Below are 57383 nucleotides of genomic sequence, written 5' to 3' on the forward strand. Positions count from 1 at the left end.
GCAAACCTATCAACTCTCTTTTATCACCTAAAACCATAAGACCCTGTTAATCATCACGAAAAAATCGAAATAAATAAAACATTTCACAGCAATGGTTGTTTGCACAGCTTGTTTAATAGCTAAATGCTTTCAGCGAATTGGCTTTCGACCATATAGGCATAAAGAACATATAGGCTATGGAATGTATTGATGAGGACTATTTAAAGAGTATTGCGGATTAAAATGCCGATTCTGAATAAATGAAGGAGTTTGGATAGGAAAGATATGATATAGTTAGCTGCATACTATAGCTATTAAAAGTAAAGGCTGGTTCATAGCCTAAAATAAGGATGTTGTATTTAGATACAAAAAGATGCCTTTGGGCATATACTATATTAATATTGCCCAGTACTGAGCATAACTAAGGTACAGGCTTCTAATGGTTCGATTCCATGTTGATTAAGCAACTTTTCTAATTCATAATTTTCTGTACCAGGATTAAAAATAACTCTTTTTGGTTTAGTTTCTAATATATAATCATGGTATTGAGGTTGTAAGGCAGGACCAATATATAGAGTAATCGTATCAATATCCTGGTGAATTTCATCCGGCTGCTCAATTGCTACACCGGCAACCTCACCTTTTTTAATACCAACGTTAATAATTTCGTGATTAAAACGCGTTAACATATGTGCTGCTTTGTAGGCATATCTTGTTGGATCAGGAGATGCACCTATTATTAATGTCTTTTTCATTAGGATTAAATTATTTAGATAATATTTGATTAAAATTTAGAGAGCAATGCGATTTGTCCAGAGTGATAAGCATGATGCTGTACCAGACCATTCAAAAGTTCCATAAAAGTCACACCTGCACCTACTCCACCAAGCTCTTCTTTAGCTGAGTCGTTCCAATCTTCGTCCATGATATTTCCACTGTGCCGAATAAGTTCTTCGTTGGCCGTTTTGAAATTAAAAATAATCTTTTCCCAAGCTTGAGGAGTTTTTTCTATTGGGACAGGTCAATCACCCATAGCAGGTTCAGCTTCAGGATTACCCATTAAACGAGAAGTAACTTCCTCCGTCCAGGCAGTTAAGTGTAGTGCAATTTCAGCAATAGAATGTGCGTTTGGGATTAAATGCTGGAAAGCTTTTTCAGGATCGACATTATTTAGCGTTTGCATTACATGGTTTCCATGCCAAGAATCACCATTAAAGGCTTTTTGAACTTCATTTATGATAGTAAACATGATACAAGAACAATCTGATTATTATAAAGTTTGCTATCTGGAAGCCAAGATTGCATTTGCACAATTAATTCCGTCGATAGCAGCGCTTACAATTCCACCTGCATAACCTGCTCCCTCGGCACAAGGATACAAGCCTTTTACCTGAGGATGCTGATAACTTTCCTTATCTCGCGGAATACGAACTGGTGATGATGTTCTACTTTCTACACCGACCAAAATTGCTTCATTTGTATAGTAGCCTTTAATTTTCTTTCCGAACAATGGAAGCGCACCTCTTAAGCTCTTAGATACAAACTCCGGAAGAATATTATCCAGCATAACGCTTTTCGTTCCTGGGAGGTAAGAGTTTTTAGGTAAATCGATGGAAAGTTTATTGTTTACAAAATCTATCATCCGCTGTGCAGGGGCAACTAAATTTCCCCCACCAGCTTCAAAGGCAATTTTTTCGATCTCAGACTGAAAGTTCAACATTCTTAAAGGATCATAGCCCAGCACATCATCCAAAGTCACCTGAACAACGGTTCCAGAGTTAGCGAACGGATTATTTCGCTTAGATGGCGACCAACCATTCACCACTATTTCATTTTCGCCTGTTGCGCAGGGTGCAATAATCCCGCCTGGACACATACAAAATGAAAACACACCACGTGCACCAACTTGTTCTACCAAGCTATAATAAGCCGGAGGAAGAAACTCAGATCTTGTGTCGCAGTGATATTGAGCTACATCAATAATTTCCTGTGGATGCTCAATTCTAACTCCGAGTGCAAACGGCTTTGCCTCAATACGTATGTTTTTTCTGTTCAATAATTCATATACATCCCGGGCAGAATGGCCGGTAGCCAGGATAAGATCATCTGCAAATAATTTTTCCTCAAAATTAATTTCTATACCCTTAACTTTCCCAAATTCAATTAATACATCTGTCATTTGGCTATCAAACATCACTTCCCCTCCTGCGTTCAGAATGGTTTCTCTGATGGCGGTGATAATATGTGGTAATTTATTTGTGCCGATATGGGGGCGGGCATCAATTAAAATATCTTTTTCTGCGCCATGATCTACAAATGCCTGAAGCACTTTATTAATATCACCGCGTTTGTTAGATCGTGTATAAAGTTTACCATCAGAGTACGTTCCTGCCCCGCCTTCTCCATAACAATAATTTGATTCAGTATTAACTAAACCTTGTTTATTAATGGCTGCCAAATCACGGCGGCGTTGCTTAACATCTTTTCCACGCTCAATAATGATAGGCTTTAGTCCGTTCTCTATGCATTGCAAAGCAGCAAATAAGCCTGCGGGACCTGCCCCAACAATAATGACTGGTTTTGCATCCTTAACATTTGGATAATGAATGGTCTGGATTTCAAGCTGAGGTTCCTCGTCAACGAAAACTTTAACCAACATTCGAAAAATAACCTTTCGTGATCTGGCATCTATCGAGCGCTTCAAAATATCATATGCCCTAATACGATCTTCAGACACTTTTAAAGTTTCGGCAAGCTTGGTTTTGATTATTTCGGATTGTGCTACCTGATGAGGAAGCAATGTAATTTCGATCTCTTTTTGCATGTAAAAGTCAGGTTTTTATCCTGAATTAATACAAAGATAAATAGAAAATCCAGTATTTAAGCAAAGGTTTCAACTGGCAATCTTTGCCGATTATTGTAAATAACGCATACTTTGCATACAACTTGTCATGTTTTTCACCTAAATTGTAACAAAGGAACGGATTTTGTAATCTCATTCGTAAATTGAAATATAATCAGTTGACAACAAAAGATAAAACCATAAAAATGAAAAAATTAGTATTTGGGATTTTAGCTGCTGTAATTGCAGTTACTACTTTAAGTTCATGCGGATATAACAGCATGGTTAAGCTTGATGAGAATGTAAAATCAAAATGGGGAACCGTACAAACTCAATATCAGAGAAGGGCGGATTTAATTCCAAACCTAGTTAGCACGGTTAAAGGTGCAGCTAAATTTGAACAAGGAACATTAACTGCCGTAACTGAAGCCCGTGCAAAAGCAACACAAATGACGGTGAATGCAGATGATTTAACGCCAGAAAACATTCAAAAATATCAGGCCGCACAAGGACAATTAAGTCAGGCATTGGGTAAATTATTATCAATTACAGAAGCTTATCCTGAATTAAGAGCAACACAGCAATTTAGTGATTTATCAGCGCAGCTAGAAAGCACTGAAAACAGAATTACAGTTGCCAGAAAAGACTTCAATGATGCGGTACAAGAGTATAACGGAAAAATCAGATCATTCCCAACAAATTTAACTTCAGGCATGTTTGGTTTTAAACCTAAAGGATATTTTGAAGCAGATGCCACTGCAAAAGATGCACCTAAAGTAGAATTTTAAAACCAGAACCAAAATATTTAAGGGTAGTGTGTGTTTAATTGTAAACATACATTACCCTTTTTACTTCAATTAAAATAAAATCATGTCGTTATTTTCAGATATTGAACAAGATAAAATCGCTCAGGCCATTTCAGATGCGGAGAAAGCAACCTCGGGTGAATTAAGAATTGCCATAGATAAACATTGTGAAGGTGATCCTTACGAAAAAGCCATAGAATATTTTACAAAACTAGATATGGATAAAACGTCCTTAAGAAACGGCGTACTGATATATCTCGCCCATTCAGATCATAAATTTGCCATTATTGGTGATTCTGGGATTAATAAAGTTGTGCCTGCTGATTTTTGGGAGACTACTAAAATCGCCATGACAGCTCACTTTGCCAAAGGTAACCTGGCGGATGGCATTATTGCAGGAGTGGCATTGGCTGGAGAAAAATTAGCTTTATTCTTCCCTCCGCAAAAAGGAGACATCAATGAATTGCCAAATGATATTGTATATATGGATAAACCTGAAAATAAATAAGCAATGAAAAAATTATTCCTTTTATCGTTATTCAGCTGTTTATTTACTTTTGGTTTTGCACAAGATTTCCCTGAAAAGCCCAATACATTGGTTAACGATTATGCCAATGTCCTTTCTGCTGATCAAAAACAGGCGCTGGAAGGCAAGCTTGTTGCGTTCAATGATTCTTCTTCTACACAAATTGCAATTGCAATATTAAAATCGGTTGGTGATTATGACATTAATGAATATGCTGTAGAACTGGGCCGGAAATGGGGTGTTGGGCAAAGTGGCAAAAACAATGGTATCATGATTGTTGTGGCCGTTGGCGATAGAAAAATCTCTATACAAACTGGTTATGGAGTAGAGGGTGCACTACCTGATATTTATGCCAAACGTATTATAGATAATGATATTAAGCCAAATTTTAAAGCTGGGGATTATTATGCCGGATTAGATGCAGGTACAACTTCAATTATAAAATATACCAAAGGTGAATATAAGAATGATAGTCCTAAAGCTTCATCTTCAAAAAAAGGAGGCATTGGGAGTATCTCTATTGTGATCTTCATCGTGGTCATTATCATCATTATCATCCGTAAAGGTGGCGGTGGTGGTGGAAGTGTAATTGGTGGCCGTGGCGCATCAAATGCATTATTCTGGGGAATGCTTTTTGGAAGTGGTGGCGGTAGCGGTGGAAACAGTGGCTGGGGCAGTGGCGGAGGATCTTCTGGTGGTGGTGGATTTGGTGGCTTTGGAGGAGGTAGTTTTGGCGGTGGCGGATCTAGCGGAAGCTGGTAGTCTTTAGTTTGGAATGTTCAACACTTTTTATATTATACGAGCATTTTAACTTTAAATAAAAACATGACCATATAATGTATAGGAAAGATTTAATTACATCAGAAATCCAGAAACTTGCTGAGGTTTTAGCTCGAATAATGGGCCTAAAACTGGAAGGCAAATTAAAGGATGCTCAAGAGATATTTAATGAAACGATGGAGAATAGCTTTACTTTGCCAATTGATATATTGGAAAGCGAAGAGCACACTACTTTCGAAACATGGTTGGAAAAATGCGATTTTCCACCTGAGAAATTAGATTCTTTAAGTGAGTTTCTTTATTATGAACTTGGAATTAGCACCGAAAGGAATCAGATTATTGCACCAAAACTGAATCTGGTTTATCAGTATTTAGCAGATCAGCATAAGATTGTGCATTTGGTTAATTTACATCGCCAGAAAACTATACAGCAATATATCTGATTTACAATTTTGAATAACAATTTATGACCAGGATTGAAAAGTGGCAAAAACTTGCCTCTAAATATTTAGTGAGAGAGAAGTGGGCAACATTACGGGTAGATGAGGTGCGACTGCCAAATGGAATAATTAAAGATGATTATTTTGTTTTGGAATATCCTGATTGGGCCACTGCTATTGCTTTAACTGAAGAAGGGAAAATGATTATGGTTCGTCAATATCGTCATGGTGCAGACATTGTATCTCTTGAAGTTCCGGGTGGCGTAATAGATGGTAACGAGGGCCCGGAAGCTGGTGTAAAAAGAGAGTTAATGGAAGAAACAGGCTATACTTTCAAAACCTGTAAGCTCGTTGCAGAACTTTATCCAAATCCAGCTACGGCAAATAATAAAACTTTCACTTATTTGCTTACTGGCGGAATTAAAACCCATGAGCAACATTTGGATGAGCATGAAATCCTGAATGTGGAAGAGTATACCATCGATGAGGTAAAACAATTGCTAAAGGAAAATAAAATTGCCCAGTGTATTCATGTTGCGGCACTACATTACGGATTCGCTGAACTTGAAAAGATGGAGTTTGAAGAACAATAAAACAAAAGAAAATTTATTAATAAAAAAGGTGCTGATTTGAAATCAAATCAGCACCTTTTTTATATGTTAAGCAATTGGAATAGGAGTCTTTACCAGATCTCTTACCCATGCTTGTGTTAGCTCATTTTTAATTTCTTTTGAATATCGTGTACGTAAGCTTTAAACTTCTTGTCTGTATCGATTAAATCTTCAACTGTTTGGCAAGCATAAATTACAGTACTGTGATCGCGACCGCCAAAAAAGGCACCAATAGTTTTTAATGATGATTTGGTATGGCTTTTAGACAGATACATGGAAATTTGGCGTGCCTGTACAATTTCGCGTTTACGGGTTTGAGATTTAACCATATCAACCGGAACTTCAAAATACTCACATACCAATTTCTGAATATATTCCATCGAAATTTCTTTCGTTGTATTTTTAATAAAATTCTTTAACATCTGCTTAGCTAACGCTAAATCGATCTCTTTCTTATTTAAGGTAGCTTGTGCCAGTAAGGAAACCATTGCTCCTTCTAATTCACGAACATTGTTATCAATATTGTGTGCAACGTATTCTACTACTTCGCCAGGCAGCTCAATACCATCGGCATACATTTTCTTTCTTAAAATCGCGATACGCGTTTCCAAATCAGGAATTTGTAAATCTGCAGATAAGCCCCATTTAAAACGACTTAATAAACGTTCTTCTAAACCAGCTAAATCTTTAGGTGCTTTATCAGAAGTTAAAATAACTTGTTTGCCTGATTGGTGTAAGTGGTTAAAGATGTGGAAGAAAATATCCTGTGTTTTTTCCTTACCCGCAAAGTTATGTACATCATCCATAATGATCACATCCATCGCCTGGTAAAAGTTAACGAAGTCATTAATGGTATTGTTCTTTAACGAGTCTACAAATTGCTGACAGAATTTCTCACAACTCACATAAATTACCAGTTTATCTGGCATGCTGCGTTTAATTTCATTACCAATTGCTTGGGCAAGGTGAGTTTTACCTAAACCTACACCACCATAAATCATTAATGGGTTAAATGATGTACCACCTGGTTTAGCGGCTACAGCATAACCTGCTGAACGGGCTAAACGGTTGCAATCTCCTTCAATATAATTTTCAAAAGTGTAATTAGCGTTTAATTGTGGATCAACATTTAATTTCTTTAATCCAGGAATAATAAATGGATTTTTAATGTCTTTATTAATCGAAACAGGAATTGGCATAGACTGTACCTTGGCCTCTGCTCCGTTTCCATTTGAGGGCATGTTTGTAGTATATGGATTACCGCTATTTGATGATTTATCAACCACGATATTATATTCTAACCTGCCATCATCTCCAAGTTGTTTTTTTACAGTCTTACGTAGCAAGCCTACATAGTGTTCTTCAAGCCATTCATAAAAGAACAAACTTGGCACTTGTATGGTTAAAACCTTACCTTCTAACTTAAGGGCTGTTATAGGCTCGAACCAAGTTTTGAAACTTTGGGTCGGGATGTTATCCTTAATAATTTGAAGACAGTTCTTCCACACTTCAGTACAAGTTTTTTCCATTGCGATTTCTATAATTTATTGATTTCCAGTGCCATTTCGGCTATACTGGATGGTCCGTTTCGGGACTACGAATATTGAGAAAATTATCAACATTTTAAACAAAAATTTCAAATAAATCGTAACCTACTGAAAGGTAATACCCTAGCATAGTTAACCTCAATTTTTTATGTTGATAACTATTTACTAACATACATTATCCACATTTTTATTTAATGAATCTGATATTTTCATCTGATCAGACTGATTTACACCTCGCAAATTCCAAGCCATTTTAGTTTCAATTATCTAATGATTTGTATGTTTTATCCTTCAAAAAACCCAATCCACTGATTATTAAGAGGGTAAATTCACCATGATTAACAAGCATACATTTACTTCAATGCTTATGAAATTTTAAGCTAAATGAAATTGGGTTTTAGAACAATCTGCCTACCTCTGAAACATTTAGCCTTACTATCTATACTCACCGAAAATTTTGCGCATTACGTCTGAAATTTCCCCTAAAGTGGCATATTTTTCTACTGCATCAATAATTAGCGGCATAAGATTAGCACTTCCGCTTGCTCCTTCTTCTAACAATTTTAAAGCCTTTTCTACAGCAATATGGTCACGGGTACTTTTTAAATAAACTAATTTATCTGATTGAAGTTTTCTGATGGATTCATCAATATGAAATACGTCTGTGATGCCTTCTTCAGGTTGTGTAAACCTATTAACTCCAACCGAAATTCGCTTACCTGCTTCAATCTCTTTCTGATATTCATAAGCGGCATGAGCAATTTCATTTTGCATATAATCACTTTCAATGGCATTAACTGATCCACCCATGGCATCAATTTTATCAATGTATTTCCAGGCCGCCGCTTCTACTTCGTCGGTTAAATTTTCTATAAAAAACGAACCTGCCAGTGGATCTACAGTATCTGTTACGCCGCTTTCAAAGCCTATAATTTGTTGGGTACGCAAGGCTATTTTTGCAGCAGCTTCTGTTGGTAATGAAAGTGCCTCATCATAACCATTGGTATGCAGGGATTGTGTTCCGCCTAACACAGCTGCCATGGCCTGATTCGTTACCCTGATTACATTATTGAGCGGCTGCTGGGCAGTTAATGTGGAGCCTCCTGTTTGGGTATGAAAACGTAACATTTGTGCCTTTTCATCAGTAGCTCCGAGTTCTTTGGTAATCTTCGACCACATCCTCCTGGCGGCCCGAAATTTGGCTATCTCCTCAAAAAAGTTGTTATGACAGTTAAAGAAAAATGAGAGTCTTTTCGCAAAAATATTGATATCCAATCCTTTATCAATAGCAGCTTTAAGATATGTTTTTCCATTCGCCAATGTAAAAGCAAGCTCCTGTACAGCATTGGAACCTGCTTCACGAATATGATAACCAGAAATGGAAATGGTATTCCATTTTGGAACTTCCTGACTGCAGAATTCAAAAATATCAGTGATCAATCGCATAGAGGGCTTAGGCGGATAAATGTATGTTCCTCTTGCGGCATATTCTTTCAAAATATCGTTCTGAATGGTTCCTGAAATTTGCTTCAAATCTGCTCCCTGTTTTTTAGCTAGCGCAATATACATCGCCAGTAAAATAGACGCAGTAGCATTTATGGTCATGGAAGTAGTAATATCCTTCAGCTGAATTCCATCAAAAAGGATTTCCATATCTTTCAATGAATCAATAGCCACACCAACTTTACCCACTTCACCATCAGCCATTTCATGATCTGAATCATAGCCGATCTGCGTAGGCAAATCAAAAGCTACAGATAAACCCGTAGTTCCCTGTGCCAGTAAATAATGGTACCTTTTATTAGATTCTTCAGCGGTAGAAAAACCTGCGTACTGCCTCATGGTCCATAAGCGCCCGCGATACATATCCTTCTGAATTCCTCTTGTAAACGGAAATTCGCCAGGCTTTTCTTCCATAGGCTTAGCTGAAAGGTAAAGTTCTTTAATTTCGATTCCGGAGGTTGTGGTATGTTTCATAGCAGAAATATGGTTAGGGGGTTAGGGGGTTAGGGGGTTAGGGGGTTAGGGGGTTAGGGGGTTAGGGGGTTAGGTGAACAACAGTTCAGATCTATTGATGTATTTGATTTGCATTAAATACCGTAAAAATACCTTCTTAATTAACCGATTTAAAATTAAATGCCAGCCATCTTCCTGGTACTGTTTACAGGTTGGTTTTTTAGCTACAAATACTATACCTGATACTTTATGAAGTAAATGCTGAATATTTAATGCCATGCGGCTTCCCAACTAATCATCTTCTCAACTTCCAAACCAACACCTCCACATCTTCCCGACTAGAACATTTTTTGAATATCTTTCTTAATCAATTCAATTGTTAAATCATAAGGATTTTCATCAATACTTGCCATATGGGTCAAAATTGCTTTGCTTAATTCTATTCCATTTGCATCTGCAGGCAAACCGCTAACAGCATTGTTGATCATCCCAATAGTATCATCTTTTAATTTCCGAACAACGCTCCAGGTAACACTATCTACATACAATTGTTGTGTAATGTTGTGTTGGTACTCAGATTTCACTTCGTTTAGTATGCCAGCCTGAAGTGTCGAAATGCCAATTCCTTGTTGATGTAAACGTACCAGCAGGTTGGCTGGATTAATCCGATCAGTGAAAATAATTAACCGCTCATGCGCCTGTAAACGCAGCGGCAAAAGATGTGCTCTGCTTTCTTTATTCAGTTCCACTTCTTTTAAATTAAAAAACCGCTGTATATCATTTTTTAAAATATAATATACCGCCATCAGGGCAATAAAAACGCCTGCAAATAATATAACAATGTCAGTTAAAATCTGTTGACTATTCATAGGTATTGTTTAATTACGGTAATTTTAACGAACCGCTGAAAGCAAAAATGTACATTATTATTTATATTTGTGATAGATAAAATTTAAATAGACATGAGCACAACAGTTGATACCACATTTGCACCGGTTACTTTCTCTGAGGGAGCATCTAAAGAACTATATAAATTAAAAGATCAGCAGGAGATTGGAGAAGATTATGGTTTACGTGTAGGCGTTGAAGGTGGTGGTTGCGCTGGAATGAACTATATTTTAGGCTTCGACCAGAAAAAAGAAGGCGACCAGGAGTTTTTTATTGATGGCATTAAAGTTTTCATGAATAAGGCCCATCAAATGTACCTGATGGGAATGATGATTGACTGGCAGGATGGTTTAAATTCTCGCGGTTTTACCTTTGTAAATCCTAATGCAACCAGTACCTGTGGTTGTGGAACAAGCTTCTCTGCATAAAAAAAATATTATTGTAACATAAAGTATAGTCCCTTTGTCTAAACATCGGGACTTTTTTTATTTTTACAGGCTTCGTCAGCCAAACGCTTACCGCTACACTAAATGAATTACAGAGAAAACATCAGACTGGCACTTGAATCCATTAAGGGTAATCGTTTGCGTACCATGCTTACGGCTTTGATTATTGCAATTGGATTAATGGCCCTGGTTGGAATCCTCACTACTCTTGATGCTGTTAAAAAAAGTATGACGGATGCCTTTAGCAGTATGGGTGCAAATTCATTTACCATTAGAAACCGTGGTACTGGGATTAGGATTGGAAATGGCAAAAGGCCTAAACCTTTCAAGGCCATCAGATATGAAGATGCTGTTAAATTTAAAGACAGTTTAAATGCACCGGCTACAGTTGCAGTGAGTGTTGTCGCCAGTGGTGGTTCTACAGTTAAATACGGGAATTTAAAAACCAATCCCAATATTAATGTTCAGGGTATTGATGAAAATGGTTTGGCATCTCAGGGATTAAATCTTTCTGAAGGAAGGAATTTTGGTGCTTCAGAAGTAAAAATGGGAAGCAACGTATGCATTGTGGGTGGTGAAGTGGTTACCAGACTTTTTAAAGATGCTGACCCGATGGATAAATTAATTAACGTAGGGAACAACCGTTTTAAAATTATTGGGGTATTAGAGAAAAAAGGTTCTAGTATGGGCTTTAGTGGTGATAGAGCTGTTTATGTACCTTTACTCAAAGCGAAGCAAATTAACGCAAATGCCAATCCTTCGTATACCATTACGGTGATGGTATCTGACAATAACCATCAGGAAAATGTTATTGGAGAATCTACTGCCCTATTTAGAAATATCAGAAAGGTAAAAATAAATGAAACCAATAACTTCGAAATTACAAAGAGTGATGCCATTGCACAAACACTGTTTGAGAACCTGGCTTTTGTTGCAGTTGGCGGTATAGCGATAGGAATTATCACACTTATTGGTGCTTCCATTGGTTTAATGAATATTATGCTAGTTTCTGTAACCGAGCGTACGAGAGAAATTGGAATCCGAAAAGCAATTGGTGCTAATCCAAAAGTAATACGCCGTCAATTCTTAATTGAAGCTGTGGTGATCTGTTTAATGGGAGGCGCATTGGGGATATTCTTAGGCATTGTTCTGGGCAATATCATATCACTAGCCATGGGTGGAGCTTTCCTTATTCCTTGGGCATTTATTCTTGGCGGCTTTGTATTATGTGTTGGTGTAGGAATTCTTTCAGGATATTATCCGGCAAAAAAAGCCTCACGTTTAGATCCTGTTGAGGCCTTAAGATATGAGTAATAACCTGCTAACTAACAGCTAAAATTTAAATCAATACGTTATTTAGCTGGTGCTGACTTAGCAGTCTTTGCATAAGAGGGGTATTCAAACTTTCTTCAAGTGCATCTGCATGTTTCAAATGATGCATATCACTGCCAATAAAATTTACCAAATGATTCTCCACCATCTCCTCTGCTGCTCTTTTTGCTCCAGAACCATAGTATCCGGTTAAGGCAATGGAGTTCATTTGAAGCTGACAACCTGTTTCTCTAATGCGGTAATAACTTTCTATAGAACCGTAAAAATAAGGGTAACGCTCAGGATGTGCTAATACGGGTGTGTAGCCTGCATCTTGTATGATTTTGATAAAGTCAAATAAGTTTTGCGGTGCATTAATATAAGAAAGTTCAAAAAGAAGATATTGCTTCCCAAAGGTTAACACTTCTTTCTGTTTAACCTTTTTTTCTAAGGTTTCATCTAAATAATATTCGGCGGCGGCATCCACTTCCAAATCAAGCTGTATGTCTGCCAAACCTTTTCTTAAAATGTCTAATCCGCGATTAATGGTATCAGGTGTATTCCTGAAATAATCAGCCATGATATGTGGTGTTGCAATTAGCTTTTTAAAGCCCAGCGCTTTAAAACGTTTAGCCAATAAAATAGAATCGTGCAAAGTTTGTGCGCCATCATCTATCCCCGGAATAATATGCGAATGCATATCTACACCAATATTGGAGAAATTAAATTCAGGCACTATTTTCTTTTTCTTGAATAATCCGAACATCACCGTGTTAATTTATTTCTTTGGGAAGATTTGATGCCTCAGCGGATGAAGCTAATTTAGAGGAATAGATTTTAGTGAGCAAGTTATTTAAGTTTTCACTCAGATCAAACTGCAAATCCTCGTGTAATTTATTGAATTTATTGATGGTTACTGCTACAGTTTTTAAATAAAACGTAGAAAATAAAATCATGTAATCCCGATAACCAAGGGTTGATTTACGATAGTCGAATGGTACGATGTTTAATATATATAACTTCAGTTCAACTTCGCCAATCGGATCTTTCGTAACCTTATAAAAATGATTCACAGTTGTAATCATCTTCCTTACTTTAACCAAAGCTTCCTTCGCATTTAGCTTTTTTAAATCAACAAGCTGCTCTTCTACATCAGCTTTTATCTTTTCTTTCCGGTTCTCCAGATCTGACTCATCCTCCAGTAATTTATAATGAAGGTGTTCTGTAAGCACTTTATCTTTTGCAATTAAACGCAATAACAACCTGTCTTTTTCCTTAATAGGCAGGTCTGTTATTGCATTTTTTAAATCTTTGTGCTCGGATAATTTCATTTAAAAAGGGTTAGCCTTAATATATTTTTCCCACTCCCAGGCAGAACGCATCATTTCATTAATATCAAGTTCAGCTTTCCAACCCAGTTCCTGATTAGACTTGGTAACATCACCATAAATCTGTACAATATCACCAGCCCTTCTTGGGCCAAGGTTATAATCAAGTTTCTCTCCATTAACATTTTCAAAAGCAGAAATGATTTCCAAAACTGAAGATCCTTTACCGGTTCCGATATTGAAAACGTCATAATTTGAAGAAGTCTCTTTTTTCTCTAATTTTCTAATCGCCGCTACATGCGCTTTTGCCAGGTCTACCACATGGATATAATCACGGATGGCAGAACCATCAGGGGTATTATAATCATTCCCATAAACCGTAATTGGTCCACGTTTACCAATAGCAGATTGCGTAATGAAAGGCACTAAATTAGCAGGAACACCATTTGGCAACTCGCCTATTAAAGCAGTTTCATGCGCACCTACTGGATTAAAATAGCGTAATGCGATAACATTTAATTCAGGTGTTACTGCTGCAGTCTCTGCTAAAATTTCTTCTGCCACTTGCTTGGTATTACCATATGGCGACTCTGCTTTTTTTACCGGAGCGGCCTCCGTAACGGGTAAGCTATCAGGCTGGCCATAAACTGTACAGGATGAAGAAAATACAAAATCAATCTTTCTGTTGAACGAAGTGAGTAGGTTGATTAAGCCGTAAAAATTATTTTTATAATATTTTAAAGGTTGCTCAACAGATTCGCCAACCGCTTTAGATGCGGCGAAGTGAATAATCCCTGTAATATCTGAATGGGCAGCTGCAAATTCTTTCACAGTATTTTCGTCCTGAAGATCAATTTCATTAAAATCAAACCACTTGCCTGTAATGGTATGTAGCTGAGTTAAAATTTTAATATTTGAGTTTGATAAGTTATCTATAATGACAACTTCATAACCTGCTTTGTGTAATTCTATAACGGTGTGAGAACCTATATATCCTGTTCCACCGGTAACTAATATTTTTGACATCTTAACGGTTAAATGTGGTAAAGTCTTTATGATCGATTTTTTCTAATGCTTCAGCAGGTAAAGATTTGAAATATTCATAAGTAATCTTTAAACCTTCTGCACGGCCTATTTTTGGTTCCCATCCTAAAATTTGCTGGGCTTTGGTAATGTCTGGCCGCCTTTGTTTAGGATCATCCTGAGGAAGCTCTCTATAAACTATTTTTTGTGAGGTACCTGTAAGTTTGATAATTTCTTCGCAAAATTGTTTAATGGTAATTTCATCCGGATTACCAATATTGACAGGTTGAGCATATTCACTCATTAGTAAGCGAAAAATACCTTCAATTAAATCATCAACATAACAAAACGAACGGGTTTGACTACCATCGCCAAAAACAGTTAAATCTTCTCCTCTTAAAGCCTGACCAATAAATGCAGGTAAAACACGGCCATCATTTAGGCGCATTCTTGGACCATAAGTATTAAAAATTCTAACAATTCTGGTTTCTACTCCATGAAAAGTATGATATGCCATGGTAATGGCCTCCTGAAAACGTTTGGCTTCATCATACACACCACGAGGGCCCACAGGATTTACATTTCCCCAATATTCTTCTGGCTGTGGGTTTACACTTGGATCGCCATATACTTCAGACGTTGAAGCAATTAACATTCTTGCGCCTTTATTTCTAGCCAAGCCTAACAAGTTATGGGTACCTAAAGAACCTACTTTTAAGGTTTGTATTGGAATTTTGAGGTAATCAATCGGGCTGGCCGGCGAAGCAAAATGAAGAATATAATCAAGCTTGCCTGGAACGTGTACAAATTTGGAAACATCGTGATTGTAAAACTCAAAGTTTTCCAATTTGAAGAGGTGCTCAATATTGGCCAAATCACCCGTGATCAGGTTATCCATTCCGATAACATGATAACCCTCCTTTACAAAACGATCACAAAGATGAGAGCCTAAAAATCCGGCCGCACCTGTGATTAAAATTCTTTTTTGACTCATTTTAATCTATCAATTTTCTGCCTATACTGTTATAATAGTAGCCAAGGTCGATCATTTTTTGTAAATCATACAAATTTCGTCCATCAAACACTACTTTATTTTTTAAGATATGATCAATTTTTTCAAAATCAGGATTCCGGAATACCGACCATTCTGTAGCAATGAGTAGCGCATCAGCATTTTCCAGTGCCTCATATTGGTTTTTAGCATATTTTACCTGATCGCCAATAATAGCTTCTACATTTTTCATCGCTTCAGGATCAAATACGGTAATGCTCGCACCTTGCTCAATCAGGGCTTTGATAATGTATAGCGCTGGCGCTTCACGAATGTCATCAGTTTCTGGCTTAAATGCAAGTCCCCAAAGTGCAAAATGCTTTCCTTTTATATCATTTTTATAATATTTCAGCACCTTATCTACCAAAATAGTTTTTTGTCGCTCATTAACTTCCATCACCGATTTCAAAATCTGGAAGTCATAAGCATAATCATCAGAAGATTTCACTAAGGCCTGAACATCTTTCGGGAAACACGAGCCACCATATCCTACCCCAGGGAAAAGAAAACGCTTCCCAATCCGGTCATCCGATCCAATTCCTTTTCTCACTGCATCTACATCTGCCCCTACCAACTCACAAAGATTTGCCACTTCATTCATAAAGGTAATTTTGGTAGCAAGAAATGAATTAGCAGCATATTTTGTTAATTCAGAAGAACGCTCATCCATAAATAAAATTGGATTTCCCTGACGGACATAAGGACCGTAAAGCTCGGCCATTAATTTTTTAGCCTTTTCGCTTCTGGTACCCAATACCACACGATCGGGTTTCATGAAATCATCAACAGCAACACCTTCCCTTAAAAACTCGGGATTAGAAACCACATCTACTTCAATTGAAGTATGCTCCTGAAAAACAGCTTTAACTTTATCTGCTGTACCTACAGGCACTGTAGATTTATTTACAATAACTTTATATTCTGTAATTAGCTTAGAGATATCTTTTGCCGCACCTAAAATATAGGAAAGGTCAGCAGCACCATCCCCACCCGGAGGCGTAGGCAAGGCCATGAAGATAATTTGTGCATCTTTCACTGCATCAGCAAGGTGAGTGGTAAAGGTTAATCTCCCCTGCTCAATGTTTCTATGAAATAACAGGTCTAATCCAGGCTCATAAATGGGCACTTCACCATCCTGCATTTTTTTCACCTTACTTTCATTTATATCCACACAGATTACATCGTTTCCTGTTTCTGCTAAACATGTTCCTGTAACTAAACCTACGTATCCGGTACCAATAACGGCTATTTTCATATATTCTTAAGCTTTTTAAATATATTCGTTTTATCTTGCCACGAAGATATGAAATTACACTTATGCTTTTGCTTTACATCCTCGGAATTCAGGTTTATGCTTTCATCATCAGGATTTTTTCCTTATTCAACCTAAAGGCTAAACTGTTTATTCGTGGACGTAAAAATGTTTATCAACAAATTGCAGAGCGGATAGATGCCAATCAAAAACACATTTGGTTTCATTTCGCATCTTTAGGAGAGTTTGAACAGGGAAGACCTGTATTAGAAAAACTAAAAGAAAAATACCCTTCAAAGAAAATTGTAGTCACGTTCTTTTCACCATCAGGATATGAAATCAGAAAAAATTATGCCTTGGCTGATGTTTTCTATCTTCCGCTTGATACCAAACACCATGCTAAAAGTTTTATTGAAGCAATTAACCCTGAAATGGCCATATTTACAAAGTACGAATTCTGGCATTTTTATTTTAAGGAGCTTCATCTCAGAAGCATTCCCTTATATGTAATTTCCGGGATCTTCAGACCTAATCAGGCATTTTTTAAATGGTACGGCGGCTTCTATCGTAAGATTCTATCAGCAGCTACTTATTTCTTTGTTCAAAATGAAGAAAGTAAAAATCTACTTAAATCAATCGGGCTAGAGAATGTAACTATTAACGGAGATACCCGTTTTGACCGGGTTTTTGAAAATGCTAAAGCACCTAAAAGGTTAGATTTAATTGAAAAGTTTATTGGTGATTCGCCAACTCTAATATGTGGAAGTACCTGGCCTGAAGATGAAAGACTTTTATCAGGATTACCGGAGAAATACCCAAACTGGAAGTTTATCATTGCACCACATGAAATTCACGAAAGTCATATCGAAAGTATTGAGAAACAGTTTCCGATAGGCAGTGTACGGTTTTCAGTATTTAGTACAAAGTTGGCTACAGACAGTTCTCAAATCTCAAGTCTCGAATCTCAAATCTTAATTATCGATAATATCGGCATGTTATCTGCGCTTTATCAGTATGGTAAAGTGGCTTATATTGGTGGTGGTTTTGGTGCTGGCATTCATAATACTTTGGAAGCCGCAGCCTTTGGCTTGCCCGTAATTTTTGGCCCTAAGTATGATAAATTTCAGGAAGCGAAGGATTTAATTACTTTGGGAGCGGCTAAAAGTATTAGCACAGCTGAAGAATTAATGAGTGCTTTTGATGATTTCAAGGAGAATACCGAGGCAGCAATAATTGCTAAACAATATGTAGAGGACAAAAAGGGCGCAACAGATCAGATCATTTCAATGATTACGAAATGATCTCAGCTTTAGCAATTTCCTCAACAATCTGTGGGATTTCCTGATCTATCGAAACCACAAAAACGTCTGGCTCATCACTTTGAGGTTCTTCTAAAGTCTCAAACTGACTTTCCAACAAACTCGAAGGCATATATTGATGAGATCTTTTAGAAATCCTTCCATAAATCAAAGCAAAGCTACCTTTAAGATATACGAAACAGATTGAATCATTGCCTTTTCTTAAAAGATCACGATAGCTCCTTTTAAGTGCGGAACAAGCAATAATGCAACTTGTTCCCTGAGCTACATGTTTATGCCCTACTTGCGCAATTAATTCCAGCCAATCTTGCCTGTCAGCATCCGTAAGTGGAATACCTGCAGCCATTTTATCTACATTCCTTTGAGCATGTAAATTATCGCCATCAATAAATTCAGCATTAATTGCTGGCGCCAATGCTTTGCCGATAACTGTTTTTCCACTTCCGGAAACCCCCATTAAAATAATAAATTTCGCCATTTCAGAAAGTTATTTTACCATATCAGCTAAAGCTTCAATAAACACCGGACTATCATTTAAGCTTTCTACCAATTGTACATGTTCACCACCCAATTCCCTGAATTCTTCATGGTATTCAACTGTTATCTCATAAAGTGTTTCTAAACAATCAGCTACAAATGCCGGACTAAAAACCAATAATCGTTTTTTACCTTCTGCTGCTAATTTTTTCAATACATCAGTGGTATACGGCTGTACCCATGGTTCTTTTCCTAAACGAGATTGAAAGCAAACGGTATATTGATCTCTTGATAGATTTAACTCTTTTGCAATTAACCTGGCAGTATCATGCCCCTGAGCAGAATAACAGAATTTATTAGTCTCATTTAAAGTCTGGCAACAATCTGCTGTTTTTAAACAATAGCTACCTGTATGATCACATTTTAGAAGCTGACGTTCAGGCAATCCATGGAAACTAAAAAGCACATGATCATAGTTTTCTACCTGATGCTTTCTGGCATTTTCTGCAAAAACCTTAATCATCAACTCATTATCATGGAAAGAATTTACAAAGGAGATTGGTGGTACTGTTTGCCATTTGCTCACCAGTTCCATTACCAACTGCATCACCGAGCCCGAACTTGCAGAGGCATATTGCGGAAACATTGGAATAACCTGAATACTTTCTACCAAACCTGCCTTTAAACTGGCTAATGCTGATGCAATAGACGGACTTTGATAGCGCATAGCCAGTTCTACATGATATTCGTCACCTAATTTTTCCTGTAGCATTTGAGCTTGTAAGCGACTATAATATAGCAAAGGAGATCCATTTTCATTCCAGATCTCTTTATATAGTTTAGCAGTTTTAGGGCTCCGGAAAGGGACAATTATTCCCTTAACCAATAATGTTCTGTTCAATTTAGGAATATCAATTACCCGCTCATCCATCAAAAACTGATCAAGATATTTTTTAACATCGGGTGTTGCCGGACTATCAGGTGTTCCTAAATTTACAAGTAAAATTCCCTTTTTGCTCATTGGTAAAAATATGTTTTGTGGCGCAAATATCGCGTTTTTATTGTTTTATGCCTATCCTTAAAATGTGATACTAGACATTTTTTAGTCAAATTTACATTAGTGGAGAAGCAGATTCGAGGATCATTAATATCGAGTATGTGATCTTTTAAACGAATCGATTATTTTGTTTTATACAATTGCCACCAAGGTGTTGCTGGCTTTTGATGATGTTCTAAATGATATCCAAAAAAATAGCAGGTAAAAAAAGCAAGAAGATGATTTTTTTGAAGTGTTGAGGAGTGATATTCATTTTCATGATCTCCTTTATGTGGTTGGTAAGTGCCGAAATAAAATAATTGAAAAGTACTAAGCAGTGAAGGTAAAACCCAAAAAAGCAATAAATTCCGCTGTTCAAACCAAATCTGCAAAACATTAAAAGCTGCCGCCATAATGATGAGCTGAATAATGGTTACATAGTTTAGCATAAACCTTAAATACCATTTCCAAAAACCATGAGGTGCAAAATCAGGATCTTCTTCGGTGTGTACATGACTATGGTGTTTATGGTGTTTTGAATATAAACGATTATAAAAAAAGCCTGCGTATAGGAATACAGAAAGGTAGCCAATGAAATTATTAATCGTTTTATTTGGTGAGATTGTACCATGCATGGCATCATGTGCGGTAATAAACAGGCCCGTGTAAAGATGCATTTGAACGAAAATCATCAGGTAAACAAAGGGATTGCTCCATGCGAAATTCCATGATAGCAAAAAAGAAAGGGAGCTTAGCCATAAAGCAATCACCAGTAAGGCAATTATGACACCAAAATAAGCATGATTCGTTTTCAAATAAGAAATATTAAATGTCTATAATTTATATGATAAACAGTTAACGCTGGTAAAAGTTGCAGAGGAGCAGAAGTTTAGTATTGTTCTAATTGGGCTTTTACTTTTTCCATAAGCCACATAGGTGTTGAAGTAGCACCACAAATACCCACCCTATCATTTTCTAAAAACCATTCCAATTTCAATTCATCTACATTGGAAATGAAATATGACTGATCATTATGCTTTTTACACACATCATAGAGCACTTTGCCATTTGATGACTTTTTGCCCGAAACAAAAACGATTTTATCATAATGACTCACAAAATTTTCCAATTCGCCATAGCGGTTAGATACTTGTCTGCAAATGGTATCATTTGCTTTTACTTCATAACCGCGACTCAATAATTCATCTTTTATGTGATAGAATTTGTCGGTACTTTTTGTAGTTTGGCTGTAAAGGGTAAACTTCGAAGGTAATTCTACGTGATCGAGCTCTGCTAAATCCTGAAAAACAATAGCTTTTCCATCTGTTTGCCCTTGCAAGCCGATTACTTCAGCATGGCCATGCTTACCAAAAATCAAGATCTGCTCATCATCATCGTGAGAATTTTTAATTCTGTTCTGCAGTTTTAATACCACCGGACAAGAAGCATCGATAAGTGTAAGGTTATTTTCAAGGGCCAATTGGTAAGTTGATGGTGCTTCACCGTGTGCCCTGATTAAAACTTTCTCGTTTCGTAAGTCTTGCAGAACTTCATGATCGATAATTTTTAATCCGCGTTTGGTTAAACGTTCAACCTCTTCATCATTATGAACAATATCGCCAAGGCAATATAAATAACCTTCGTTATCTAAAATATCCTCTGCCATTTCGATAGCATAAACTACCCCGAAGCAAAAGCCTGATGACTTATCTATATTGACTTGTAAGTTATAGCCCATTGAGTTACAAAATTAAGCAAAAATATTTGTTCCGGTTGTCATGTATAAGACAACAAAAAAGATTAATTGTGCGATAAACATCGTTGTACCAATATATTTTTGCTGTTTTAATCCTAAGGCATAATAAAATTTCAACAATATAACAGATACAATGAACCAGGCGATATAATTTTGCAGGGGTATCTCATGCCAGTCCCACTGCCAATAATTAAATTTCATGGCAACGGGTTCCATGAAAAAGTCGAAAATAATTAATAGGAGCGCACCCAGTAGTGATGCCAAAATACTATTTCTAACCTTTAAACTTTTCATCATTTGGCCAATACTGAAAATTAAAATCACCCAATTTACGCCCATTAACAAGGGAACTGCAGCAATTTTATATCCTAATGTATCGCCATAATAATAGCTGCCAAAGATTTTCCCCGTGTGCACGCCCAATACCTCTACCAGCCAGCCACATAAAAAAACACCGCACACAAATAACGACAGGCGCTTAATATCACCATTATAAGTAAAAACGATAATGGCAAACATCAATAGCAAATGAAAAGGCACCATTTTCATAAAGTAAGGATGTGTAGCTGGTATTAAAAAGCCAACCAAGCCAACCATATGAAAAACAGCGATAATACCAACTGCAATTCTTTTAATCTTTAAATCGCTTTGATCGATCTGCCCTTCCATGTGCCTGTTTTAAAAATGTGTTGTATAATGGATAAAAATGAAATTATTAAGAAGAAAAACATCTGGAACGGATGAAGCAATAAATTGATTAAAACGTTCTGTCCTGATAAATAGGAAACCATTATTCTACTTAAAAAAATTAATGTTAACGGTAATACAAGTAAAGAGATATTAAAGTTTAATAATAAAATTAAAGGCCCTACCGTAACCAAAAGCTGGTAAAATAGTAAGATAATTACGTTGTTACCAAAACCAGCTAGTAAATTTTTACTAAAGCCATTTAGGCTTTCGTTTAAATTTTTATACATCCGACAGTAGATCAACCCATTACCCAGTAAAGCCTCTCCATTAAATTTTTGCAATTTTACGGCTTTCATAATTTCTACATCTTCCACTACCTTATTGCGTACTTGTTGGTGCCACTGATTTTTCTTGTAATTATCTGCTTTAAAAAACATACATTGTCCGCTGGCTGCAGCAAATGCCGGATTGCTAGAAGACTTCACCAATCTTAACGGTAAAAGATTCAATAAAATAAAATGCATTAACGGAACAGTGAGCCACTCACCTACAGACTTCATTACCTGATTGGTAAATATACTGATCAAAGCCAGATGACCGATTTCCATTCTGTTAATTAAGCTATTAATGAAGCCTTTTTTAATCGCTTCATCAGCATCAACAAACAATAAGTACTTTCCTTTTGCTAATGCCGCAAGTTGATGGCAGGCATAATTTTTCCCCAACCAACCTGTTGGAAGTTCATCTCCATGTTCTATTCTAAACTGTGGATTGACTAATGAAAAAGCGCTCACCAATTCAAAGGTTTTATCACTACTATGATCATCCAGCACAATCACCTCGTAGTTTTGGTAATCCTGATTCTTAATCGATTCAAGTAGGGGAATAATATCCTCTTCTTCATCACGTGCTGGAATTAAAATAGAAACAAAATCATTATAGTGCTTGATTACCCTAGGTAATTTAGGGTTAGATAGAAAGTTAAATACGGTTACCGAAAAACGGATCACCATAAATATTAAAACGGCATAGATAAAAATGGTCATTCTTTAAGTTGTGTTTGTTTAACAACCGACTGATCATAATGTTTATTATAGGCGCTTTTAAGCAATTGCAAGCTCATATACTCTTCGCTTTCCCATTGCTGCAGGTAAGTTTGCACTGTTGGTTTCCGATTGGAAAAATAATCTACAAATGTTGCAGCAAAAATGATGCTGAATCTTTTCTGGCAGGATTTGATAATTTGCATTACCCCTTTTTCGAAAGTGATATTTTTCAAATGATTAGAATGCAACTTACCCTGGGGAAAAACAAGCACCAGATTATTTTTATCCTCTAATAATTTAGCTGCATAATTCAGCATTCCCAAAACATCCTTCCCACTGCTCTCTGCAGCAAATGCACCAAGATATTTCAAAAACCCTACCTTATTATAGTTCTCAGCATTGACTAAGACATGAAACTTTTTTTTAAACAGCTTTTTATTAATAAAGAAAATAAAAAATCCATCCCACCAGCTAAAATGATTTGCCAGGATTAAGATAGATGCCTGCTCATCGGGCTGAATGAAGTTGTGATTAAAGCCAGCAAAATCTTTCTTTATAATGAATGAAATGTACCAGGAAAAAAAGCGATAAATGAAATTATTTTTTCGAGGACGGTACATGCCGGGAAATTGCAAAAAATTGCTGTCAATTGCAAGTTTTGTGCTTTAAAGCAATGACCAATAGCATATTTATTTATTTGAGGGGATTAAAGACATAATTAACTCAAATAAACACGATCTTCTTCTCCTTCAACGTCCATGATTACATCAACATGTTCTTTTAAAACAGTAGCCAATTCCAGTCCCACAAAATCGGTTGCAACAGGGAAAATTTTATGACTTCTATCTACAAGAACAACGGTACGGATTTTTTTATGGGGGGTGTTCAGGAAGACGCCTAAACCGTAAGCCAGGGTTTTTCCGCTATTTAAAACATCATCTACGATAATAATGACTTTATTTTTCCATTGACTTTCATCTAAATCAGTGGTTGCAATAAGTTTGCTGCTTTCTTTCTGAAGATCTATGCGCAAAAGCGTTAGCTTAAAACCGGCAATTTTTTTCAGCACCTTTTCCAAACGTAAAGCCAATTTATATCCCCGATCCCAAATACCCGCTAATACTACCTCTTTCTCATTTAGATTATCTTCCAAAATCTGATACGCAATGCGATCTATCTTTTGTTGAATCTGTTTCTTATTAAGTATGAGGAGTTGCGATGCCATTGTATAAAATGATTGAATACAAAAAGAACAATTTTAAGGGTGAAATTCAAACTATTTCAAAAATAATTTTCACTTGCTTGCAACGTTTCTGTCTTGCCTGCGTCTAATGACTAACCAAAAAACAAATTTATGAAAAACCTGATCAGAATATTTACCATCTTATTTTTTACTTTTTCTGCAACTGTAATCATGGCACAGGAAAGCAAAAACTTTCCAGTTAAAAATTATAACAGTATTGGCATTAGCAGTGGAATTGATTTATACCTCACTCAGGGAAACACCGAAAGTGTTACAATTAAATCCGATAGTAAAACCCTGGAAGATATCGTAGTGGAACAACGTGGAGATAAAATCACTATTAAATTTAAAGATGGGATTAGCTGGAGCGGCATGTTTAAAAACCGTACAATCAAAGCTTATGTGAGCTATAAAACATTAAACGAAATTGCTGCCTCTGGCGGATCAGATGTATTTACGCAGAACCCAATCAAAACCAACAGCTTGGCCATCAGGGCATCCGGCGGATCAGACTTAAAATTAAATTTGGTCAGTAAAGATCTAACCATTCAGTCTAGTGGCGGTAGTGATATCAACCTTAAAGGCAAAGCAACAAATATGAGTATTCAATCAAGCGGAGGCAGTGATATTGATGCTTATGAATTGATTACAGATTATGCAAAAGTACAGGCATCGGGAGGATCTGATGTAAGTATCTATGTTAACAAAGGATTGGAAGCAGCAGCAAGTGGTGGCGGAGACGTGAGTTTCAAAGGAAATGCAGCACTAAATAAAACATCAACCTCAAAGAGCGGAGATGTTCATCACGTCAATTAAGAACTTTAGTTTAGTTAATGATAAATTCGCCGCTTTGTGGATGCAAAGCGGCTTATTTTTTTTTACAGCAATTTAATCTCAGCATTGCATCAGAGCCTTTTTCATCACTAACTACAAAAGTCTTTGTATTACCTTTCTGCCTTTTTATATGGGTAATAAATAAAATTCGCCCCTTCTGGTACGATTACAAAAACACACATAAAATCTTCAGGTCTTTTATAAACTTTTAAAAAGGGTTCTTTCTTTTCTTTCGTGATAATTCCCTTTTCTACAAATTCTTCTAAAGTTGAGGCCTGAATAGACCAATCGGTATTTAATTCTTCTCTATTTAAGATCATTTCTCCGATGCTGACCTGATGTTGGTGAGCAATAAAAATAGGATGTGCTGAAATGCCTTCAACCATAATTTCAATACCTACCTCTTTGATAGCATCTGCATAAAAAGCTAAATCTTTTTCCAGACTCACCAAAGGGCTTTCCTGTTTCTTCTGAGATTCGCCACCATCTTCTGGTGTTGCATTTAATAATTCTTCTCTATCCATTCTTAATGGTTGTATTTTTGAATGAGTGGGGGATTGAATGTTGACAATAATTTATACATTCAATCATTCTCTATTGCTATCCTTTTAATTTCAGTAACACTACGTTTTCTACGTGCTGCGTGTGCGGAAACATATCTACAGGTTTAATACGTACCACATCGTACTTCTCCTTTAACAACTCCAGATCTCTTGCTTGTGTAGCCGCATTACAGCTTACGTAAACAATTTTTGCCGATTCCATTTCAAGTAATCTTTGTACCACATCAGCATGCATGCCTGCTCTTGGTGGATCCGTAATCACCACATCCGGCTTACCATGACTAGCAATAAATTCGGAAGTTAAAATATCTTTCATGTCTCCGGCATAAAAAAGAGTATTATCAATCCCATTTAATGCTGAATTAAACTTAGCATCTTCAATTGCTGTTGGTACATATTCAACACCAATAACCTGTTTCACATTTTTAGCCACAAAATTGGCAATGGTTCCGGCACCAGTATATAGATCATAAACCAGTTCATCACCTTTAAATCCTGCAAAATCTCTGGTGATTTTATATAACTCAAAAGCCTGTTCAGAATTGGTTTGGTAAAAAGATTTAACACCTATTTTAAAGCGAATCCCGTCCATTTCTTCAAAAATATGGTCACGTCCGGCAAACACATGAACATCCTGATCAAATATGGTATCATTTTTCTTCTGGTTAACGATGTATAATAATGAAGTAACCTGCGGGAAGGCTATTTTCATAAAATTCATTAATCCATCGATCTGATCTTGCTCCGGATAAGCAAAAACAACAGCAACCATTACTTCGCCTGTTGATGATGTACGGATAATCAGATTACGCAATACACCTTCATGGTTGCGTAAATCATAGAATGATAACTGATGTTCCAAGGCATACTTCCGAACAGCATTCCTGATGGAATTAGAAGGTTCATCCTGAAGGTAACAATGTTCAATATCCAATATTTTATCAAAACGCAATGGAACATGAAAACCTAAGGCATTCATATCAAAATCTTCATCACGTTCAATATCAGTTCGGTCTAACCAACGTTTATTTGAAAATGTGAATTCTAATTTATTACGGTAATATCTGTTTTTAACCGACCCTAAAATAGGCTCTGCATTAGAAGTATCTATTTTACCAAGGCGCTGTAGAGCCGCTTCAACATTTTTCTGTTTGAATTTTAATTGGGAATCGTATCCCATATGTTGCCATTTACAACCGCCACAAGTTCCAAAATGAGGACAGAAGGGATCTGTACGTAATGCTGATTTTTCATGTAATTGTTCAATAATCGCTTCAGCAAAGTTTTTTTTCTTTTTAGTTAAACGAACATCAACAACATCGCCAGGAACAGCTTTGTCTACAAAAATGACCAATTCATCAGCTTTGCCAACACCTTTTCCCTCTTCAGCAATATCTATAATTTGTACGTTTGGAATGATGGTTACCGTACCAGGTTTTCTTCTACTCATTATCCGGCAAATATAAGGCTAAAAGCTGAAAGACTAAAGTAGAAAGAGGAAAGACTAAAGTGGAAAGCTGAAAGACTGAAGCTAAAAGTGGAAAGAGAAAAGATTAAAGCAAATATAAGAGCAGGAGAAAATTTTTGATACTAAAAATCACTTCTGATGAAAGACATCAGTTTTAGAAAATTCAGTTATAAAAAATTATTTTCCCAAAAATTTAAATGCAATGCCCCAAAAGCCATCTAACCAATTAAAATTCAGGTCAAACTTTTCATCAACTAATACAGAAAACTCTAATATTTCTTTGCTCATGATAAAAACCTTTCTATTTAAGCAATTATACAAAATTCATACCGAAAACCGAAACGGTACAAGTTAAGTTTATATTAATTTTACATGAGTAAAATAAGCTGTAGCCATAAGTAAATCATCCGGCAATGATATTCTTAGTATCTTTCATTTTTATTTATTAAGATGAAAACAAAAACACTCTTTCTTTTACTGTTTATAGGAATAACAACTTATGCACAAACTCCAGCTGATGAATACTTTAAATTAACACGCACTGGATTTAGGGAAGATAATGCTTATAAAACAACCGCTTTCGTTGAAAAATATTTTAGGGTTCCCGGTAATACTGGTTTTAATGCGAGTATTCATTATGTAGAAAATATTTTAAAAAATGCTGGCTTTGTTGAACAGAAGGTAAACGAACATGAGGCACCTTTAACTTATCGGATAGAGAAACGTACTTTAAAGAATAATACCTGGGAACCTGTTAATGCAAATATCGATCTGATAGGCGATCCAACCCCTTTAATTTCCTATCAAACCAACCGCAATATGATTCCTATCAATTGTGGCTCAACACCAGTTGATGGTGTAACTGCAGAAGTGCTTTATATCCCTAACATCAAGCCTGCAGATATGGAAAACCTGGATTTAAAAGGGAAGATCATTTTCTCAGAAAATCATCCATCAAGGTTATTGCAACTTGCTGCTAAGGCTGGAGCAATTGGTGTGTTGGGCTATTCGATGCCCAAATACACTCAGCCTGAAATTAACCAAACTTCAATTCAATTTAGTAGCATGAAGCCCAATAGCGAGATCTGGGCTTTGCTCCTATCCTATGCAGCCAAAGAAAAACTGAAGGCAGCTTGTCTAAAAGGTATCACGAAATTAAAAGTAAATATTCAGACTAAAATTTATCCTGCAGAAGAATTAACAATTGTAGCCAATGTAAACGGTAGTGTAAATCCAGGCGAGCGCTTTGTTTTTAGTGCACACGTGCAAGAGCCTGGTGCAAACGATAATGCCAGTGGTGTGGGTACACTGGCTGAAATGGCCAGATTAACGGCCGAATTATATCAAGCAAAAAAGATAGCGCCAGAACGTACACTCACTTTTTTATGGGGTGATGAAATTGTATCTACAAAAAGATACATTACAGAAGATACTGTTAGGGCAAAAGGTATTTTATGGGGAATGAGCCTGGATATGGTTGGTGAGAATACTCAAAAAACCGGAGGTTCGTTTTTGATTGAAAAAATGCCAGACCCATCTGCTATCTGGACTAGGGGAAATGATAAACACACCGAATGGGGCGCAGGAGATGTAAAGGAAAAGGATTTATTCCCACATTATTTTAATGATTTTGTTTTTGATATTTGTAAAGCTCAGGGCAAATTTGCTAACTGGACAGTTAACTATAATCCTTTCGAAGGTGGAAGTGATCACACACCATTTTTACAAAATAAAATCCCCGGACTATTGATGTGGCATTTTACTGATGTATTTTACCATACCGATCATGATAGAATTGACAAGGTTTCTCCAACAGAAATGAAGAATGTAGGCGTTAGTGCTTTAACTACAGCTTACAGTTTAATCTCGGCTGATGAAAATATGGCTAACGCAACAGTTGCTCAAATTAAGAATGATGGTTTAATTCGTCTAAAAACAGAATTTGAGCTGAGTAAGAATGCAATATCAGCAGGAAAGTCAGCGGCTGATGAAAAACATATTTTAGAAGTCTGGAGTAAATGGTACATTAATGCTTTAAGTACTATTCGCAAAATGCCGGTTAAAACAGTTAGTACAAAATTAAACGCTGTTATTAATTTAGCGAGCGTTGAGATAGAGAAACAAACCCGTATTTATTTAGCAGATTTAAAATAGCATCATGCCTAAAGCAATTGTTATCGGTGCAGGAATTGCAGGAATTGCCTCTGCTATTCGCCTGACTTTAAAGGGTTATCAAGTTGACGTTTTTGAAGCAAACTCTAAACCAGGCGGCAAATTAGGCGAGCTCAGGATGAAGGGCTTTAGATTTGATACCGGGCCAAGCCTGTTCACCATGCCCCAATATGTAGATGAACTTTTTACGCTTGCAGGTAAAAACCCAAAAGATTATTTCGATTATATTAAACTGAAAGAGGTTTGTCGTTATTTTTATGAAGATGGGTTAAGGTTGAATGCTAAGTCAGACATAGATTTGTTTGCACAGGAAATTGAGGCCAAAACCAATTCTACAGCAGCAGAGGTTAATCGATTTCTTAAAAAAAGCGAGACGATTTACGAGGTAACACACCAGGTATTTTTGGAGCGCACTTTGCATAAGCTGAAAAGCTATCTACATTGGGATACTTTAAAATCAGTTTTTAGGTTTTTACAGATTGATGCTTTCAGGGCACAAAGCAAGGCCAATAAAAAATTCTTCAAAGATGAACGGATAGCACAATTGTTTAATCGATACGCCACCTATAATGGTTCAGATCCTTATCAGGCACCTGCTACTTTAAATGTTATTCCCCATTTTGAATATCATTTCGGTGCTTTTCTACCGAAAAACGGAATGTATGGCATTGTAACTGCCTTGGTAAAATTAGCAGAAGAATTGGGTGTAAAATTTCATTACAACCAAAAAGTAGAGGAGATTCTTTACACTGAAGGTGCTCAACCTAAAATACTGGGCGCAAAAATTTATGATAAAACTTATAAAGCTGAAGTTGTAGTTTCTAACCTCGACATTTGGTTTACGTATAAAAATTTGCTTAAAAATATTGACCCACCAAAAAAATTACTCAATCAGGAGCGCAGTAGCTCTGCCTTGATTTTTTATTGGGGCATGGATGGAAACTATAGCGACCTTGGTTTGCATAATATCTTCTTTGCTAAAGATTACCAAGCGGAGTTTAATGCGATTTGGAAAGATAAAATCATTAGCGATGACCCTACAGTGTATATTAACATTAGTGCTAAACACTTAAGAAGTGAATCGCCGAACGACAGCGAGAATTGGTTTGTTATGATCAATGTTCCCTCAAATAACGGACAAAACTGGGACCTTTTAATTCAGGAAGCCAGAACTCAGATTATCAAAAAAATTAGTCGCATTCTGAATAGAAATATTGAGAAAGATATTATTTGTGAACAGATTCTAGATCCAAGAAGCATTGAAAGTAAAACGGGGTCATACCAGGGTTCTCTTTATGGAAACAGCTCAAATAGTCAGTTTGCGGCTTTTTTAAGGCACCCTAATTTTAGTTCAAAAATCAAAGGATTATACTTTTGTGGCGGAAGTGTACATCCAGGTGGCGGGATTCCATTAGCCTTACTTTCAGCTAAAATAATTGATGATAATATGCCAAGTTAAAGATTATCCATTATAGCTTTTTCAAGTATTTCCACATCCAAATCAAATGCATTAACAATAATTTTGGCCTGCCTGTAAAAAGGATTTCTTTCAGTCAGTTTCAACTGAATAAAATCCAGCAATTGTTCATCATCTAAATCCTTAATTAATGGCCTTTTATGCCTGTTTTGAAGTCGAGAGACCAGTTGTGCGGGCTCCATTTCAAGGTAAACAGTTGTTCCGTTAGCATTCATCCAATCCATATTGTCAAAAAAGCACGGCAGCCCGCCCCCTGTTGCCACTACACAGGTTTCGGGATATTGAAACGTTTTAAGCATCTCGCTTTCGTAATCTCTGAAACCACTCTCTCCAAATTCTGCAAAAAACTCAGCAATAGTTTTACCAGATTTTGTTACAATTTCATTATCCAGATCAATAACCGGACAGCCTAAACGGTGTGCCAGTTGTTTGGCCTTTGTACTTTTCCCGCAGCCCATGTATCCAATAAGAAAAATCTTCATTCGTGTTTTTTTCAATAGACCTATAGTAAATGGTCTCGTTTTAATATGATATAATCAGTAACTGGTGGTTCAAAACCTGCTTCCTTTAATAAGGTAACCACTTGTCCACGATGATAAGTAGAATGATTAAATAAATGAAATAAAATATCAGCTATTTGGTTTTCATACCGGATTCCTTTAGAATTTTGATAATAAATCACCTGATCCAGCATGTTATCATTCAATGCCTCATGAATCATTTTGAAGTTTTCTTCAGAGATTTTTTTAAAATCCTGCCGGGAATGAATCTCCCAAACGCCATAAAGCGGCTCAATGCCTAAAATCCGTTTCGCCCAGATATGCTGTGCATTAAGGACATGGCTGAACAATCGCTCAGCTTCAGGCAGTGCTGTTGTTGCTCTATTAAAAATCTCAATGATACACTGATCAGCAACTTTGGTATAATTGATGATTTCTTCTTCAGTCATATCTAGTTTAACTTTACTCTTGGGTCAACATAGGCATAAAGAATGTCTACCAGAATATTGATCACCACAAATACAAAAGCAATAAATAATATGGAACCCATCACTACAGGAAAATCTGACATTTCTAAAGCGGTAACAGTAGTTCTGCCCAAACCATTATACCCAAATACATACTCTACAAAAAATGAACCCGCCAGTAATGAGGCAAACCACCCTGAAATGGCTGTAATTACCGGATTCATTGCATTTTTTAAAGCATGTTTATAAATAATGGCATTTCTACTTAATCCTTTGGCTCTCGCTGTACGAATATAATCCTGCGCCAGAACATCCAGCATGGCACTTCTGGTTAACTGAACAATAATCGCCAATGGTCTTAAACCTAACGTTATCATCGGTAACCACAAATTTCTTAAAGTTAAAATTTCGCCCTTGAATGGATCATAAGCATATAAACTTCCGTTCATTTTTAAACCTGTATAGTCGCTGAGCATATAACCAAAAATCCAGGCGATGATAATTCCTGCAAAAAAAGATGGGGCAGAAATACCGAGGATAGCAAAGGCATTTGCAGACTTATCTATCCATGAATCTTTATAAACAGCAGATAATACACCGAGAAAAACACCAATTATAGTGGCAAATATCATGGCTGTTAGTGCCAATACAAAAGTGTTTGGAACTGTCTCTGATAATATTGCCGTAACATCTCTTTTCGTTTGATAGGAACTGCGCAGATAGGGCCACTTTAAAGCCAATACCTTTTTATCAAAACTAATCAGTTTTACAAAATGATACTTCTCTCTTGTGGCATTATCATTATCGAGCACACTTACGGGTGAAAGATCGTTAATATACAATAGAAATTGTACCGGCTTCGATTTATCTAATCCAAATTCTTTACGAACAGCTTCTAAAGATTGTACGTCAGCACGTTGCCCCATTGTCATTCTTGCCGGATCGCCAGGTAAAATATTAAAAAGCACAAAAACAACCAGAACTACGCCTGCCATGACTAGTAAACCATAAAGCAGTTTTTTTATGGCATATCCAATCATTGCTTATCGAAATATTTTCTACTTAATTGATCAAAGGTTGGTAAGTTATGATTGTGCCACTTATTAACAACCACGCCATTCTTTAACAGCAAAATACCTGGATTTGCCCTCACCATACTTTTCAACGGAACAGCATCAGCATAAAAAACTTCCGAAAACAGGTTATTTTTTTTCACAAAAGCTTCTGCATCCTGTGCTGCATTTGAAGTAAGTAAAACCGTACGTATGTTAAATTGCTGCGTCGCATTCATTGCAATGGCATTCAACTTCCCGATGGCATTTTCATTGGTATTTTTCAAATCATAAGCCACAAAAATCAAACTGTAGTAAGGATTTTCGATAATTTCTTTCGTGTAATCCGTACCAGAGGCATCACTGATCACGAGATCCTTGATTTTTGGTTCATAGCCTTTTTTAACTAAGCGTTTCACTGGCTCACCAATAATTTCCCAGTTATTATCTTTCCAGATTTCAGTTTTAAGGTAATCCTTATCACTCATATCCTTTTCCTCTTTTGTCTTCTTATTTTTGAGGTGATACATGATCTCAAATTCGTCGGGTTTTTCACCTGGAGGAATCACCATTAATGATGGAATGTGCGCCCCTACCTTGTAAGGCAGAAAATCAATTACCGGAAGCACATTATAGGTATACAGGCCGAAGCCTAAAGATAATAAGGTTATCGCAATAGCAATATTTCGCTGGCGGGATGTTTTTTTAAATAAAGGCGCAATTAAATCTTTATTGATGAAGATAATAATGATTAATAACAGTAAAATTAAGTCTTTACTGAACGACTGCCATGGTGTAAGCGGAATAGCATCGCCAAAACAACCACAGCTTGTTACCACTTTAAAAGCAGCAGAAATGAACGTTAGCAGTGTAAAGAATATGATTAACAATAATAAACCCCAGGCAACCTTTTTGCTCCAGAAACCGAGTAAAAGCAATGCGCCTAACACAATTTCCAGTGTACAAAGCAAGATGGCAATACCTGTAGCCGCCGGACTTAGGAAATTCATGTGAAAAACTTCAAAATATTCCTGAAGTTTATAACCAAATCCCAGTGGATCATTAGCCTTAATTAAGCCTGAGAAAATAAATAATGCGCCAACAAAAAAACGGGAAAAGTTTAACAATATATTTTTCATCAGTATTTATTTATTTTCAATGGAATTGGTTTAGTCTGAGAGATGATGGCTTTTATCATTAAATTATTTAACACCAAGTTTAATTAATGCAAATACTGAATAATTAAGCATGTCCTGGTAGTTTGCTTTCACCCCTTCTGAAGCTAAAGTTTGTCCCTCATTATCTTCAATTTGTTTTACTCTGAAAATTTTCATTAAAATCAAATCGGTTAATGAGCTTACCCTCATATCACGCCAAGCCTCGCCATAATCGTGGTTTTTAGCCAGCATTAAATCTCTTGTTTCCGTAATTTTTTCATCAAAGAAACTTTCAACCTTTTCAAATGGCATTTCCAGCGGATCTGTTTCACTTAATTCAAGCTGCATCATGGCGATTGCACAATAATTAATGATGCCTATATATTCAGGAATGATTCCTTCGCCAACCTTACTTACTTTTTTTTCTTCGAGGGTGCGGATGCGTTGAGCCTTAATAAAAATTTGATCGGTAATGGAACTTGGCCTAAGGATGCGCCAGGCGGTACCGTAATCTTTAGTTTTTTTCAAAAACAATGATCTGCAAACTGCAATTACTTCATCAAATTCTACAGCGGTATTTGTTTGTATCAAAGCCAGTATTTATTAAGTTTTAGTGTATTTTTGTTGCGAAAAACAAAAGCTAAAGATACATTTTTATAGCGAAACTCAAATCCCGAAAGGGTTTATCATGTCAGAAAAAAACTTTTTTGAACCCAAACAAAGCATCAATATAAAGGGAAAGTTAATGGATTTAAGCTCGCCAAAAGTAATGGCTATTTTAAATGTTACACCCGATTCTTTTTACAGCAATAGCCGTACAAAATCTGTTGATGATGCGTTGGTAAAAACCGAAGCCTTTTTAAAAGAAGGCGCAACCTTCATCGATATTGGTGGCTACTCATCCAGACCAGGCGCCATTGATATCTCAGAAACTGAAGAATCAGACCGACTGATTCCGGTGATAGAAAGTCTGGTGAAGGAATTTCCGAAGGTGGTTATCTCAGTTGATACCTTTAGGGCAAAAGTAGCCGAAGAAACCATCCTTGCAGGTGCACAGATCATAAATGATATATCAGCAGGAGATTTAGACAACCGTATGTTTGAAACAGTGGCCAGGCTTCAGGTGCCTTATATCATCATGCATATGCAAGGTACGCCGCAAAATATGCATCAAAATCCAACATACCAAAATGTAACCCTGGATGTGATTGATCACCTGGCTAAAAAGATTGCAGCATTAAAGGCACTTCATGTTCACGATGTTATTATGGATCCCGGATTTGGATTTGGTAAAACCATCGAACATAATTATGAATTGCTCCAAAACCTGGATGCCTTCAAAATATTTAAGCTTCCGGTACTGGTCGGTTTTTCCAGAAAAGGCATGATTTACAAGGCACTTCAATCAACAGCTGCCGAAGCCTTAAATGGAACCACTATTTTAAATACCTTTGCCTTACAAAAAGGTGCTGGTATCCTGCGTGTTCATGACGTAAGGGAGGCTATGGAATGTGTACAACTGATTTCAAGAATAAATGGCTCATTTGTTCATTAGTTCAATGCGTTATAAAGGTCAAAATAACTGTTATCAAATCAATTGAAAATTGTAAACTGAAAACGGTTTTGCTATCTTGCCATTAATGAAAGGATTTGATTTCGATTTTCTTAAAATATCTGTAACCGATGTGGTAGATATTGTGCTGGTGGCACTCTTAATCTATTATGTCTATACCCTGATTCGGAATACACTTGCTGTAAATCTTCTTGTGGGTATGTTTATCATCACGGTTTTTTACTGGGTGGTAAAAGGCTTGCATATGGAGTTACTGACCACTATCATTGAGAAATTTATGAGCGTGGGCATTATTGCTTTAATCGTCATCTTCCATCCCGAGATCAGACGTTTTTTGTTAATGATCGGAAAAAATGCATTCCTGCAGAAGAATAAGGCCTGGTGGGGCTATTTATTTGGAAGAAAGGAAATTGAAAGAAACAACCTGACTCGCATTAAGCCGATTATAGACGCTTGTAAAACAATGAAAAAAACAAGAACAGGTGCGCTTATTGTATTTGTTAAGTTTTACGACGAACAATTTTTCGCAAATAGTTGCGAGGTGGTAGATGCTAAAATCTCCAAGAGATTATTAGAAAGCATATTTCAAAAAAACAGTCCTTTGCATGATGGAGCAGTTGTAATCTCTGAAAATAAAATCAAAAGTGCGAGTTGCATTCTTCCTTTAACTGATAACGATCAGTTGCCTTCGCAATTTGGATTAAGACATCGGGCGGGTATTGGTGTTTCTGAAACTACAGATGCTGTTGCCGTAATCATCTCTGAAGAAACCGGAGAAATATCTTATGCCAAACAGGGCAGAGTGAGAATGAATGTTTCGTTTGGAGAGCTGGAGAAATTGCTCAATAAGGATTTTTAATTTGTTTTTAGTTGGTTAGAAATTTAGAAGACTAAAAAACTAACCAACCAAATCCAAAAACTAGCAGTATTGTTCGAAAGCACCAATCAGGTTATCAGCAATCATTTGAGCTGGTCTGCCTTCAATTTGATGACGTTCAATCATGTGCACCAATTTGCCATCTTTAAAAAGTGCCATAGCAGGTGATGATGGAGGGAATGGCATCATATAATTTCTGGCTTGGTCTACAGCTTCTTTTTCCATACCGGCAAAAACTGTTACCAATTTATCAGGGTGTTTTTCATGCGCTGCTGCTGCTCTTGCTGCCGGACGTGCATTTGCTGCCGCGCAACCGCATACAGAATTTACAACTACCAATACAGTTCCTTCACCTTTTATAGCCTGATCTACATCTGCTGCATTTTTTAATTCTTCAAAACCAACGTTGGTTAATTCCTTACGCATTGGTTCTACTAAATATTCTGGATACATTATCGTGAGTTTTTTATTTACAATTTGAATAGTACAAAAATAACAAAATCGGATGGCATGTGTCATCCGATTTATATTTTTAAGGTAAAATTAGTAAGCTGTTAATGAATTCCTTTGAAGAATTTATCGTAAGCAGCAGGATTTGCAATTGCACCTACAATAACTAAAATTACAATTGCGATAAACAATACGCTTAATATCGTGGCAATCATTCCGCAAATTTTACCTGCCTTTGCGTTTTTATAAGATGACTCAGTATAAAAAGTAGGATTTAGCTGATATTTTTTCATATCGCCAGCACCTAAAACCCAGGCAATAATGCCGAAAATCAAACCAAATATGCCGTAAAAACAGCAGGCTGGAATTGCAATTATACCTAGTATTAATGAAGCAGTAGCATTAGGAAGGTTTTGCTGCCCCATGCCCATTCCGCCGCCAAACTGCCCAAATGGTGGAGGTTGTTGAAATGGTGGAGGCGTCGCAAATCCAGTGTTTCCAGCATTGGGTTGTGGTATTTCGTTCTTACTCAGATTAATAGGTTGATTTTCCTGAGGTTTTTCCTGTTCTTCTGACATGGGATTAGATGATAAGTTGATGAGTGTATATTTTATAAATGTAATTGATAAAAATAATTATTGCAATACCTGCAAAAGCAATTTTGATTATCTGTGCCCCGCTTTTAAAATCTAGCTTAAGATGAAATAAGGTAAAAATTGTTAATAAAATAAGCGGTATTGCAGCTGGGTAAAGTTTGAAGGATTCAATTAAATTCCCTCTAAACAAGGAAATAACCGATCGCTGGAAGCCACATCCGGGACAGTCAAACCCGAAATGAGATTTAAATGGACAAGCAAAAAGATGTTGATTCAGCCAGTCTAAAAAACTATGTTGCGGTTGAGCCATCTACGTCTTCTATATATTCAATTTGTGCATCTTTCCAGGCTTTGTAATTTTCAAGATCTTTAACCACTTGCCTGTAAACTAAATTTAATATAAAAATATCATCAATAAAACCCAATACCGGAACAAAATCTGGCACCACATCTATCGGTGATAAAAAGTAAACCAAGCCGCCTAAAATGGCTACAATTGAACGCTTAGGAATTTCAGTATAATTTCCGTTAACATAATCTTTTGACACAGCGAACAGCAATACCATTTTTTCCCAAACACCATCCAGCTGTCCTTTATTGCTTACAGCTTTGCCTAATGCATCTTTTATTGTGGTATTGGCTTTGGATTTATCTTTCAGGATTACAGTTGCCCTGTTTTCAGATTTCCTGAAAAAATCCAATATTTTTTGTCTGTTCATCTTCATAACGGATGCTTCACAAATTAACGGCCAAAAGTATCATAATTGTCTTCCGCATATTTTGTAAAGCGATCCAATAACTTAACATTTTTGTTTTCAATAGGAGTTAAGTCATTATCTACATTATTTTTAACAGGCACATACCATTCCACAGGATCGAAAAAATTTCTTAATGTCTGCTTTTTGAAAGCATAACCATGACGAGCAAAAATTGTATTTTTTATGATTTGTAGGTCGAGCTTGCGCAGATTTTTCACATCTTCTTCTTTAAGTAGCATGTTAGATGCGTTTATTTTGAAAATCCCTTCAGATGCACTTCTATAAAAAGTATTGGCGCCCAGAGAATCTATTGTTCCATCTTCCAGCGTATCTAAGCTTTCTACCATTTTATGATCTGTCCAATCAATATAATCGGCTTCAGTTGGCAACATGAGGTTGGCATTATAAACAAAAGCTTTTTTTACTAACTTGAATTCTTTTTTCGGCCATTTAAGGGCTGTCTTATAGGCATTCCATTCCCCGATTAGCGCATCGCCTATAAGTGTAATTTCAAATTTTCCATCGTATTGATCTGTCCCGGGCTCATCTAAAATGAAAGTGATTTTCCCTCCGTTTTCAGAAATTTTACCCAACAGCGGTCTACTGTTTCCAGAAACTATACTTTGAGCAATTACAGTATCTTTGGTAATCTTTTTAATGTTGATATTCAGCTTTTTAACAGCAGCATACGTATCATCTTGATATTCATAATCTTCAGATGCTACAAAATTACCAACCCAAAAACCATAGAGTTCTTTGTGAATTTCCTTTTGAGTTATAGCTACTTTTTTCTGGCTATCCTTTCCTGTCTTTTTAGTTTCTTTACAGGCCATCATTGAGACGGCGATAAGTAAGAGCATTAGGATTCTTTTCATTTGATTATATTATCTTTTTTCTGATTAGCCATTCGGCGATTAATAAATTAGGGATCCAGCCTAACCATGCAATTACCTGATAAACATCCATGGGCGCCGGGTGGAATAAATATACTAAAATAACTTTCCAAAGCCTCAACGTGATGGCCGAAGTTGCTAAAGCAAAACTGCGGTACATCATCTTTTTATGGGCTTTAATTTTTCTATTGATAATCAACTGCACGGCTTTTATGGTAAACCAAAACCACAACGATCCTAAAATGATAAATGAGGTTTTGGCCATTAAGCCACCATTGGCAAAATAACCTATAAAAATCCCAGAGGGTGCGGCAAATAATAATACAATGCCAACGTATAAATAGCCTAGTACACGATGTACGCTGGGATACTGATTTATAATTTTAGGATTAAACTGAGTAAAACCAGCCAGTAGAACGAAAATGGCACTGTAAACGTGAATATAAAAAATGGGTAAATAAGCTTTAATACCTGATACTTCCGTTTGTTTAATTTGAAGAAATGCGACTTCGCTTCCTAAGGGTAGATAGCGCAATGTAATTTGCAACATCAGGATAAAGAAATAGGCAAAGAATAATAGCCAGGCAATATTAGAATAAGCGATTTGTCTTTTCAACTTATTTTTGATTTAGTTATCATTGTTGCCTTTTTAATACAAGCCTATTTTTCATAAGAGTGGATAAATTATGCTGCAGATACACTGATCATGATCAAAATATCATCAATATATTTTCTTTCATTGGCCAAGCGCGGAACTTTATGTTGTCCACCCAATTTATCTTTGGCTTTTAACCAATTATAAAAAGTATTTGCTGGCGCATTATGCACCGTCGGTCTACATAGCGCCATATCTTTAAATCTTTTAGCATCATAATCTGAGTTTACTTCACGCAAGGTATTATCCATTACATCAATAAACTTTTCAAAATCATTGGGCTGTTTATCAAATTCGATAATCCACTCATGTCCGCCTGCTTTTTCTCCTTCAAAGTAAATTGGGCCAGCAGTATAATCTTTAATCTCTGCACCAGTTTCAAGGCATGCCCGGGTTAAAGCTTGTTCGGCATTATCAATAATCACCTCTTCACCAAAGGCATTGATGAAATGTTTGGTACGTCCAGTAATTTTAATCCGATAAGGGGAAAGGGAAGTAAATTGAATGGTATCTCCAATCATGTAACGCCATAAACCTCCGTTGGTGGAAATGATGATGGCGTAATTTTTATGAAGTTCTACTTCACCCAGTAATAAGGCTTTAGGGTTTTCTTCACCAATATTTTCCATTGGAACAAACTCATAGAAAATACCATAATCAAGCATGAGTAGCATTTCATCAGAATTGTCCTGATCCTGAATCCCGAAAAAGCCTTCAGAAGCATTATAAGTTTCCAAATAATACATATCATTAGAAGGAATGAGTTGCTTAAACTGCTCGCGATAGGGTGCAAAATTTACAGCACCGTGAATATAAACTTCGAGGTTGGGCCAAACCTCTAAAAGGTTGTTCTTTCCTGTTAGTTCTAAAACCTTTTTAGCGAGAACAATGGTCCAGGTTGGTACGCCTGAAATACTGGTCACGTTTTCCTGAATGGTGGCTTCAGCCATTCGGTCCATCTTTACCTCATAATTATCCATTAAGGCAATAGACATATCGGGTGTGCGGTAGAACTCGGCCCAGATGGGTAAATTTTTAATTAACACCGCTGATAAATCACCATAAAAACAATCTTCATTGAGCTGATTTACCTGATGACTCCCGCCAAGCACCAAACCTTTACCCGTAAACATTTGATTATCTGGACGGTTATTGCAATAAATGGAAAGCATATCTTTCCCGCCTTTAAAATGGCATTCTTCCAGTGATTCCTTTGAAACAGGTATAAATTTACTTCTATCGCTGGTGGTTCCGGATGATTTAGCGAACCATTTAATATCAGATGGCCATAAAATATTTTGTTCGCCGGCCAGCATTCTTTCTATATAAGGCTTAAGGGTATCGTAATTTTGAATGGGAACACGTTCCTGATATTGTTGAGGGGTGAGAATACTCTTATAATCATACATTTTACCCCATTCTGTATTCTCTGCACTATCAATCAGGTTATGAAACCATTCCTGCTGAACATCATAGGGATATTTCATAAAAAGCTCGATCTGGTGGATCCGCTTTTTCATCAGCCAGGTAAAAATTGAGTTTACAAATGCCATTGTCCGTAATTAAATGTCGAATTTTTTACGCTTCAGTACAAAGTTTGAACCCAGATAAACTTTCCTTACCATCTCATTTTCTGCCAGCACTTCGGGAATACCTTGTTCAAGAATTTTTCCTTCAAAAAGTAAGTATGCCCGATCGGTAATGGAAAGGGTTTCCTGAACATTATGATCGGTAATTAAAATACCAATGTTTTTATGCTTAAGTTTTGCAACAATACTTTGAATTTCTTCTACAGCAATAGGATCTACTCCGGCAAAAGGTTCATCTAAAAGAATAAAACTGGGATTTGCCGCCAGCGCACGGGCAATTTCGGTTCTTCTGCGCTCCCCACCTGATAATAAATCACCTCGGTTTTTACGAACTTTATGTAAACTAAATTCATTGATCAGCTCTTCCAGCTTATCCTTTTGTTCTTCTTTGGAAAGGCTACTCATCTCCAAAATAGCCAAAATATTATCTTCAACAGTAAGCTTTCTAAATACAGATGCTTCCTGAGCTAAATAACCAATGCCCTTTTGCGCCCTGCGGTACATGGCATCTTGCGTAATATCTTCTTCTTCTAAAAAAATCCGACCTTCATTAGGCTTAATTAAACCCACGATCATGTAAAATGAGGTAGTTTTACCAGCACCATTAGGCCCTAGCAAGCCAACAATTTCTCCCTGACTTACACTAAACGAAACATCATTAACAACTGTTCGCTGTTTATATTTTTTAACCAGATTTTCGGCTCTTAATATCATATTTATCTTTATACTCGCCGATTGTCACATTGAGCTTGTCGAAATGTCCTTCGACAGGCTCAGGATGACACCTTTGAAATATTAATTAACTTTTATGCCTTTAACATTAAGTTGCATACGTTTCTTATCTCTCCACACATTTTCTTCAATTGTATAACAAACAGAAAATGGCACCTTTGGTTGTAAAAGATTTTGAAATTCTGCCAATCCAAATGCAATGCATTCAAAAATAGGCGAATTTTGTTGCTTTATGACAATTTTTAAATGATTTGCACCGACAGCCATCGCAGGCCGATCTAAATAAACACCGTGCGAAACGAAAATCGGCGCCATATTTTCTGGTCCGAATGGCCCCATTTGCGCTAAAACTCTAAAGAATTTACCATCAATCTGACTCAATTCAATTTCAGCATCGATCTTAATCATTGGCGTCAGCAATTCTTCTGTGATGGAAGCAGAAACAATTTCTTCAAACTTGTCAGCAAAGGCATCAACATTATGCGCCTGCATGGTTAAACCTGCAGCAAATTTATGACCTCCGAATTGATCCAGGAGATCAGCGCATCCACTCAAAGCTTCGTACAGATCGAACCCAACAACTGAACGGCAGGAACCTGCTACATGTCCGTTGGATTTAGTCAATACAATTGTTGGGCGATAATATTTTTCTGTCAGCCTTGAAGCTACGATTCCAATCACACCTTTATGCCAGTTTTCATTAAATACAACTGTGGTTTTCCGATTGATCAGGTGATCACTACTCCCTATTAAATCTAAAGCTTCACGGGTAATGTCCTGATCATAGGTTTTGCGTTCTGTATTTTTAAGATTAATGGACTCACTTTGTTCCAATGAATTCCCATCTACCTCACAAAGCAGCATCGCGACTGCGTGCTTCGCATGGTCAATTCTTCCGGCAGCATTAATGCGTGGGCCTAAAGTAAATACCACATCAGTAATGGTATAATTTTCTGTTTTTCCCGATACTTCCATTAACGCCCGTAAGCCTTCACATGGATTGGTATTCAGTTTCTTCAATCCATAATAGGCCAGAATTCTGTTCTCACCAACTACCGGAACAATATCTGCAGCAATACTCACCATTACCAAATCCAGGTATCGGAGATAAATATCTTCAGGTAGATGATGCTTTTGTGCATAAGCCTGAGCCAGTTTGAAACCGATTCCGCAGCCTGCTAATTCTTTAAAGGGATATTCACAATCATTTCTTTTTGGATCTAAAACGGCAACAGCTTTAGGAATTTCATCGCCTGGTAAATGGTGATCGCAAATGATAAAATCAATACCAAATGTATTGGCATAGTCTACCTTATCCAGTGATTTAATCCCACAATCCAAGGCAATGATCAATGAAAAACCATTTTCATTTGCATAATCAATTCCGGCGGTAGAAATCCCATATCCTTCCAGGTAACGATCGGGTATATAATATTCAATGTTTTCTGTAAACTGAGAAAAGAAGCTGTAAGCCAGGGCTACAGAGGTTGTTCCGTCTACATCATAATCACCATAGATCAGGATTTTTTCGTGAAGGGATAGGGCCTTTTCAATTCTATGAATAGCTAAATCCATATCCTTCATCAGGAAAGGATCGTGAAGGTGAGTCAGCTCCGGTCTGAAAAAGGATTTCGCCTGATCAAAGTCACAAATGTTTCTTTGTACTAAAATTTGCGCTAATGATCTATCTATATTAAGTTGTTCTGCTATTTTCTTTACCGTGTCATCATTACAATTTGATGTCAGCACCCATCTTTTTTCCATTATATTTGTTTCCGAACAGTAAATATACTTTTTTAATTTAAATCTACATTACCTTGCAAGTTCACACCCTTTTTGAAGGAACCTATTCGGTAGATGCTACCAAAAAATTTATTCCTTTCGATTCAGCTATTCATAGTTTTAAAGACAGACCAGCTTCACTTTTTATCAATGTTCAGCCGTTTTTAGTGGAACTGAAAAATGATCTAATTCTGTTTGATACCGGATTGGGTTTTAGTGATGACCACGGCGAACTGATTTTACATAAAAACATTCGTAATGCTGGCTTTGATCCAACTGATATAACCAAAGTATTAATGTCGCATTTACATTATGACCATTCCGGAGGTATGATTCATAAACAAGAAGATGGGAAAATAGAATTGAGTTTTCCTGATGCGGAATATGTCATTAATCGTGGTGAATGGGAAACTGCATTTAGCAGCACTTCCAGTTCTTACCACACTGATATTTTTGATTTTGTTCAACGCAATGCACAATTGAAATTTGTGGAAGGCGATGGCAATCTGGATGAAACCATTGCCTACGAGTTTACGGGGGCACACTGTCCAAATCATCAGGTTTTTCTATTAACGGAAGGGAATCAGAAAGTGTTTTTTGGTGGTGATGTTTTACCCGAACCGAGTGAACTGATTAAAAATTTTATTGCAAAATATGACTTTGACGGTCGGAAGGCGATGGAATTGCGAAAAGCATTTGGCAAAAGAGCTGCTGCCGACAATTGGGAATGCCTATTTTATCATAGCAAAGAGCAGGCAACGGGATTTATTGACGAATTAGACGGAGGATTTAAGATTAGATAGATTAAAGCAGAAAGACTAAAGCTTAAAGCAAAAACCCATCGGCTATAAATCTCAGTGAAGTAAGTCCTTAAGCATTACCGAAAATACTTTTTGTTTGTAGCAACCTTAAATAAGCTGTCATGCTGAGGCACGAAGCATCTGTTTCATAGGTTGCAGATGCTTCGTGCCTCAACATAACAGAAGCCAAAAAAAATGGTCTCGACAATTTGTCGAGACCATTTACATTTTCCAAAACTGGAATATTATTTTTTAGCTACTAATTTCACACCAATTTCGAAGTTATCATCAATTGCTTTATCGCCGATGCTATCGAAAAATGATTTTGAACCATAACGAATATCATATTTAGTTCTATCAACTAAAATTTTACCAGCTAAAGCAGAAACAGTACCATCAGCATTCACAGCAACTGTAGCTGGGAAGCTTACTGGCTTAGTAATTCCTTTTATGGTTAAGTTCCCTGTTACAGTTAATGCAGCACCAGAACCAGCAACTTTAGTAATTACGAAAGTTGAAGTTGGAAATTTAGCTGTTCCGAAGAAATCATCTGCTTTTAAGTGACCTTCTAATTTAGCGCTACCATCAGCATCTTTGATAGAATTCATATCAATTGTGAAAGTTCCACCAGTTACTTTTTTACCATCAACATTTAAAGTTCCTGATTGTAAAGCAATTGTTCCATTATGAGAACCGGTTACTTTTTTACCAATCCAGGTGATGGTAGATTTTGCCGGATCAACAGTATAAGCTACTGGTTTAACAGGGCTTTTAAAAGCTGACAATGATACAACTGCCACTAATAAAAAGATTGAAGAGATTTTTAATTTCATGTTTGGTTTTTTTAATTGTGATACAAAGATATAATTAAGGCTTATCCTTTATGATTGACCTATGTTAAGTTTTTTCAAAAATAAAAGATTTATTCATAATCATTCTATGGACACCATAATATTGCTATAGTTTAATCAAGTGAGAAGCTTAATTTTTTATAAATGTCTTCAAAGCCAGTTCCGCAATATCTTTAACTACCTGTGTAGGCGAATTACAATCGCAATTACTTAAACCGAGCACATAAATATCCTGGTCAGGAATATATACCCCCATTGTTTTAAATCCAAATACGCTGCCACCATGTTCTCTCGTGGGTATTCCATCAATGTCTTTTAAATGCCAACCGTAACCATAGGTAAATGCTTCGCCATTATTTAATTTGTACCTGGTAAATGCTTTTTTGATGGTTTCTGATTTAAGCAACAGCTGGCCATTTAAGGCATTTTGCCAGAGCAGCATATCATCAACTGTAGACATTAAGGCACCTGATGAAAAAGGAATACTAAAACTAATAGCAGTTTTATTCACATAACCTGATGTTTTCTGCTGATAACCGTAGGCCCGGTCTTTAATGACGGCCACATCAGAGGCATAACGGGAATGCTTCATGCCAATCTTTTCAAAAATATTTTTGTTGATGTAGTTCTCATAGGTATCACCAGAAACCAATTCAATGATATATCCAAGGATTACATACCCTGAATTGTTATATTCAAACTTTTCTCCTGGATTAAAATCCACAGGCTCATTTTTAAAAAAATCGACCATCTGTTTGGGAGACAGGTTTTGTTGTGCAATCTGATTGAGCGATTTCATTTTAGTAAAATCCTTTATGCCCGAAGTGTGCGTAAGTAACTGATGAATGGTAATCTTGTCTCCCATAGGGTAATCTGGAATATAGGTGGAGATGGGTTTTTGCAAATCTATTTTCCCTTGTTCAACCAATATTAAGATGGCTATGGCGGTAAATTGTTTAGTCATTGACCCCAATTGAAATACATTCTGAGTTTGCATTTTAACGCCTAACTCGATATTCGCATGACCAAAGGCTTTTTTATAAATGGGCTTGCCATTTTTAGCGACCATAAATACACCTCCAGGTCCGTTTTTGTCTTTAAAGATTTGGGTTAGCAAGCTATCTACTTTAAATTCAAAATTTTGTGCTTTACTGATGCTAAAAGTTATGACTGTTAAGATTAACAAGGAAAGGATTCTTTTCATTTGATTTTATTTGTAGTATAAGACGACATTTCTTAATCTTGGGTTACAATAGATAATAATATAGTTGATATTGCATTGCTGGAAGCAAAAAATGCAATTGTCATCGGGTGAATATATACCTCACGCCGATATTCATCCGATAACTGAAGAAAAATACTTTAATTTAAAATTGACCAAATGAACAAACAAGTAAAATCAATACGTCCGTTTATTGGCGCTAAAAATTTCGAAACATCTAAAAATTTTTATAAGGATTTAGGATTTGAGGAAGTTACTTTAGGAGATGGGATATCTGTCTTTAAAATGGATAATCTGGCCTTTTATTTGCAAAATGCATATGTAAAAGATTGGGTTGATAACACCATGATCTTTATGGAAGTAGAGAACGTAGAGGAATTCTATAACGAGCTTATTCAACTGGATTTACCAAACAAATATGAAACTGTAAAGTTAAGTTCCATCCGAAATGAAGATTGGGGGAGCGAGTGTTTTCTTCACGATCCATCGGGCATATTATGGCATTTTGGAACGTTTAAATAATTTGGATGATCATCGGATGAATATATACATCATGCCGATATCCACCCAATGACTATCATTAAAGCAAAAAAAATCTGCAAGCTTGATGAAAATAAATTCACAAAACTTGCAGATGATTTATCTAATGAGATTGCTTCGTGCCTAGCAATGACAGTGCAATTTGATTTAAGGAACGATTTCTTCCAAATAACTCTCTACTGGCGGACAAGCGCAAATTAATGAACGGTCGCCATGACTATCATTCACTCGACCAACTGATGGCCAGAACTTACGCTCTAATACGTAAGGTAGTGGAAATGCAGCAGTTTGACGGCTATAAGCATGCTCCCATTCGTCCGCAGTAATCACTGCAACGGTATGAGGTGCATTTTTTAATGGATTATCAACCTTATCGAAAGTTAAGTTCTCAACCTGAGAGATTTCTTTCTTGATAGCAATTAAAGCATCACAAAAACGGTCCAACTCATGTTTAGGCTCAGATTCTGTAGGCTCAACCATTAATGTACCCGCAACCGGAAATGAAACCGTTGGTGCGTGAAAACCATAATCCATTAAACGCTTGGCGATGTCTACCACTTCAATTCCAAAAGCTTTGAATGAACGGCAATCTAAAATCATCTCGTGTGCACAACGACCCTGAGCACCTGAATAAAGTACTGGATAATGCTGTTCTAAACGAGCTTTCATATAATTTGCGTTTAAGATCGCATATTTAGTGGCATTAGTTAATCCTTCAGATCCCATCATGGCAATATAAGCATGAGAGATAATCAAAATTGAAGCTGAGCCCCATGGTGCAGATGATACTGCAGAAATTGATTTTCCTTTATCAATATCAACCACAGCATGACCTGGCAGATAAGGAACTAAATGTTTCGCAACACCAATTGGGCCCATACCAGGACCACCACCACCGTGAGGAATACAGAAGGTTTTGTGCAGGTTTAAGTGACAAACATCGGCACCAATATTAGCCGGACTTGTTAAACCAACCTGTGCATTCATGTTCGCGCCATCCATGTAAACCTGTCCGCCATTGGCGTGAATGGTTTCACAGATTTCGATGATACTTTCTTCAAATACACCGTGTGTTGATGGATAAGTTACCATCAAACATGAAAGGTTTTCTTTATGTAATTCAGCTTTAGCTTTTAAATCTTCAACATCAATGTTTCCATTTTCTAAAGATTTAACCACCACAATTTTCATATCGGCCATTGCTGCAGATGCAGGGTTTGTACCGTGAGCAGACGCTGGAATTAAGGCCACATTACGGTGAAAATCTCCCCGATCATGGTGATAAGCACGAATTACCATCAAACCAGCATACTCTCCTTGAGCACCTGCATTTGGTTGTAAACTCATTGCTGCAAAGCCCGTGATTTCACTTAACCATTTATCCAGTTCATTAAAAACAGAATAGTAACCTAATACCTGATCGGCTGGTGCAAATGGGTGAACGCGACCAAAGTGAGACCAGGTAACTGGAATCATTTCTGCCGTAGCATTTAATTTCATGGTACAGCTACCCAATGCAATCATGGAGTGGCATAGCGATAAATCTTTTGCTTCTAAAGATTTAATATAACGCAACATCTCATGCTCTGAGTGATGTGAATTAAAAATCGGGTGCGTTAAATAAGATGAGGTACGTTGTAAAGCTGAAGGAATAACTGTTTCTACATTATCAACCACTTCCACCTGATCAGCTGCTACGGCCTTAACTTTAGCAAAGATTTTAGCAATTAATGCTACATCGGCAAAAGTAGTGGTTTCATCAACTGAAATGGTAGCGATGTTTCCATCATAATTTAAGTTGATCTCATTATCAATACAACCAGACTGAATACTCCCTTTTAAATCACCTAAATCAAAACGGATCGTATCAAAATAAACAGCATTTAATTGCTCAAAGCCTAAGTTTTTTAATGTTGAAGCCAGGCTAATGGCTAAACCATGTGTGCGTTCTGCAATGGCTTTTAATCCTTTCGGACCATGATAAGCAGCATAGAAACCAGCCATGATAGCTAATAATGCCTGTGCCGTACATATGTTTGAAGTTGCTTTATCCCTACGGATGTGTTGCTCGCGGGTTTGCAAGGCCATACGTAAGGCATAATCACCATGGCTATCAATGGTTACACCAATAATACGACCAGGGATTGAACGTTTGTATTCTTCTTTAGTTGCGAAAAACGCTGCATGTGGTCCACCAAAACCCATCGGAATACCGAAACGTTGTGTTGTTCCTACCACAATATCAGCTCCCCATTCGCCCGGAGGCGTTAATAACGTTAAGCTTAAGATATCAGCAGCAACAGTTAATTTAATATTTTGGTTGTGAAGATCTGAAGCAAAATCTTTGTAATCGAAAACATCACCGTTACCAGCCGGATACTGAACAATTGCACCGAAGAAATCTTCTGTAGCAACAAAATCTAAATGACTTCCGATAACCAATTCAATACCATAAGGATTGGCACGGGTTTTTAAAATATCTATCGTTTGTGCAAAAAGTAATTCTGAAACAAAGAACTTTTTAGCTGCCAGATTTTTACGCGTACTGTATTGCATAAACATCGCCTCCGCCGCAGCCGTGCCTTCATCTAAAAGTGAAGCATTGGCAATTTCCATTCCGGTTAAATCGATCACCATCGTTTGGAAATTTAACAGCGCCTGTAAACGGCCTTGCGCAATTTCTGCCTGGTATGGCGTGTATTGTGTATACCATCCTGGGTTTTCAAAAACATTACGCAAAATTACGCCCGGCGTAATCGTATCATAATAACCCTGACCGATAAAGCTTTTAAAAACCTTATTTAATAATGAAGTTTGTTTTAAAGCACCAAGATATTCAGTTTCTGATTTAGCTGCTGGCAAATTTAAAGGCTGTTTTAACCTAATTGTTGCCGGAACAGTTTGTTCAATCAGCTCATCAATAGAATTTACGCCAATAGTTTGCAACATCTCAGCGGTATCTGCCTCATTTGGTGCAATATGACGATTTTGAAAATCTTCCTTGTAATGGATATTTAAGCTCATGCGGTATGAATAATAAATTTCCCGCAAAGGTAGCAAAAAGGCGACTATTTTTAGGCATGTAAAGACAATATGGATCGTCATATTTTCGTAGTGAAATAATAGACAAAATCCAGGTTTTTAGTAGCTTTGGCAAATAAACACCCATTCTTTTACCTTATGCCAAAACCTCAAAATAATGTTGCCTTACTGGTTCACGCCTGTGATCGGTATGAATTTCTTTATCGAGGTTTTGACATCTTCTTCTCTAAAAACTGGGATTTTAATATTCCATGTAATTACTATTTCGCTACAGAAATTAAGGATGCAACAGTAAATGGCTTTCAGAATATTAAATCAGGAAAAGGAGAATGGGCAGACCGACTCGCAACCTTATTAAAAAGCATGGATGAAGAATATGTACTCTACTTCCAGGAAGACATGTGGTTAAGTAAGCCTGTAAACCCTACATTTTTTAATCAATTATTCAACTTTGCCAGTGAACAAACTTGTCAGCAAATTAAACTGCACAGTTCTGATGTTTACACCACCACCGAAAGTGAGCATTTTATAGAAGGACTTAATATTTCTATAGTAGATAATCAGGCATCAGATTTCCTAATGTCGCACCAGATTACACTTTGGAAAAAAGATTTTCTATTGGCTCAGCTACATAAAAAAGAACATCCCTGGCGAAACGAACGAAAAGGCACCAGGCGCTTAAAAAAATTAAATCCGCTGATTCATCACATTGATTTTTTCTCCGAAAATGGCTCCAATGAAATTAATCAGAATAAAAACACGGTTAAAAGAAGCGAATACTTTGCCGTTTCTTTTAACAGTACTTTAAACCATAATTCGCTTCATTTTATCGATGAATTAAAATCCGGTAACGAAGCAGAGAAGAAATATGCGACGGAATTACAAAATCATTATGATCATGAACTAACACATGATGGTAAACCAAGGCCGAAAAAAACGGATTTATTTAAAAAATTTAAAACCTGGTTTTTGAAGAATAAAAGTTAAGTTTTCAAAATAAAGAACCTTTATAGTTATTCTGCATAAGCTTATTTTTGCACACGCCAACCTTCTTCTTTATCGAGCTTTAACTTATAAGTTTTAGTAATAAAGTTACTATTCTTGTTTGCTTCTTTATCGAACTGTTCAAAATCAGTGGTTATCATTTTTAATGAAACCGTCACCTTTGCTGTACTTGAATTTACTTGTTCGAAATTAACTGGTTTTTCATCAGCTAAAACATAGGTAACGGCTTTAACTGTTGCCCGGTCGGCATCTTGTTTTAATACCAGCGGACTGGCTTTATCCGTTAAATTAATTTGGTAAACAAAACTACTGTCTTTTGAAAGAAATTTCTTTTTCGCCTGCTTTAAATCTAAAGTTACTAAGCCTTTGCTTGCTAACGATTTGTATTTTCCAAGCTCAAACAGATCATTAGTACTGTTAAATTTTATCTCACCGAATTTAAAACGGATAGTTTTATATTCTGGATTGGCTTTTAAATAATCTGTGATCACTTCGCCAGCCTCATCCTGATTGATGGTGACTTTTGTTTTACATCCGGCAAAGCTGATAATGATCAGCGATAATATATAAATGGTAAATTTTTTCATGGTTGTATCATTTGCCTTTAAAGGTATTTAATTTTAGTTTAACCGCAAAGAAAGGAAAGTGTTTCTAAGATGAGCAAAGCTAATTGTTTCAAGTTTAACCACAGAGGGCACGAAGATTTTCACAGAGAAAACAGAGAGCAAGACGGTTAACTGCAAAGAAAGCAAAAACCAACTACACTCCATACCTCGGTGTGCTCGGTGGTTAATAAATCAGTCTGCTAATTTCTACCACAGAGATCACAGAGTTTTTCACAGAGGAAACAAAGAGCAAGACGGTTAACCGCAAAGAAAGCAAAAACCAACTACACTCTATACTTCGATGTGCTCGGTGGTTAATAAATCAATCTGCTAATTTCTACCACAGAGATCACAGAGTTTTTCACAGAGAAAACAGAGAGAAAGACGATTAACCGCAAAGAAAGCAAAAACCAACTACACTCTCTATACTTCGGTGTGTTCTGTGCTTTTTTTCTCTGTGTGCTCGGTGGTTAATAAATCAGTCTGCTAATTTCTACCACAGAGATCACAGAGATCACAGAGTTTTTCACAGAGGAAACAGAGAGAAAGTTGGGTTAAAAACTTATGCCTTCCGTTTCAAATACTTCAAATTTGGCAACACCATCGCCGATAAAATAATCGCTACGCCCACCCAGCGTAAAAATGATACCTGCTCTTGCAATACAAAACCAGCCATCATCACAGCAACAGGCAGTTCTGCAGCACTTAAAATTGAACTTAACGCTGTACCGATTCTGGGCACGCCTTCTGCATAAAATAAGGGTGGAATTACTGTTCCGAATACAGAAATAATTAAACCCCATTTTAATAAGCTGCCACCTAAAGCCCCATTAAATAAAAATGCAGGAGGAAAAATAATAAAAACCAATATACAAGCACCGGTAATCATCAAGGCACTTTTTTTCAATACCGGGTATTCATTGCCAATCCGTCCGCTTAACATTAAAAAGCCTGCATAACAAAGCGCAGCCAATAAGCCAAAACCAATACCTTTAAGGTTTAATTCCGAAATGCTGGTTTCTAACATGCCACTTGCCAGAACTGTTCCACCTAATACCAATAAAATAGCCACAAACTGTAATCCAGATGGCTTTTTCTTAAAGATTATAAATTCCAGCAATATGCTCATCCAGATAAATTGCATCAGTAAAATGATGGCAACAGAATTCGGAACCAGTTTTACACATTGATAATAAAATATGCTTACCAAACCCGTACAGGTTCCTGCGATAACCATTTTCCACCAAGGCGTAATGATTTTAATTTCTTTTGCCTGATATGTTGATGTTCTACTTTGAAAGAAAAATAAAACCCATAAAATCACTGCACCAAAAAATGCTTGTGCACCAGTTACATCACCTAAAGTATAACCTTCATGATAAGCCAGTTTAACAAATGTAGAGAGGATGCCAAAACTACAGGCACCAAAAAAAACAAGGAGAATTCCTTTTAACATTACAATAGTATGAAGTAATTAGTATAAAGTATGAAGACATCACCTCAAAGAAGGCGGGATAAAAACTCCATGCGACAAGAGCTTTGGTCTTTCCACTTTAGTTTTTCAGCTTTTTAAGCAAGTTGTTGTAAATATTTTTGAACGGTGGTTTCCAAACCTAAATAAAGTGCATCACTTATTAAGGCATGACCAATAGAAACCTCTAACAAACCAGGGATACTTTGGGCGAAATAATGCAGGTTATGCAAATCTAAATCGTGACCTGCATTAATGCCAAGGCCTAATTGATTGGCATGATGTGCTGCCGCAATATAATTTACAATCGCTTTTTCTCTATCCGCATAATAATTATGAGCATAAGCTTCTGTGTATAATTCAATTCTATCCGTACCAGTTTCTACAGCACCTTCAACCATTTCTACCACAGGATCTACAAAAATAGAAACCCTGATACCCTCCTTTTGGAACACCGCAACCATTTCTTTTAAATAGGCTTTATGCTTAACGGTATCCCAACCATGGTTGGAAGTAATCTGACCTTCGGCATCAGGTACTAAAGTAACCTGTGCAGGCTTATTGGCCAATACCAGATCCACAAATTTATCTTCACGACAATTACCCTCAATATTAAATTCAGTTGCAATTGCGGCTTTCAGGTCATACACATCCTGGTATCGGATATGACGTTCATCAGGGCGTGGATGCACTGTAATCCCCTGCGCTCCGAAACGTTCACAATCTAATGCAACTTTAACTAAATCAGGATTATTACCCCCACGACTGTTGCGAAGTGTAGCAATTTTATTGATGTTAACCGATAACTTTGTCATGCCTCAAAGATAAGGCTTTGCCGCTGTTAATCGGAAAGCTTAAAGAAATTTGACTTTTTTTTGCTCATATTTGTTCGAATTAAAATGAATTTAAAGGACACAACACTATACAAACTCCTGATCGTTTTACTGGCTTTGGCTAGTATACCGGCCTTATTTGGAAGCGTAATGGAACCCGATGGTGCATTATATGCATCCATGTCAAAAAATATAATTCTATTTCAGGATTGGTTTAACCTTTATGGCCGAGGAGGTGACTGGCTAGACAAGCCACATTTAACTTTCTGGATCACCGCAGCATCTTTCAAGATTTTTGGCATTTCAGCTTTTGCCTATAAACTGCCTTCCTTTCTTTTTGGTTTACTGGGTGCATGGTATCTCTATAAACTGGCCAAAGATATTTACGATGAAAAAACAGGTTTAATTTCTTCCGTGATTTTTTTAAGTGCGCTCCACATCATCACTTCAACCTTCGATGTTCGTGCTGAGATTTACATTACCACTTTTACACTGGCATCCATTTATCATTATTATAAAGCGCATCATGGATCATTCTGGCAGATTATTGCCGGTTCATTTTTTGCTGCATGCGCCATTTTGATTAAAGGAATATTTGTATTGATTCCTGTTTTTGCAGGTTTTATAATTTATTGGTTATTCACCAAACAATATAAACAGTTGTGGCAGCCAAAATGGTGGATTGCAATCGTATTGATTTTCGTTTTCATCACTCCAGAACTTTATTCTCTTTACACGCAGTTTGATTTACATCCTGAAAAAGTTGTCTTCAATAGAACAGGTGTTTCCGGTTTAAAATTTTTCTTTTGGGATAGCCAGTTTGGTCGCTTTTTTAACAATGGCCCCATTAAAGGAAAAGGCGATATTTCGTTCTTTCTCCATACCACACTTTGGGCTTTTTTACCTTGGTCAATATTATTCTATACGGCCGTTATCAATCTTTTTAAGAAAAAAAACCGAATTAACTTAGCACCTGAAAGCATCATGATTTGGGCCAGTGCTGCGGTAACTTTTTTAATATTTTCACTTTCGAAATTTCAGCTACCACATTACATATTAATTATCTTCCCGCAGTTTTCCATCATAACCGCACTCTATTTGAGAAAGCTGGAAGGCAGAAGCCTGAAGATTTTCTTCAATGTGCAAAATGCATTAGCCATCTTAGTTTTCTTATTGCTTTCTGTATTGAGTATAATATACGGATTTGATTACCCTTATATAATGATTGGAATGCTACTGGTAGTGTTAGCGAGCGCTTTCATTTTCTTTAAAGGAATTAAGCTCGAAACCATTATGGCCAGAAGTGTATTTATATCGGTCGGCTTAATGCTATTCCTTTTTATATTCTTCTACCCGGCAATAATGAAATACCAGTCTGGAGGCATTGCCGGTGAATGGTTAAAGAAAAATTATCCTGCTGCAAAACCTGCCGTTTTAAATTATATTGATGCTTTTTCTTTTGATTTTTACGCACCAGGCGAAGTAAAATACCTGCACAATTCCAGCGATTTAGATAAAATAAAAAACACCAAAAATCTGGTGATTTATATTTCTGAAAATGAGCTTAATAAATTGAAAAATGAATACAATGCAGAGGTGTTAAAATCGTTTGAATATTTTCACATCACCAAATTAACGAGTAAGTTTTTAAATGCTAAAACCCGCCCACAGGTTTTGGAACATTTCTATTTGGTTAAACTGCATTAATATGGAGGTATTCTTTCGCATTATTAAATTCGGACTAACAGGCTTACTTGGGATGGCCATTGATTTTGGTGCCACCTGGCTTTTTAAGGAAAAAATCAAAGTAAATAAGTATGTTGCAAATGCCATTGGTTTTAGCCTGGCGGTAACCAATAATTATTTAATTAACCGGGTTTGGACCTTTCAAAGCACGAATGTACACTGGGGAACTGAGTTCAGTAAATTCTTGATAGTGAGCTTAATTGGACTAGGCTTAAATACATTTATTATTTACCTTTTTCATCAAAGAAAAAATGGAACAAATTTTTATGTGGCAAAATTCTTCGCAATCGTAATTGTATTTGTGTGGAATTTTCTGGCCAATATGCTATTTACTTTCAAGTAACGTTTTTACCAATAAAATAAAAAACCACAAGCCAAATCAATCCCTTAATCAGGAAGAATAAAAACCCGACCAAGCCTACTCGCTTAAACCATAATTTTACCTTTTCTTTGTTCATGACCTCTTTGGTAAAGATAAAATTTTTAGACTAAATTAGAAAGATTTTAAATAAGGAATGATGAAATTATCCAGATCTCAATATGTTGGTTTTATGATGATGCTATTATTTAATTTAAATAGCTTCGGACAGAATTTTGATCAGATTAAACAGTATAAAACTAACTTTTCAATTGCGATTAAAGGCACCGAAAAGCTCATTGCCATCAGAAGTTTCGTTAATAATAATCAGAAATATTTATTACTGGTAAATCCAGAAACATTGGATACTAAAGTTGATCTATTCAGCAATTATAGCACAGGTAGTTTAAAATGGCCTAAAGTAATGGCAACTTTCGAGAATAGTCCTTACGTAAAAGCCTTACAATCTGCAGCTGCAAAAGATTTACAATTGCAAAATGCAGGTATAGACCATGCCATTCCTCAGGAAAAGGGTATTGCACTTACCATTGACCTTTGTCCGTCGCATAAAAATTTAGATCGCATTATCTTTCAATCGGTTTTTGACGAATTCAAAAAAATAGAACAACCTGCCCCTGTAGCCATTTCCGTGTCGGGTAAATGGATGTTAAAACATCAGGATGATTTGAATTGGTTGAAAGGTTTAGTGCAAAAAAATGAGCTGAATATTACCTGGGTAAACCACTCTTATCATCACGAAGTGAATAACCTGCCCTTAAAGGAAAATTTCTTACTGGCTCCTGGAACCAATCTAGATGTTGAGGTAATGGAAAATGAAAAACTCATGTTGAAAAATGGATTAATACCTTCAGTGTTTTTCAGGTTCCCGGGCCTGGTCTCCAATCAAAGTATCGTAGGTAAAGTTGAGGCTTATGGTTTAATTCCAATTGGTAGCGATGCCT

The 57383-nt window shown here is 36.6% G+C and carries 62 protein-coding genes (1 of these 62 running past the window's edge); 19 read left to right on the forward strand and 43 right to left on the reverse strand.

The window, feature by feature from the left end:
* Positions 1–374: 374 nt before the first annotated feature.
* From EV200_RS13070 to EV200_RS13080, 4 genes are all read right to left on the reverse strand, one after another.
* Positions 375–734, reverse strand: coding sequence for a CoA-binding protein (locus EV200_RS13070; RefSeq protein ID WP_132533322.1), 360 nt, complete (start codon positions 732–734; stop codon positions 375–377).
* Between the two features lie 29 nt (positions 735–763).
* On the reverse strand, positions 764–904 hold the full coding sequence (locus EV200_RS21780) for a hypothetical protein (protein WP_165877930.1): 141 nt from the start codon (positions 902–904) through the stop codon (positions 764–766).
* Positions 905–1000: 96 nt separating this feature from the next.
* Positions 1001–1228: a hypothetical protein gene (locus tag EV200_RS13075; RefSeq protein WP_132533324.1), complete on the reverse strand. Its 228-nt coding sequence runs from the start codon at positions 1226–1228 to the stop codon at positions 1001–1003.
* A 33-nt stretch (positions 1229–1261) separates the two neighbouring features.
* A complete protein-coding gene (locus EV200_RS13080; protein ID WP_132533326.1) occupies positions 1262–2803 on the reverse strand; it encodes an NAD(P)/FAD-dependent oxidoreductase in 1542 nt (513 codons plus the stop codon).
* A 224-nt stretch (positions 2804–3027) separates the two neighbouring features.
* On the opposite strand from EV200_RS13080, the gene EV200_RS13085 reads away from it, so the two are divergent.
* From EV200_RS13085 to EV200_RS13105, 5 genes are all read left to right on the forward strand, one after another.
* Entirely contained in the window at positions 3028–3609 is a 582-nt protein-coding gene (locus tag EV200_RS13085) for a LemA family protein (protein ID WP_029286517.1), read from the forward strand.
* A gap of 82 nt (positions 3610–3691) precedes the next feature.
* A complete protein-coding gene (locus EV200_RS13090; protein WP_132533328.1) occupies positions 3692–4135 on the forward strand; it encodes a TPM domain-containing protein in 444 nt (147 codons plus the stop codon).
* Positions 4136–4138: 3 nt separating this feature from the next.
* Positions 4139–4915, forward strand: coding sequence for a TPM domain-containing protein (locus tag EV200_RS13095; protein WP_132533330.1), 777 nt, complete (start codon positions 4139–4141; stop codon positions 4913–4915).
* A 74-nt stretch (positions 4916–4989) separates the two neighbouring features.
* Positions 4990–5376, forward strand: a complete 387-nt coding sequence (locus EV200_RS13100) for a hypothetical protein (RefSeq protein WP_132533332.1) — start codon at positions 4990–4992, stop codon at positions 5374–5376.
* A 23-nt stretch (positions 5377–5399) separates the two neighbouring features.
* Complete coding sequence (locus EV200_RS13105; protein WP_132533335.1) at positions 5400–5966, forward strand: NUDIX hydrolase; 567 nt, start codon at positions 5400–5402, stop codon at positions 5964–5966.
* A 116-nt stretch (positions 5967–6082) separates the two neighbouring features.
* Here EV200_RS13105 and dnaA read toward each other — a convergent pair whose 3' ends face one another.
* The 3 genes from dnaA to EV200_RS13120 all read right to left on the reverse strand — a co-directional run bounded on the left by dnaA (position 6083) and on the right by EV200_RS13120 (position 10356).
* Positions 6083–7513: a chromosomal replication initiator protein DnaA gene (gene dnaA, locus EV200_RS13110; protein ID WP_029286510.1), complete on the reverse strand. Its 1431-nt coding sequence runs from the start codon at positions 7511–7513 to the stop codon at positions 6083–6085.
* Between the two features lie 453 nt (positions 7514–7966).
* Positions 7967–9508 carry an acyl-CoA mutase large subunit family protein gene (locus EV200_RS13115; RefSeq protein WP_208864548.1) on the reverse strand — a complete coding sequence of 514 codons (1542 nt, stop codon included), beginning with the start codon at positions 9506–9508 and terminating at the stop codon, positions 7967–7969.
* A 317-nt stretch (positions 9509–9825) separates the two neighbouring features.
* Positions 9826–10356 (reverse strand): DUF7935 family protein, encoded by a 531-nt coding sequence (locus EV200_RS13120; RefSeq protein WP_132533348.1) that lies wholly within the window; start codon positions 10354–10356, stop codon positions 9826–9828.
* Between the two features lie 93 nt (positions 10357–10449).
* Here EV200_RS13120 and EV200_RS13125 point away from each other — a divergent pair, with 93 nt between their 5' ends.
* On the forward strand, positions 10450–10803 hold the full coding sequence (locus EV200_RS13125; RefSeq protein ID WP_029286505.1) for a HesB/IscA family protein: 354 nt from the start codon (positions 10450–10452) through the stop codon (positions 10801–10803).
* Positions 10804–10905: 102 nt separating this feature from the next.
* Complete coding sequence (locus EV200_RS13130) at positions 10906–12135, forward strand: ABC transporter permease (protein ID WP_132533350.1); 1230 nt, start codon at positions 10906–10908, stop codon at positions 12133–12135.
* 25 nt (positions 12136–12160) lie between these two features.
* On the opposite strand, the gene EV200_RS13135 is transcribed toward EV200_RS13130, so the two are convergent.
* From EV200_RS13135 to EV200_RS13155, 5 genes are read right to left on the reverse strand one after another with little or no spacing between them, the layout of a single operon-like run.
* Positions 12161–12898 carry a tyrosine-protein phosphatase gene (locus EV200_RS13135; RefSeq protein ID WP_132533352.1) on the reverse strand — a complete coding sequence of 246 codons (738 nt, stop codon included), beginning with the start codon at positions 12896–12898 and terminating at the stop codon, positions 12161–12163.
* Positions 12899–12905: 7 nt separating this feature from the next.
* A complete protein-coding gene (locus tag EV200_RS13140) occupies positions 12906–13463 on the reverse strand; it encodes a hypothetical protein (RefSeq protein WP_132533354.1) in 558 nt (185 codons plus the stop codon).
* On the reverse strand, positions 13464–14486 hold the full coding sequence (galE, locus tag EV200_RS13145; RefSeq protein ID WP_132533356.1) for a UDP-glucose 4-epimerase GalE: 1023 nt from the start codon (positions 14484–14486) through the stop codon (positions 13464–13466).
* Between the two features lies 1 nt (position 14487).
* On the reverse strand, positions 14488–15477 hold the full coding sequence (locus EV200_RS13150) for a UDP-glucuronic acid decarboxylase family protein (protein WP_132533358.1): 990 nt from the start codon (positions 15475–15477) through the stop codon (positions 14488–14490).
* Position 15478: 1 nt separating this feature from the next.
* Complete coding sequence (locus tag EV200_RS13155) at positions 15479–16789, reverse strand: UDP-glucose dehydrogenase family protein (protein ID WP_132533360.1); 1311 nt, start codon at positions 16787–16789, stop codon at positions 15479–15481.
* Between the two features lie 62 nt (positions 16790–16851).
* On the opposite strand from EV200_RS13155, the gene EV200_RS13160 reads away from it, so the two are divergent.
* The gene (locus EV200_RS13160; protein ID WP_132534100.1) at positions 16852–18087 is read left to right on the forward strand and encodes a 3-deoxy-D-manno-octulosonic acid transferase; all 1236 of its coding nucleotides are present in this window, start codon (positions 16852–16854) and stop codon (positions 18085–18087) included.
* Here EV200_RS13160 and EV200_RS13165 read toward each other — a convergent pair.
* The 8 genes from EV200_RS13165 to EV200_RS13200 form a co-directional block, all read right to left on the reverse strand.
* Entirely contained in the window at positions 18077–18583 is a 507-nt protein-coding gene (locus EV200_RS13165) for a gluconokinase (protein WP_132533362.1), read from the reverse strand. The two genes, EV200_RS13160 and EV200_RS13165, sit on opposite strands and share 11 nt — an antisense overlap.
* A gap of 9 nt (positions 18584–18592) precedes the next feature.
* Positions 18593–19603 (reverse strand): ferrochelatase, encoded by a 1011-nt coding sequence (gene hemH / locus EV200_RS13170; RefSeq protein WP_132533364.1) that lies wholly within the window; start codon positions 19601–19603, stop codon positions 18593–18595.
* A 158-nt stretch (positions 19604–19761) separates the two neighbouring features.
* On the reverse strand, positions 19762–20433 hold the full coding sequence (locus EV200_RS13175) for a fatty acid desaturase (RefSeq protein WP_132533366.1): 672 nt from the start codon (positions 20431–20433) through the stop codon (positions 19762–19764).
* A 74-nt stretch (positions 20434–20507) separates the two neighbouring features.
* Positions 20508–21356, reverse strand: a complete 849-nt coding sequence (locus EV200_RS13180) for a 4-hydroxy-3-methylbut-2-enyl diphosphate reductase (protein WP_132533368.1) — start codon at positions 21354–21356, stop codon at positions 20508–20510.
* A gap of 12 nt (positions 21357–21368) precedes the next feature.
* Positions 21369–22043: a carotenoid biosynthesis protein gene (locus EV200_RS13185; protein ID WP_132533370.1), complete on the reverse strand. Its 675-nt coding sequence runs from the start codon at positions 22041–22043 to the stop codon at positions 21369–21371.
* Entirely contained in the window at positions 22013–23110 is a 1098-nt protein-coding gene (locus EV200_RS13190) for a glycosyltransferase (protein ID WP_132533372.1), read from the reverse strand. Before EV200_RS13190 ends, EV200_RS13185 begins: the two co-directional genes overlap by 31 nt.
* A complete protein-coding gene (locus EV200_RS13195; RefSeq protein WP_132533374.1) occupies positions 23107–23730 on the reverse strand; it encodes a 1-acyl-sn-glycerol-3-phosphate acyltransferase in 624 nt (207 codons plus the stop codon). Before EV200_RS13195 ends, EV200_RS13190 begins: the two co-directional genes overlap by 4 nt.
* A 98-nt stretch (positions 23731–23828) precedes the next feature.
* Positions 23829–24335 (reverse strand): phosphoribosyltransferase family protein, encoded by a 507-nt coding sequence (locus tag EV200_RS13200; RefSeq protein WP_132533376.1) that lies wholly within the window; start codon positions 24333–24335, stop codon positions 23829–23831.
* 129 nt (positions 24336–24464) lie between these two features.
* Here EV200_RS13200 and EV200_RS13205 point away from each other — a divergent pair, with 129 nt between their 5' ends.
* Positions 24465–25169 (forward strand): head GIN domain-containing protein, encoded by a 705-nt coding sequence (locus EV200_RS13205; RefSeq protein WP_132533378.1) that lies wholly within the window; start codon positions 24465–24467, stop codon positions 25167–25169.
* 128 nt (positions 25170–25297) lie between these two features.
* On the opposite strand, the gene EV200_RS13210 is transcribed toward EV200_RS13205, so the two are convergent.
* The 3 genes from EV200_RS13210 to EV200_RS13225 form a co-directional block, all read right to left on the reverse strand.
* Positions 25298–25711 carry a hypothetical protein gene (locus EV200_RS13210; RefSeq protein WP_132533380.1) on the reverse strand — a complete coding sequence of 138 codons (414 nt, stop codon included), beginning with the start codon at positions 25709–25711 and terminating at the stop codon, positions 25298–25300.
* A 76-nt stretch (positions 25712–25787) separates the two neighbouring features.
* A complete protein-coding gene (gene rlmD, locus EV200_RS13215) occupies positions 25788–27200 on the reverse strand; it encodes a 23S rRNA (uracil(1939)-C(5))-methyltransferase RlmD (RefSeq protein WP_132533382.1) in 1413 nt (470 codons plus the stop codon).
* A gap of 195 nt (positions 27201–27395) precedes the next feature.
* Positions 27396–27506 (reverse strand): hypothetical protein, encoded by a 111-nt coding sequence (locus EV200_RS13225; RefSeq protein WP_029286479.1) that lies wholly within the window; start codon positions 27504–27506, stop codon positions 27396–27398.
* A 162-nt stretch (positions 27507–27668) separates the two neighbouring features.
* On the opposite strand from EV200_RS13225, the gene EV200_RS13230 reads away from it, so the two are divergent.
* Together EV200_RS13230 and crtD are read left to right on the forward strand one after the other, a co-directional pair.
* Positions 27669–29372: a M28 family peptidase gene (locus EV200_RS13230; protein ID WP_132533384.1), complete on the forward strand. Its 1704-nt coding sequence runs from the start codon at positions 27669–27671 to the stop codon at positions 29370–29372.
* Between the two features lie 4 nt (positions 29373–29376).
* Positions 29377–30849, forward strand: coding sequence for a 1-hydroxycarotenoid 3,4-desaturase CrtD (gene crtD / locus EV200_RS13235; protein WP_132533386.1), 1473 nt, complete (start codon positions 29377–29379; stop codon positions 30847–30849).
* Here the strand turns inward: crtD and EV200_RS13240 are convergent.
* From EV200_RS13240 to EV200_RS13260, 5 genes are all read right to left on the reverse strand, one after another.
* Entirely contained in the window at positions 30846–31349 is a 504-nt protein-coding gene (locus EV200_RS13240; RefSeq protein ID WP_132533388.1) for a shikimate kinase, read from the reverse strand. The genes crtD and EV200_RS13240 overlap by 4 nt on opposite strands.
* Before the next feature lie 20 nt (positions 31350–31369).
* A complete protein-coding gene (locus tag EV200_RS13245; protein WP_132533390.1) occupies positions 31370–31816 on the reverse strand; it encodes a DinB family protein in 447 nt (148 codons plus the stop codon).
* A gap of 2 nt (positions 31817–31818) precedes the next feature.
* On the reverse strand, positions 31819–32874 hold the full coding sequence (locus EV200_RS13250) for an ABC transporter permease (RefSeq protein ID WP_132533392.1): 1056 nt from the start codon (positions 32872–32874) through the stop codon (positions 31819–31821).
* The gene (locus EV200_RS13255; protein WP_132533394.1) at positions 32871–34025 is read right to left on the reverse strand and encodes a BT_3928 family protein; all 1155 of its coding nucleotides are present in this window, start codon (positions 34023–34025) and stop codon (positions 32871–32873) included. Before EV200_RS13255 ends, EV200_RS13250 begins: the two co-directional genes overlap by 4 nt.
* Positions 34026–34088: 63 nt before the next feature.
* Positions 34089–34631, reverse strand: a complete 543-nt coding sequence (locus tag EV200_RS13260; RefSeq protein WP_132534102.1) for a DUF1599 domain-containing protein — start codon at positions 34629–34631, stop codon at positions 34089–34091.
* 100 nt (positions 34632–34731) lie between these two features.
* On the opposite strand from EV200_RS13260, the gene folP reads away from it, so the two are divergent.
* Positions 34732–35598 (forward strand): dihydropteroate synthase, encoded by an 867-nt coding sequence (folP, locus tag EV200_RS13265; RefSeq protein ID WP_132533396.1) that lies wholly within the window; start codon positions 34732–34734, stop codon positions 35596–35598.
* Positions 35599–35683: 85 nt separating this feature from the next.
* Positions 35684–36475, forward strand: coding sequence for a diadenylate cyclase CdaA (gene cdaA, locus EV200_RS13270; RefSeq protein WP_132533398.1), 792 nt, complete (start codon positions 35684–35686; stop codon positions 36473–36475).
* A gap of 60 nt (positions 36476–36535) precedes the next feature.
* Here cdaA and EV200_RS13275 read toward each other — a convergent pair whose 3' ends face one another.
* The 9 genes from EV200_RS13275 to recJ form a co-directional block, all read right to left on the reverse strand.
* The gene (locus tag EV200_RS13275) at positions 36536–36946 is read right to left on the reverse strand and encodes a BrxA/BrxB family bacilliredoxin (protein ID WP_132533400.1); all 411 of its coding nucleotides are present in this window, start codon (positions 36944–36946) and stop codon (positions 36536–36538) included.
* Positions 36947–37047: 101 nt separating this feature from the next.
* On the reverse strand, positions 37048–37521 hold the full coding sequence (locus EV200_RS13280; RefSeq protein ID WP_208864549.1) for a CCC motif membrane protein: 474 nt from the start codon (positions 37519–37521) through the stop codon (positions 37048–37050).
* A 4-nt stretch (positions 37522–37525) separates the two neighbouring features.
* Positions 37526–37849, reverse strand: a complete 324-nt coding sequence (locus tag EV200_RS13285; RefSeq protein ID WP_132533402.1) for a DUF2752 domain-containing protein — start codon at positions 37847–37849, stop codon at positions 37526–37528.
* Positions 37830–38258 (reverse strand): YkvA family protein, encoded by a 429-nt coding sequence (locus EV200_RS13290; RefSeq protein WP_229676828.1) that lies wholly within the window; start codon positions 38256–38258, stop codon positions 37830–37832. Before EV200_RS13290 ends, EV200_RS13285 begins: the two co-directional genes overlap by 20 nt.
* A 23-nt stretch (positions 38259–38281) precedes the next feature.
* Positions 38282–39172 (reverse strand): YARHG domain-containing protein, encoded by an 891-nt coding sequence (locus tag EV200_RS13295; RefSeq protein WP_132533406.1) that lies wholly within the window; start codon positions 39170–39172, stop codon positions 38282–38284.
* Positions 39173–39176: 4 nt separating this feature from the next.
* Positions 39177–39806: a DUF2306 domain-containing protein gene (locus EV200_RS13300; RefSeq protein ID WP_229676829.1), complete on the reverse strand. Its 630-nt coding sequence runs from the start codon at positions 39804–39806 to the stop codon at positions 39177–39179.
* 68 nt (positions 39807–39874) lie between these two features.
* Positions 39875–41398 (reverse strand): GH3 auxin-responsive promoter family protein, encoded by a 1524-nt coding sequence (locus EV200_RS13305; protein WP_132533408.1) that lies wholly within the window; start codon positions 41396–41398, stop codon positions 39875–39877.
* A 9-nt stretch (positions 41399–41407) separates the two neighbouring features.
* Positions 41408–42148: an LPS export ABC transporter ATP-binding protein gene (gene lptB, locus EV200_RS13310; protein WP_029286454.1), complete on the reverse strand. Its 741-nt coding sequence runs from the start codon at positions 42146–42148 to the stop codon at positions 41408–41410.
* 81 nt (positions 42149–42229) lie between these two features.
* Positions 42230–43930 (reverse strand): single-stranded-DNA-specific exonuclease RecJ, encoded by a 1701-nt coding sequence (gene recJ, locus EV200_RS13315; protein WP_132533410.1) that lies wholly within the window; start codon positions 43928–43930, stop codon positions 42230–42232.
* A 53-nt stretch (positions 43931–43983) separates the two neighbouring features.
* Between recJ and EV200_RS13320 the strand changes: the two genes are divergently transcribed.
* Positions 43984–44751 (forward strand): MBL fold metallo-hydrolase, encoded by a 768-nt coding sequence (locus EV200_RS13320; protein ID WP_132533413.1) that lies wholly within the window; start codon positions 43984–43986, stop codon positions 44749–44751.
* 242 nt (positions 44752–44993) lie between these two features.
* On the opposite strand, the gene EV200_RS13325 is transcribed toward EV200_RS13320, so the two are convergent.
* Positions 44994–45581 (reverse strand): YceI family protein, encoded by a 588-nt coding sequence (locus EV200_RS13325; protein ID WP_132533415.1) that lies wholly within the window; start codon positions 45579–45581, stop codon positions 44994–44996.
* Between the two features lie 148 nt (positions 45582–45729).
* On the reverse strand, positions 45730–46803 hold the full coding sequence (locus tag EV200_RS13330; protein WP_132533417.1) for a serine hydrolase domain-containing protein: 1074 nt from the start codon (positions 46801–46803) through the stop codon (positions 45730–45732).
* A gap of 177 nt (positions 46804–46980) precedes the next feature.
* Between EV200_RS13330 and EV200_RS13335 the strand changes: the two genes are divergently transcribed.
* Positions 46981–47343, forward strand: a complete 363-nt coding sequence (locus tag EV200_RS13335) for a VOC family protein (RefSeq protein ID WP_132533419.1) — start codon at positions 46981–46983, stop codon at positions 47341–47343.
* Between the two features lie 165 nt (positions 47344–47508).
* Here the strand turns inward: EV200_RS13335 and gcvP are convergent, their stop codons facing one another.
* A complete protein-coding gene (gene gcvP / locus EV200_RS13340; RefSeq protein WP_132533421.1) occupies positions 47509–50385 on the reverse strand; it encodes an aminomethyl-transferring glycine dehydrogenase in 2877 nt (958 codons plus the stop codon).
* Between the two features lie 156 nt (positions 50386–50541).
* Between gcvP and EV200_RS13345 the strand changes: the two genes are divergently transcribed.
* The gene (locus EV200_RS13345; RefSeq protein ID WP_132533423.1) at positions 50542–51390 is read left to right on the forward strand and encodes a hypothetical protein; all 849 of its coding nucleotides are present in this window, start codon (positions 50542–50544) and stop codon (positions 51388–51390) included.
* Between the two features lie 41 nt (positions 51391–51431).
* On the opposite strand, the gene EV200_RS13350 is transcribed toward EV200_RS13345, so the two are convergent.
* The 3 genes from EV200_RS13350 to EV200_RS13360 form a co-directional block, all read right to left on the reverse strand.
* On the reverse strand, positions 51432–51995 hold the full coding sequence (locus EV200_RS13350) for a hypothetical protein (RefSeq protein WP_132533425.1): 564 nt from the start codon (positions 51993–51995) through the stop codon (positions 51432–51434).
* A 580-nt stretch (positions 51996–52575) separates the two neighbouring features.
* A complete protein-coding gene (locus EV200_RS13355) occupies positions 52576–53469 on the reverse strand; it encodes an EamA family transporter (RefSeq protein WP_132533428.1) in 894 nt (297 codons plus the stop codon).
* A gap of 113 nt (positions 53470–53582) precedes the next feature.
* A complete protein-coding gene (locus EV200_RS13360) occupies positions 53583–54299 on the reverse strand; it encodes a pyridoxine 5'-phosphate synthase (protein WP_132533430.1) in 717 nt (238 codons plus the stop codon).
* An 84-nt stretch (positions 54300–54383) separates the two neighbouring features.
* On the opposite strand from EV200_RS13360, the gene EV200_RS13365 reads away from it, so the two are divergent.
* The 3 genes from EV200_RS13365 to EV200_RS13375 form a co-directional block, all read left to right on the forward strand.
* On the forward strand, positions 54384–56024 hold the full coding sequence (locus EV200_RS13365; RefSeq protein ID WP_132533432.1) for an ArnT family glycosyltransferase: 1641 nt from the start codon (positions 54384–54386) through the stop codon (positions 56022–56024).
* Position 56025: 1 nt separating this feature from the next.
* Positions 56026–56406, forward strand: a complete 381-nt coding sequence (locus EV200_RS13370; protein WP_132533434.1) for a GtrA family protein — start codon at positions 56026–56028, stop codon at positions 56404–56406.
* A gap of 172 nt (positions 56407–56578) precedes the next feature.
* Positions 56579–57383: the 5' portion of a polysaccharide deacetylase family protein gene (locus tag EV200_RS13375; RefSeq protein WP_229676830.1), read on the forward strand. Its footprint extends 182 nt past the window's final position; only the first 805 of its 987 coding nucleotides appear in the window; its start codon is at positions 56579–56581; its stop codon lies off the right edge, out of view.

It is taken from the genome of Pedobacter psychrotolerans (assembly GCF_004340665.1).
GTDB lineage: Bacteria > Bacteroidota > Bacteroidia > Sphingobacteriales > Sphingobacteriaceae > Pedobacter > Pedobacter psychrotolerans.

Coding starts and splice junctions, on each gene's coding strand:
- EV200_RS13070 (WP_132533322.1), bottom strand. CDS start 734: ATGAAAAAGACATTAATAATAGGTGCATCTCCTGATCCAACAAGATAT.
- EV200_RS21780 (WP_165877930.1), bottom strand. CDS start 904: ATGGACGAAGATTGGAACGACTCAGCTAAAGAAGAGCTTGGTGGAGTA.
- EV200_RS13075 (WP_132533324.1), bottom strand. CDS start 1,228: ATGTTTACTATCATAAATGAAGTTCAAAAAGCCTTTAATGGTGATTCT.
- EV200_RS13080 (WP_132533326.1), bottom strand. CDS start 2,803: ATGCAAAAAGAGATCGAAATTACATTGCTTCCTCATCAGGTAGCACAA.
- EV200_RS13085 (WP_029286517.1), top strand. CDS start 3,028: ATGAAAAAATTAGTATTTGGGATTTTAGCTGCTGTAATTGCAGTTACT.
- EV200_RS13090 (WP_132533328.1), top strand. CDS start 3,692: ATGTCGTTATTTTCAGATATTGAACAAGATAAAATCGCTCAGGCCATT.
- EV200_RS13095 (WP_132533330.1), top strand. CDS start 4,139: ATGAAAAAATTATTCCTTTTATCGTTATTCAGCTGTTTATTTACTTTT.
- EV200_RS13100 (WP_132533332.1), top strand. CDS start 4,990: ATGTATAGGAAAGATTTAATTACATCAGAAATCCAGAAACTTGCTGAG.
- EV200_RS13105 (WP_132533335.1), top strand. CDS start 5,400: ATGACCAGGATTGAAAAGTGGCAAAAACTTGCCTCTAAATATTTAGTG.
- dnaA (WP_029286510.1), bottom strand. CDS start 7,513: ATGGAAAAAACTTGTACTGAAGTGTGGAAGAACTGTCTTCAAATTATT.
- EV200_RS13115 (WP_208864548.1), bottom strand. CDS start 9,508: ATGAAACATACCACAACCTCCGGAATCGAAATTAAAGAACTTTACCTT.
- EV200_RS13120 (WP_132533348.1), bottom strand. CDS start 10,356: ATGAATAGTCAACAGATTTTAACTGACATTGTTATATTATTTGCAGGC.
- EV200_RS13125 (WP_029286505.1), top strand. CDS start 10,450: ATGAGCACAACAGTTGATACCACATTTGCACCGGTTACTTTCTCTGAG.
- EV200_RS13130 (WP_132533350.1), top strand. CDS start 10,906: ATGAATTACAGAGAAAACATCAGACTGGCACTTGAATCCATTAAGGGT.
- EV200_RS13135 (WP_132533352.1), bottom strand. CDS start 12,898: ATGTTCGGATTATTCAAGAAAAAGAAAATAGTGCCTGAATTTAATTTC.
- EV200_RS13140 (WP_132533354.1), bottom strand. CDS start 13,463: ATGAAATTATCCGAGCACAAAGATTTAAAAAATGCAATAACAGACCTG.
- galE (WP_132533356.1), bottom strand. CDS start 14,486: ATGTCAAAAATATTAGTTACCGGTGGAACAGGATATATAGGTTCTCAC.
- EV200_RS13150 (WP_132533358.1), bottom strand. CDS start 15,477: ATGAGTCAAAAAAGAATTTTAATCACAGGTGCGGCCGGATTTTTAGGC.
- EV200_RS13155 (WP_132533360.1), bottom strand. CDS start 16,789: ATGAAAATAGCCGTTATTGGTACCGGATACGTAGGTTTAGTTACAGGA.
- EV200_RS13160 (WP_132534100.1), top strand. CDS start 16,852: ATGCTTTTGCTTTACATCCTCGGAATTCAGGTTTATGCTTTCATCATC.
- EV200_RS13165 (WP_132533362.1), bottom strand. CDS start 18,583: ATGGCGAAATTTATTATTTTAATGGGGGTTTCCGGAAGTGGAAAAACA.
- hemH (WP_132533364.1), bottom strand. CDS start 19,603: ATGAGCAAAAAGGGAATTTTACTTGTAAATTTAGGAACACCTGATAGT.
- EV200_RS13180 (WP_132533368.1), bottom strand. CDS start 21,356: ATGGGCTATAACTTACAAGTCAATATAGATAAGTCATCAGGCTTTTGC.
- EV200_RS13185 (WP_132533370.1), bottom strand. CDS start 22,043: ATGGAAGGGCAGATCGATCAAAGCGATTTAAAGATTAAAAGAATTGCA.
- EV200_RS13190 (WP_132533372.1), bottom strand. CDS start 23,110: ATGACCATTTTTATCTATGCCGTTTTAATATTTATGGTGATCCGTTTT.
- EV200_RS13195 (WP_132533374.1), bottom strand. CDS start 23,730: ATGTACCGTCCTCGAAAAAATAATTTCATTTATCGCTTTTTTTCCTGG.
- EV200_RS13200 (WP_132533376.1), bottom strand. CDS start 24,335: ATGGCATCGCAACTCCTCATACTTAATAAGAAACAGATTCAACAAAAG.
- EV200_RS13205 (WP_132533378.1), top strand. CDS start 24,465: ATGAAAAACCTGATCAGAATATTTACCATCTTATTTTTTACTTTTTCT.
- EV200_RS13210 (WP_132533380.1), bottom strand. CDS start 25,711: ATGGATAGAGAAGAATTATTAAATGCAACACCAGAAGATGGTGGCGAA.
- rlmD (WP_132533382.1), bottom strand. CDS start 27,200: ATGAGTAGAAGAAAACCTGGTACGGTAACCATCATTCCAAACGTACAA.
- EV200_RS13225 (WP_029286479.1), bottom strand. CDS start 27,506: ATGAGCAAAGAAATATTAGAGTTTTCTGTATTAGTTGATGAAAAGTTT.
- EV200_RS13230 (WP_132533384.1), top strand. CDS start 27,669: ATGAAAACAAAAACACTCTTTCTTTTACTGTTTATAGGAATAACAACT.
- crtD (WP_132533386.1), top strand. CDS start 29,377: ATGCCTAAAGCAATTGTTATCGGTGCAGGAATTGCAGGAATTGCCTCT.
- EV200_RS13240 (WP_132533388.1), bottom strand. CDS start 31,349: ATGAAGATTTTTCTTATTGGATACATGGGCTGCGGGAAAAGTACAAAG.
- EV200_RS13245 (WP_132533390.1), bottom strand. CDS start 31,816: ATGACTGAAGAAGAAATCATCAATTATACCAAAGTTGCTGATCAGTGT.
- EV200_RS13250 (WP_132533392.1), bottom strand. CDS start 32,874: ATGATTGGATATGCCATAAAAAAACTGCTTTATGGTTTACTAGTCATG.
- EV200_RS13255 (WP_132533394.1), bottom strand. CDS start 34,025: ATGAAAAATATATTGTTAAACTTTTCCCGTTTTTTTGTTGGCGCATTA.
- folP (WP_132533396.1), top strand. CDS start 34,732: ATGTCAGAAAAAAACTTTTTTGAACCCAAACAAAGCATCAATATAAAG.
- cdaA (WP_132533398.1), top strand. CDS start 35,684: ATGAAAGGATTTGATTTCGATTTTCTTAAAATATCTGTAACCGATGTG.
- EV200_RS13275 (WP_132533400.1), bottom strand. CDS start 36,946: ATGTATCCAGAATATTTAGTAGAACCAATGCGTAAGGAATTAACCAAC.
- EV200_RS13280 (WP_208864549.1), bottom strand. CDS start 37,521: ATGTCAGAAGAACAGGAAAAACCTCAGGAAAATCAACCTATTAATCTG.
- EV200_RS13285 (WP_132533402.1), bottom strand. CDS start 37,849: ATGGCTCAACCGCAACATAGTTTTTTAGACTGGCTGAATCAACATCTT.
- EV200_RS13290 (WP_229676828.1), bottom strand. CDS start 38,258: ATGAACAGACAAAAAATATTGGATTTTTTCAGGAAATCTGAAAACAGG.
- EV200_RS13295 (WP_132533406.1), bottom strand. CDS start 39,172: ATGAAAAGAATCCTAATGCTCTTACTTATCGCCGTCTCAATGATGGCC.
- EV200_RS13305 (WP_132533408.1), bottom strand. CDS start 41,398: ATGGCATTTGTAAACTCAATTTTTACCTGGCTGATGAAAAAGCGGATC.
- lptB (WP_029286454.1), bottom strand. CDS start 42,148: ATGATATTAAGAGCCGAAAATCTGGTTAAAAAATATAAACAGCGAACA.
- recJ (WP_132533410.1), bottom strand. CDS start 43,930: ATGGAAAAAAGATGGGTGCTGACATCAAATTGTAATGATGACACGGTA.
- EV200_RS13325 (WP_132533415.1), bottom strand. CDS start 45,581: ATGAAATTAAAAATCTCTTCAATCTTTTTATTAGTGGCAGTTGTATCA.
- EV200_RS13330 (WP_132533417.1), bottom strand. CDS start 46,803: ATGAAAAGAATCCTTTCCTTGTTAATCTTAACAGTCATAACTTTTAGC.
- EV200_RS13335 (WP_132533419.1), top strand. CDS start 46,981: ATGAACAAACAAGTAAAATCAATACGTCCGTTTATTGGCGCTAAAAAT.
- gcvP (WP_132533421.1), bottom strand. CDS start 50,385: ATGAGCTTAAATATCCATTACAAGGAAGATTTTCAAAATCGTCATATT.
- EV200_RS13345 (WP_132533423.1), top strand. CDS start 50,542: ATGCCAAAACCTCAAAATAATGTTGCCTTACTGGTTCACGCCTGTGAT.
- EV200_RS13350 (WP_132533425.1), bottom strand. CDS start 51,995: ATGAAAAAATTTACCATTTATATATTATCGCTGATCATTATCAGCTTT.
- EV200_RS13355 (WP_132533428.1), bottom strand. CDS start 53,469: ATGTTAAAAGGAATTCTCCTTGTTTTTTTTGGTGCCTGTAGTTTTGGC.
- EV200_RS13360 (WP_132533430.1), bottom strand. CDS start 54,299: ATGACAAAGTTATCGGTTAACATCAATAAAATTGCTACACTTCGCAAC.
- EV200_RS13365 (WP_132533432.1), top strand. CDS start 54,384: ATGAATTTAAAGGACACAACACTATACAAACTCCTGATCGTTTTACTG.
- EV200_RS13370 (WP_132533434.1), top strand. CDS start 56,026: ATGGAGGTATTCTTTCGCATTATTAAATTCGGACTAACAGGCTTACTT.